This is a genomic window from Variovorax sp. SG517 (assembly GCF_013376045.1).
In the GTDB taxonomy this organism is placed as follows: Bacteria; Pseudomonadota; Gammaproteobacteria; order Burkholderiales; family Burkholderiaceae_C; genus Variovorax.
Window position 1 is genome coordinate 111,184 of the sequence record NZ_JABMJG010000002.1, and the last position, 53,400, is coordinate 164,583.

At 67.1% G+C, this 53,400-nt stretch carries 61 protein-coding genes and 2 tRNA genes (2 of these 63 cut by a window edge); 22 read left to right on the top strand and 41 right to left on the bottom strand.

From position 1 onward, the window contains the following. Nucleotides 1-372: the 5' end (the start) of a GNAT family N-acetyltransferase gene (locus FHT32_RS05885; RefSeq protein ID WP_176663718.1), read on the bottom strand. It extends 783 nt beyond the left edge of the window; the window shows 372 of its 1,155 coding nt (coding positions 1-372); it begins with the start codon at nt 370-372; the stop codon falls past the left edge of the window. A 19-nt stretch (nt 373-391) separates the two neighbouring features. Between FHT32_RS05885 and FHT32_RS05890 the strand changes: the two genes are divergently transcribed. After that, on the top strand, nt 392-2,089 hold the full coding sequence (locus tag FHT32_RS05890) for an NAD+ synthase (protein ID WP_176663719.1): 1,698 nt from the start codon (nt 392-394) through the stop codon (nt 2,087-2,089). Further along, entirely contained in the window at nt 2,086-2,424 is a 339-nt protein-coding gene (locus FHT32_RS05895) for a P-II family nitrogen regulator (protein WP_019652991.1), read from the top strand. The genes FHT32_RS05890 and FHT32_RS05895 overlap by 4 nt, the downstream gene beginning before the upstream one ends. Before the next feature lie 126 nt (nt 2,425-2,550). Here the strand turns inward: FHT32_RS05895 and FHT32_RS05900 are convergent, their stop codons facing one another. From FHT32_RS05900 to FHT32_RS05925, 6 genes are read right to left on the bottom strand one after another with little or no spacing between them, the layout of a single operon-like run. Further along, nucleotides 2,551-3,141, bottom strand: coding sequence for a TIGR00730 family Rossman fold protein (locus FHT32_RS05900; protein ID WP_176663720.1), 591 nt, complete (start codon nt 3,139-3,141; stop codon nt 2,551-2,553). Nucleotides 3,142-3,172: 31 nt separating this feature from the next. Then, entirely contained in the window at nt 3,173-3,580 is a 408-nt protein-coding gene (locus FHT32_RS05905; RefSeq protein ID WP_176663721.1) for a diacylglycerol kinase, read from the bottom strand. Beyond that, on the bottom strand, nt 3,577-4,143 hold the full coding sequence (locus FHT32_RS05910) for an RDD family protein (protein WP_176663722.1): 567 nt from the start codon (nt 4,141-4,143) through the stop codon (nt 3,577-3,579). Before FHT32_RS05910 ends, FHT32_RS05905 begins: the two co-directional genes overlap by 4 nt. Before the next feature lie 13 nt (nt 4,144-4,156). Further along, entirely contained in the window at nt 4,157-5,026 is an 870-nt protein-coding gene (locus FHT32_RS05915) for a DUF3106 domain-containing protein (protein ID WP_176663723.1), read from the bottom strand. A gap of 15 nt (nt 5,027-5,041) precedes the next feature. Beyond that, nucleotides 5,042-5,473, bottom strand: a complete 432-nt coding sequence (locus FHT32_RS05920; RefSeq protein ID WP_176663724.1) for a DUF3619 family protein — start codon at nt 5,471-5,473, stop codon at nt 5,042-5,044. Beyond that, the gene (locus FHT32_RS05925; RefSeq protein ID WP_176663725.1) at nt 5,470-6,036 is read right to left on the bottom strand and encodes an RNA polymerase sigma factor; all 567 of its coding nucleotides are present in this window, start codon (nt 6,034-6,036) and stop codon (nt 5,470-5,472) included. The genes FHT32_RS05920 and FHT32_RS05925 overlap by 4 nt, the downstream gene beginning before the upstream one ends. Before the next feature lie 281 nt (nt 6,037-6,317). Here FHT32_RS05925 and FHT32_RS05930 point away from each other — a divergent pair, with 281 nt between their 5' ends. The 8 genes from FHT32_RS05930 to FHT32_RS05965 all read left to right on the top strand — a co-directional run bounded on the left by FHT32_RS05930 (nt 6,318) and on the right by FHT32_RS05965 (nt 15,918). Beyond that, the gene (locus FHT32_RS05930) at nt 6,318-8,102 is read left to right on the top strand and encodes an acetolactate synthase 3 catalytic subunit (protein ID WP_093195497.1); all 1,785 of its coding nucleotides are present in this window, start codon (nt 6,318-6,320) and stop codon (nt 8,100-8,102) included. 115 nt (nt 8,103-8,217) lie between these two features. Further along, the gene (gene ilvN / locus FHT32_RS05935) at nt 8,218-8,709 is read left to right on the top strand and encodes an acetolactate synthase small subunit (protein ID WP_007834236.1); all 492 of its coding nucleotides are present in this window, start codon (nt 8,218-8,220) and stop codon (nt 8,707-8,709) included. Between the two features lie 53 nt (nt 8,710-8,762). Next, nucleotides 8,763-9,023, top strand: a complete 261-nt coding sequence (locus tag FHT32_RS05940) for a DUF4282 domain-containing protein (protein ID WP_176663726.1) — start codon at nt 8,763-8,765, stop codon at nt 9,021-9,023. A gap of 49 nt (nt 9,024-9,072) precedes the next feature. Further along, on the top strand, nt 9,073-10,089 hold the full coding sequence (gene ilvC / locus FHT32_RS05945) for a ketol-acid reductoisomerase (protein ID WP_019652982.1): 1,017 nt from the start codon (nt 9,073-9,075) through the stop codon (nt 10,087-10,089). Between the two features lie 185 nt (nt 10,090-10,274). After that, entirely contained in the window at nt 10,275-11,099 is an 825-nt protein-coding gene (gene pssA / locus FHT32_RS05950) for a CDP-diacylglycerol--serine O-phosphatidyltransferase (protein ID WP_176663727.1), read from the top strand. Between the two features lie 188 nt (nt 11,100-11,287). Continuing rightward, on the top strand, nt 11,288-12,991 hold the full coding sequence (gene leuA, locus FHT32_RS05955; protein WP_176663728.1) for a 2-isopropylmalate synthase: 1,704 nt from the start codon (nt 11,288-11,290) through the stop codon (nt 12,989-12,991). A gap of 59 nt (nt 12,992-13,050) precedes the next feature. Further along, entirely contained in the window at nt 13,051-14,589 is a 1,539-nt protein-coding gene (locus tag FHT32_RS05960) for a 2-isopropylmalate synthase (protein ID WP_176663729.1), read from the top strand. A 117-nt stretch (nt 14,590-14,706) separates the two neighbouring features. After that, a complete protein-coding gene (locus tag FHT32_RS05965) occupies nt 14,707-15,918 on the top strand; it encodes a serine hydrolase (protein ID WP_176663730.1) in 1,212 nt (403 codons plus the stop codon). A 78-nt stretch (nt 15,919-15,996) separates the two neighbouring features. On the opposite strand, the gene FHT32_RS05970 is transcribed toward FHT32_RS05965, so the two are convergent. From FHT32_RS05970 to aat, 3 genes are read right to left on the bottom strand one after another with little or no spacing between them, the layout of a single operon-like run. Beyond that, nucleotides 15,997-16,830 (bottom strand): IclR family transcriptional regulator, encoded by an 834-nt coding sequence (locus tag FHT32_RS05970; RefSeq protein ID WP_176663731.1) that lies wholly within the window; start codon nt 16,828-16,830, stop codon nt 15,997-15,999. Between the two features lie 30 nt (nt 16,831-16,860). Then, a complete protein-coding gene (locus FHT32_RS05975) occupies nt 16,861-17,610 on the bottom strand; it encodes an arginyltransferase (protein WP_176663732.1) in 750 nt (249 codons plus the stop codon). Continuing rightward, a complete protein-coding gene (gene aat, locus FHT32_RS05980) occupies nt 17,607-18,362 on the bottom strand; it encodes a leucyl/phenylalanyl-tRNA--protein transferase (protein ID WP_176663733.1) in 756 nt (251 codons plus the stop codon). Before aat ends, FHT32_RS05975 begins: the two co-directional genes overlap by 4 nt. Before the next feature lie 201 nt (nt 18,363-18,563). On the opposite strand from aat, the gene FHT32_RS05985 reads away from it, so the two are divergent. From FHT32_RS05985 to FHT32_RS06000, 4 genes are read left to right on the top strand one after another with little or no spacing between them, the layout of a single operon-like run. After that, the gene (locus tag FHT32_RS05985) at nt 18,564-20,894 is read left to right on the top strand and encodes a xanthine dehydrogenase family protein molybdopterin-binding subunit (RefSeq protein WP_176663734.1); all 2,331 of its coding nucleotides are present in this window, start codon (nt 18,564-18,566) and stop codon (nt 20,892-20,894) included. A 34-nt stretch (nt 20,895-20,928) separates the two neighbouring features. Beyond that, nucleotides 20,929-21,843, top strand: a complete 915-nt coding sequence (locus FHT32_RS05990) for a helix-turn-helix domain-containing protein (RefSeq protein ID WP_176663735.1) — start codon at nt 20,929-20,931, stop codon at nt 21,841-21,843. Next, nucleotides 21,822-22,181 (top strand): VOC family protein, encoded by a 360-nt coding sequence (locus tag FHT32_RS05995; RefSeq protein ID WP_176663736.1) that lies wholly within the window; start codon nt 21,822-21,824, stop codon nt 22,179-22,181. Before FHT32_RS05990 ends, FHT32_RS05995 begins: the two co-directional genes overlap by 22 nt. Before the next feature lie 16 nt (nt 22,182-22,197). Continuing rightward, entirely contained in the window at nt 22,198-22,617 is a 420-nt protein-coding gene (locus FHT32_RS06000; protein WP_176663737.1) for an SRPBCC family protein, read from the top strand. Here FHT32_RS06000 and pobA read toward each other — a convergent pair. Further along, complete coding sequence (gene pobA / locus FHT32_RS06005) at nt 22,614-23,795, bottom strand: 4-hydroxybenzoate 3-monooxygenase (protein WP_176663738.1); 1,182 nt, start codon at nt 23,793-23,795, stop codon at nt 22,614-22,616. The genes FHT32_RS06000 and pobA overlap by 4 nt on opposite strands. A 142-nt stretch (nt 23,796-23,937) precedes the next feature. On the opposite strand from pobA, the gene FHT32_RS06010 reads away from it, so the two are divergent. The 5 genes from FHT32_RS06010 to FHT32_RS06030 all read left to right on the top strand — a co-directional run bounded on the left by FHT32_RS06010 (nt 23,938) and on the right by FHT32_RS06030 (nt 28,784). Next, a complete protein-coding gene (locus tag FHT32_RS06010) occupies nt 23,938-24,708 on the top strand; it encodes an IclR family transcriptional regulator C-terminal domain-containing protein (protein WP_176663739.1) in 771 nt (256 codons plus the stop codon). A gap of 63 nt (nt 24,709-24,771) precedes the next feature. Further along, the gene (locus FHT32_RS06015; RefSeq protein ID WP_176663740.1) at nt 24,772-25,431 is read left to right on the top strand and encodes a response regulator; all 660 of its coding nucleotides are present in this window, start codon (nt 24,772-24,774) and stop codon (nt 25,429-25,431) included. 109 nt (nt 25,432-25,540) lie between these two features. Continuing rightward, complete coding sequence (locus tag FHT32_RS06020) at nt 25,541-26,881, top strand: ATP-binding protein (protein WP_176663741.1); 1,341 nt, start codon at nt 25,541-25,543, stop codon at nt 26,879-26,881. Between the two features lie 101 nt (nt 26,882-26,982). Next, nucleotides 26,983-28,467, top strand: coding sequence for a DegQ family serine endoprotease (locus FHT32_RS06025; RefSeq protein WP_176663742.1), 1,485 nt, complete (start codon nt 26,983-26,985; stop codon nt 28,465-28,467). Nucleotides 28,468-28,481: 14 nt separating this feature from the next. Then, entirely contained in the window at nt 28,482-28,784 is a 303-nt protein-coding gene (locus FHT32_RS06030) for a hypothetical protein (protein WP_176663743.1), read from the top strand. A 12-nt stretch (nt 28,785-28,796) separates the two neighbouring features. Here the strand turns inward: FHT32_RS06030 and FHT32_RS06035 are convergent, their stop codons facing one another. From FHT32_RS06035 to FHT32_RS06045, 3 genes are all read right to left on the bottom strand, one after another. Continuing rightward, on the bottom strand, nt 28,797-30,668 hold the full coding sequence (locus FHT32_RS06035; protein ID WP_371132136.1) for a sensor histidine kinase: 1,872 nt from the start codon (nt 30,666-30,668) through the stop codon (nt 28,797-28,799). Nucleotide 30,669: 1 nt separating this feature from the next. Continuing rightward, complete coding sequence (locus FHT32_RS06040; protein WP_176663745.1) at nt 30,670-31,356, bottom strand: response regulator transcription factor; 687 nt, start codon at nt 31,354-31,356, stop codon at nt 30,670-30,672. Between the two features lie 150 nt (nt 31,357-31,506). Continuing rightward, nucleotides 31,507-32,496 carry a YafY family protein gene (locus FHT32_RS06045; protein WP_176663746.1) on the bottom strand — a complete coding sequence of 330 codons (990 nt, stop codon included), beginning with the start codon at nt 32,494-32,496 and terminating at the stop codon, nt 31,507-31,509. 102 nt (nt 32,497-32,598) lie between these two features. Here FHT32_RS06045 and FHT32_RS06050 point away from each other — a divergent pair, with 102 nt between their 5' ends. Next, nucleotides 32,599-33,003, top strand: a complete 405-nt coding sequence (locus FHT32_RS06050) for a GFA family protein (protein ID WP_176663747.1) — start codon at nt 32,599-32,601, stop codon at nt 33,001-33,003. Nucleotides 33,004-33,036: 33 nt separating this feature from the next. Here the strand turns inward: FHT32_RS06050 and FHT32_RS06055 are convergent, their stop codons facing one another. Then, nucleotides 33,037-33,930, bottom strand: coding sequence for a CsgG/HfaB family protein (locus FHT32_RS06055; protein ID WP_176663748.1), 894 nt, complete (start codon nt 33,928-33,930; stop codon nt 33,037-33,039). A gap of 469 nt (nt 33,931-34,399) precedes the next feature. On the opposite strand from FHT32_RS06055, the gene FHT32_RS06060 reads away from it, so the two are divergent. Beyond that, a complete protein-coding gene (locus FHT32_RS06060) occupies nt 34,400-34,618 on the top strand; it encodes a hypothetical protein (RefSeq protein WP_176663749.1) in 219 nt (72 codons plus the stop codon). A gap of 14 nt (nt 34,619-34,632) precedes the next feature. Here the strand turns inward: FHT32_RS06060 and FHT32_RS06065 are convergent, their stop codons facing one another. The 9 genes from FHT32_RS06065 to FHT32_RS06105 all read right to left on the bottom strand — a co-directional run bounded on the left by FHT32_RS06065 (nt 34,633) and on the right by FHT32_RS06105 (nt 41,944). Further along, on the bottom strand, nt 34,633-35,034 hold the full coding sequence (locus FHT32_RS06065; protein ID WP_176663750.1) for a GreA/GreB family elongation factor: 402 nt from the start codon (nt 35,032-35,034) through the stop codon (nt 34,633-34,635). A gap of 329 nt (nt 35,035-35,363) precedes the next feature. Continuing rightward, nucleotides 35,364-36,224, bottom strand: a complete 861-nt coding sequence (locus tag FHT32_RS06070) for a GyrI-like domain-containing protein (protein ID WP_176663751.1) — start codon at nt 36,222-36,224, stop codon at nt 35,364-35,366. 134 nt (nt 36,225-36,358) lie between these two features. Beyond that, a tRNA-Asn gene (locus FHT32_RS06075) sits at nt 36,359-36,434 on the bottom strand. A gap of 165 nt (nt 36,435-36,599) precedes the next feature. Then, nucleotides 36,600-36,675, bottom strand: a tRNA-Asn gene (locus tag FHT32_RS06080). A gap of 49 nt (nt 36,676-36,724) precedes the next feature. Then, nucleotides 36,725-38,884: a TonB-dependent siderophore receptor gene (locus FHT32_RS06085; RefSeq protein ID WP_176663752.1), complete on the bottom strand. Its 2,160-nt coding sequence runs from the start codon at nt 38,882-38,884 to the stop codon at nt 36,725-36,727. A gap of 5 nt (nt 38,885-38,889) precedes the next feature. Continuing rightward, nucleotides 38,890-39,825 carry a thiamine phosphate synthase gene (locus FHT32_RS06090; protein ID WP_176663753.1) on the bottom strand — a complete coding sequence of 312 codons (936 nt, stop codon included), beginning with the start codon at nt 39,823-39,825 and terminating at the stop codon, nt 38,890-38,892. After that, nucleotides 39,822-40,634 (bottom strand): thiazole synthase, encoded by an 813-nt coding sequence (locus FHT32_RS06095; protein ID WP_176663754.1) that lies wholly within the window; start codon nt 40,632-40,634, stop codon nt 39,822-39,824. Before FHT32_RS06095 ends, FHT32_RS06090 begins: the two co-directional genes overlap by 4 nt. An 18-nt stretch (nt 40,635-40,652) precedes the next feature. Then, a complete protein-coding gene (gene thiS / locus FHT32_RS06100) occupies nt 40,653-40,856 on the bottom strand; it encodes a sulfur carrier protein ThiS (RefSeq protein WP_176663755.1) in 204 nt (67 codons plus the stop codon). After that, the gene (locus FHT32_RS06105) at nt 40,853-41,944 is read right to left on the bottom strand and encodes an FAD-dependent oxidoreductase (protein WP_176663756.1); all 1,092 of its coding nucleotides are present in this window, start codon (nt 41,942-41,944) and stop codon (nt 40,853-40,855) included. Before FHT32_RS06105 ends, thiS begins: the two co-directional genes overlap by 4 nt. Nucleotides 41,945-41,979: 35 nt before the next feature. On the opposite strand from FHT32_RS06105, the gene thiD reads away from it, so the two are divergent. Next, entirely contained in the window at nt 41,980-42,840 is an 861-nt protein-coding gene (gene thiD, locus FHT32_RS06110; protein ID WP_176663757.1) for a bifunctional hydroxymethylpyrimidine kinase/phosphomethylpyrimidine kinase, read from the top strand. On the opposite strand, the gene FHT32_RS06115 is transcribed toward thiD, so the two are convergent. The 17 genes from FHT32_RS06115 to FHT32_RS06195 form a co-directional block, all read right to left on the bottom strand. After that, nucleotides 42,785-44,101, bottom strand: a complete 1,317-nt coding sequence (locus FHT32_RS06115; protein ID WP_176663758.1) for a cytosine permease — start codon at nt 44,099-44,101, stop codon at nt 42,785-42,787. The two genes, thiD and FHT32_RS06115, sit on opposite strands and share 56 nt — an antisense overlap. Before the next feature lie 266 nt (nt 44,102-44,367). After that, nucleotides 44,368-44,631 (bottom strand): hypothetical protein, encoded by a 264-nt coding sequence (locus FHT32_RS06120; protein ID WP_371132137.1) that lies wholly within the window; start codon nt 44,629-44,631, stop codon nt 44,368-44,370. Continuing rightward, complete coding sequence (locus FHT32_RS06125; RefSeq protein ID WP_176663759.1) at nt 44,628-45,134, bottom strand: hypothetical protein; 507 nt, start codon at nt 45,132-45,134, stop codon at nt 44,628-44,630. Before FHT32_RS06125 ends, FHT32_RS06120 begins: the two co-directional genes overlap by 4 nt. Next, nucleotides 45,131-45,715, bottom strand: a complete 585-nt coding sequence (locus FHT32_RS06130; protein WP_176663760.1) for a hypothetical protein — start codon at nt 45,713-45,715, stop codon at nt 45,131-45,133. Before FHT32_RS06130 ends, FHT32_RS06125 begins: the two co-directional genes overlap by 4 nt. Nucleotides 45,716-45,717: 2 nt before the next feature. Continuing rightward, nucleotides 45,718-46,740, bottom strand: a complete 1,023-nt coding sequence (locus FHT32_RS06135) for a hypothetical protein (RefSeq protein ID WP_176663761.1) — start codon at nt 46,738-46,740, stop codon at nt 45,718-45,720. Further along, complete coding sequence (locus FHT32_RS06140) at nt 46,737-49,205, bottom strand: ParB/RepB/Spo0J family partition protein (protein ID WP_176663762.1); 2,469 nt, start codon at nt 49,203-49,205, stop codon at nt 46,737-46,739. The genes FHT32_RS06135 and FHT32_RS06140 overlap by 4 nt, the downstream gene beginning before the upstream one ends. A gap of 4 nt (nt 49,206-49,209) precedes the next feature. After that, on the bottom strand, nt 49,210-49,515 hold the full coding sequence (locus FHT32_RS06145; protein WP_176663625.1) for a hypothetical protein: 306 nt from the start codon (nt 49,513-49,515) through the stop codon (nt 49,210-49,212). Next, the gene (locus FHT32_RS06150; protein WP_218088119.1) at nt 49,512-50,231 is read right to left on the bottom strand and encodes an HNH endonuclease signature motif containing protein; all 720 of its coding nucleotides are present in this window, start codon (nt 50,229-50,231) and stop codon (nt 49,512-49,514) included. The genes FHT32_RS06145 and FHT32_RS06150 overlap by 4 nt, the downstream gene beginning before the upstream one ends. After that, complete coding sequence (locus FHT32_RS06155) at nt 50,228-50,803, bottom strand: hypothetical protein (RefSeq protein ID WP_176663763.1); 576 nt, start codon at nt 50,801-50,803, stop codon at nt 50,228-50,230. The genes FHT32_RS06150 and FHT32_RS06155 overlap by 4 nt, the downstream gene beginning before the upstream one ends. Beyond that, nucleotides 50,800-51,099, bottom strand: a complete 300-nt coding sequence (locus FHT32_RS06160) for a hypothetical protein (protein WP_176663764.1) — start codon at nt 51,097-51,099, stop codon at nt 50,800-50,802. The genes FHT32_RS06155 and FHT32_RS06160 overlap by 4 nt, the downstream gene beginning before the upstream one ends. Then, the gene (locus FHT32_RS06165; protein WP_176663765.1) at nt 51,096-51,446 is read right to left on the bottom strand and encodes a hypothetical protein; all 351 of its coding nucleotides are present in this window, start codon (nt 51,444-51,446) and stop codon (nt 51,096-51,098) included. Before FHT32_RS06165 ends, FHT32_RS06160 begins: the two co-directional genes overlap by 4 nt. Beyond that, nucleotides 51,443-51,739, bottom strand: coding sequence for a hypothetical protein (locus FHT32_RS06170; protein ID WP_176663766.1), 297 nt, complete (start codon nt 51,737-51,739; stop codon nt 51,443-51,445). The genes FHT32_RS06165 and FHT32_RS06170 overlap by 4 nt, the downstream gene beginning before the upstream one ends. 9 nt (nt 51,740-51,748) lie before the next feature. Beyond that, entirely contained in the window at nt 51,749-52,132 is a 384-nt protein-coding gene (locus tag FHT32_RS06175) for a hypothetical protein (protein WP_176663767.1), read from the bottom strand. Then, nucleotides 52,129-52,359, bottom strand: a complete 231-nt coding sequence (locus tag FHT32_RS06180; RefSeq protein WP_176663768.1) for a hypothetical protein — start codon at nt 52,357-52,359, stop codon at nt 52,129-52,131. Before FHT32_RS06180 ends, FHT32_RS06175 begins: the two co-directional genes overlap by 4 nt. Nucleotides 52,360-52,456: 97 nt before the next feature. After that, nucleotides 52,457-53,200 carry an SGNH/GDSL hydrolase family protein gene (locus FHT32_RS06185; RefSeq protein ID WP_176663769.1) on the bottom strand — a complete coding sequence of 248 codons (744 nt, stop codon included), beginning with the start codon at nt 53,198-53,200 and terminating at the stop codon, nt 52,457-52,459. Then, nucleotides 53,197-53,376, bottom strand: a complete 180-nt coding sequence (locus FHT32_RS06190; protein WP_176663770.1) for a hypothetical protein — start codon at nt 53,374-53,376, stop codon at nt 53,197-53,199. Before FHT32_RS06190 ends, FHT32_RS06185 begins: the two co-directional genes overlap by 4 nt. Next, nucleotides 53,373-53,400, bottom strand: the final stretch of a protein-coding gene (locus tag FHT32_RS06195; RefSeq protein WP_176663771.1) for a hypothetical protein. Its footprint extends 215 nt past the window's final position; 28 of the gene's 243 nt are visible here — the last part of the coding sequence; its start codon lies beyond the right edge, outside the window; its stop codon occupies nt 53,373-53,375. Before FHT32_RS06195 ends, FHT32_RS06190 begins: the two co-directional genes overlap by 4 nt.

Below are 53,400 nucleotides of genomic sequence, written 5' to 3' on the forward strand. Positions count from 1 at the left end.
CTCGGCATCGCGCGCCAGCAGCCGTGCGCCCGGCACCGGCGTGAAAGGCACTGCCACCACCGCCTTCGGGTAGTAGGCCAGCCCGTGCTGCTCGTAGGCGTTGGCCCAGGCCCAGTCGAAGACGTATTCGCCGTAGGAATGGTCCTTGACGTAGAGCGGGCACGCGGCCTGCAACTGCTCGCCCTGCCAGAGCGTGACGAACTGCGGCAGCCAGCCGCTGTCCGGCGTCGCGCTTCGGCTGTCGTTCAAGGCCGTGAGGTATTCGCGGCGCATGAAAGGCGAAGGCTCGGCCTCGGCGGCCAGCAGCGCGTTCCATGCTTCCGGGCTCACGTCCGACGGAGACGGCAGAACCCGAATGACATAATCGTTCAAGCCTTTTTCTTCCTTCTGTATGACGCTCAAGCTCGCCATCGCGCAACTCAATTTTGTGGTGGGCGACCTCGCCGGCAACGCAAAGAAGATCGTCGATGCCGCGCGCGAAGCCCATGCCCAGGGTGCGCGCCTCCTGCTGACGCCCGAACTCTCGATTGCCGGCTATGCGGCGGAGGACCTGTTCCTCCGTCCCGCCTTCACCGAAGCCTGTGATGATGCCGTGAAAGGCATCGCTGCCGCTCTGGCCGACCTCAAAGACATGGTCGTGGTGGTGGGGCATCCGACGGGCGGCAGCCTGCGCAGCCGCTCGGTGGCCGTGCAGATGCGCCACAACGCGGCCAGCGTCATCAAGGAAGGCCGCATCCTCGAGACCTACGCCAAGCGCGAGCTCCCCAACTACCAGGTGTTCGACGAGCGCCGTTACTTCACGCCGGGGCAGGGCACCTGCGTGTTCGAAGTGGAGGGCGTCTCGGTCGGCCTGCTGATCTGCGAGGACGCCTGGTTCGACCAGCCGGCCGAACTGGCGCGCGATGGCGGCGCCGAGGTGCTGGCGGTGATCAACGCCTCGCCTTATCACGTCGGCAAGGAGGGCGAGCGCGTCGCGCGCATGGCCGACCGGGCGCGCGCGGTGGGGCTGCCGCTGGTCTACGCGCACCTGGTGGGCGGGCAGGACGAGGTGGTTTTCGACGGCGCCTCGTTCGCGCTGCAGGCAGATGGCACCACGGCCGTGCAGGCCCAGAGCTTCCGGGAGAAGCTGGTTTTCGCCGAACTGAAGCGCAAGCCGCAGGGCGGCGTGGGCTTCGTGGCGGAGCCAGATGCCATCGCGCCCCCGCGCGATGCCGAGGCCCAGCTCTGGGACGCCCTGGTGCTCGGCGTGCGCGACTACATCGGCAAGAACGGTTTTCCGGGCGCCATCCTGGGGCTTTCGGGCGGCATCGACTCCGCCCTGGTGCTCGCGATCGCGGTCGATGCACTGGGCAAGGACAAGGTCCGCGCAGTGATGATGCCTTCACCTTACACCGCCGACATCAGCTGGATCGACGCGCGCGACATGGCGGCCCGCCTGGGCGTGCGCTACGACGAGATTTCCATCAAGCACACCTTCGAGTCCTTCAAGGGCGCGCTGGCGGAGGAATTCAAGGGCCGGCCCGAGGACACGGCCGAGGAGAACATCCAGGCCCGCATTCGCGGCACGTTGCTGATGGGGCTGTCGAACAAGTTCGGCTCCATCGTGCTCACCACCGGCAACAAGAGCGAGATGGCCACCGGCTACTGCACGCTGTACGGCGACATGGCAGGGGGCTTCGCGGTCATCAAGGACCTGCTCAAGACCACGGTTTTCGCCCTGGCGCGCTGGCGCAATGCCCACGACCCGTACGGCACCGGCGCCGAGCCGATCCCCGAGCGGATCATCACGCGCCCACCCAGCGCCGAGCTTCGGCCCGACCAGACCGACCAGGACAGCCTCCCGCCCTACGACATCCTCGACGGAATCCTGGCACGCTACATGCAGGACGACGAGGGCATCGACGAGATCATTTCGGCCGGCTACGAGCGCGCGGTGGTCGAGCGGGTCGCGCGGCTGATCAAGATCAACGAGTACAAGCGGCGCCAGGCGCCGGTAGGAATCCGGGTCACCCACCGAAGCTTCGGCAAGGATTGGCGTTACCCTATCACCAGCAAATTCAACGAAACCGCCGGAGCGCAAAAACCATGAAGCAGATCACCGCCATCGTCAAACCCTTCAAGCTCGAGGACGTGCGCGAGGCCTTGGCCGAAGTGGGCGTCACCGGCCTGACAGTGACCGAAGTCAAGGGCTTCGGCCGCCAGAAGGGGCACACCGAGCTGTACCGAGGCGCCGAGTACGTTGTCGACTTCCTGCCGAAGATGAAGGTCGAAGTGGTCGTGAACGAAGCCGACGTGGAGCGCTGCATCGAGGCCATCGTCAATTCGGCGCGCACCGGCAAGATCGGCGACGGGAAGATCTTCGTGACCGCCGTGGAACGCATCGTGCGCATCCGTACCGGCGAAGAGAACGAGAACGCCGTTTGACTGGTTCGCCCCCAGGCTGCGCGCACTTCGTGTCGCTGCGCCAACCCCCTTCCGGGGGCAACACCTGAGGCCCGGCGGAGCCGGTTCCTCGGTGTTCTTGGAATGGCTTTCGGGGCTACCCGAAGGTCAGAGGTTTTCCGAAAGGCGGTCTTCCCGCGGATGTAGTGGCACCTCGGCGCGCAGCGCCGTGAGCAGTTCGGTCACGTCGGTGCCGGTGCGGATCAGCTCCATCTGCCAGTCGCCCATGAAGCCCTCGCGCACGCTGTGCGCCAGGAAGGCGAGCAGGCCGTCGTAGTAGCCGGCGGTGTTGAGGATGCCGGTGGGCTTGTCGTGATAGCCGAGCTGGCGCCAGGTCCAGATCTCGAACAGTTCCTCGAAGGTGCCGATGCCGCCAGGAAGGGCGACGAAGGCGTCGGCGCGCTCGCCCATCATGGCCTTGCGCTCGTGCATGGTGTCGACCACATGCAACTCGTCGCACAGGGGGTTGGCCAGTTCCTTGTCGACCAGGGCCTTGGGAATGATGCCGACGACGCGGCCGCCGGCTTCTCGGGTGGCTTCGGCCACGGTGCCCATCAGGCCGGTCCGGCCGCCGCCGTAGACCAGCTGGCCGCGATGCTGGCCGATCCATCGGCCGACCGCCTGCGCGGCTTGGGTGAATTCAGGGCGCTCGCCAGGGCGCGAGCCGCAGTACACACAGATCGAAAATTCAGGAGTCATCCCGCCATCATGCCGCAGCCGATGGGCGCGCTCATGACATGAAGCGCTGCCACAGCGCTGCCGCCCAGATGCCTGTGCACAGCGTGAGCGACAGCAGCACTGCGGCGCTGCCCATGTCCTTGGCGCGCTTGGAGAGGTCGTGCCACTCGGGCCCGATGCGGTCGATGGCGGCTTCCACCGCGGTGTTGAGCAGCTCGACGATCATCACGAGGACGGCGCTGCCCGCGAGAAGCGCCACCTCGACCCAGCTGCGACCGAGCCAGAAGGAGGCCGGGATCATCACGATCGACAGGATGGCCTCCTGCCGGAACGCGGGTTCGCTCCAGCCGGCGCGCAGGCCGTGCAGCGAGATCAGCGTGGCATGCCAGACGCGATCGAGGCCCTTGCGGGCCTTCTGCGGGTTGACGGCGGGATCGGGAAGCTTCGGCACGGCACTCATCGGCGGCTCATCGGTTTGGAGGTGATGAGCCGCGTACCGGCCCAGGCGTCGTGCCAGAACTGGCGGTCGGGGTGAAAGCGTGCCAGCAGGGCCCAGATGGCGACCCAGCCGAAGATCAGCACGGTCGATTCGCCACCTGAAAGCTTGAACGGCGCAATGGCGGCCAGCGGCGGCAGGAACCAGACCCAGCTCAGCAGGTAGCGCGCGAGCGCACGGCGCTGGCTCACGGGCTGGCCGTGCGCGTCGACGATGCGGATGTTCCAGGTTTTCATGGCGAGGGTCTGGCCCTTGGTCCAGAACCAGACGAAGTACACGCCGAAAACCACGAAAAGAAAAGCCTGCAGCAGATGGCGCCGCGAATCCATGGCGTCGCGCATCTGGCCCAGCGTGCTGAAGAGCCAGCCCGAGACGAACACCACTGCGAACAGCAGCATGCCCTCGTACAGCCAGCAGGCCATGCGGCGCCAGAGGCCAGGCACTATCGAAACGGGAGCGCTGGTGGCCGGATTGGCCGGCGAGCCAGGCTGATCGGGGCCCGAAGCCTCGGGTGAACTGGAAGCCATCGAAGCCGGGCGATCAGGGAGAAGGGGACGGGGAGGTCGATTCGGCCGCCGGCGACGGCGCAGGCACCTGGGCTTCGGCGGGAACCGGCGGGGCCGCGACGCTGGAAGAGGCGGCGGGGGCTGCAGGAACCACGGAGACAGCCGGCGTCGCAGCAGCGGCCGCAGGAGCGCGTTCCGGTGGCGAGGCCACCATGATCGTCGCAGCCGGCGTGGCGGCCGGAGCAGGAGGCGGAGCCAGCAGGATCCGGGGCGTGTGCTGACCGCCGGGCGTGACGGCGGGCACCGGCACCAGCTTCTGCGACGAAACAGGTCGAACGGGAATGGCGGCGCCACGCGGCTTGGGAGGAGCGCGTTCGGCGAGCTTGCGCTTTTCCTCCTCGCTCAGCGCCTGATATTGCTCCCACTTGACCTTGCGCTCGTCGGCGGGAATGCGCTTGACCTCGGCGAAATTCAGGCGCGCCTGCGCGCGTTGCTGGTTGCTCAGGGCAGCCCACTCGATCATGCGGCTATGCAAGGTGGATTGCTCCTCCGCCGACATGCTCCCGAAATTGCGGGACAGCGCGAGCCATTTCTTCTTTTGCCCGATGTTCAGGGTGTTCCAGTGCGCGCCCAGGGGCTTCAGGGCCTGCTGCTGTTCGGCGGTGAGTTCGCTCCAGAGCGGCTTGGTCGTCGATATCGCCTTCGGGCTCGTGGCCGGTGCGGAGCTCGTTGCGGCAGCTGGGCTTGCCGCCCCCTTGGATGTGGCCTCGGCGTGAGGCTGAGCGCAGGCGAGCGTCAGGCTGAAGGCCGCGACAGCAAACGCTCCGGCCCAAACGACAGCGCCCGCCGGAAGCGGGCGCAACGGGCGGGGGCTGTTCGCGCTGGAGGTGGAGCGGCGTCGCATTCGATCGGGGAAGGTTCAGTCGGAGGCGTTGTCGGCCTTGAGAAATTGGGCAAAACCGGGGTCGGTATAGGCGGCAGGCGGCAGATCGCCTGTCAGCAGCGCGGAATCCACCTCGGCCAGTTCGCTGGCACGGTCGTCATCCTGCATCACGCTGATGGTGATCAGGCCGGCGACGAGCGCGATCAGCGGCACCACCGAACCGATGCGGGTCCACCAGCTCCAGCCCCCGCCCATCGTGAGCGTATGGCCCGACTCCGCCGTCGCGGACGCAGTCCGCAACTGCGGAGGCTGCTTGCGCGCCGCCACGGCCTGCGCGCGCGCCACGCGCAGCCGCTCGCCGATGTCGTGCGGAAGCTCCCGGTTGCCGGCCGAAAGGCGGGCAGCCAGACGCTGGCCGAACTGATCTTCGGCAACTGAGTTGATCGAGGTTGGAACCTTAGTGTTCATAGCGATATTCCCTTGGCCTTGAGCGCCTTGCTCAGAGCGTGGACGGCTCGCGAGCAATGGGTTTTGACGCTGCCCTCGGAGCAGCCCATCGCGGCGGCCGTCTCTGCGACGTCCATTTCCTCCCAGTAACGCATCAGGAAAGCCTCGCGTTGACGGCCCGGCAATGCTGCGATCTGCTCTTCGATCTCCTGGAAGATCTGGGCGCGGCGGGTCGTGTCTTCGGCGCTCTCCGCCTCCCTAGAGTCGGTCGGCGAGACGAAGTTCTCCAGCAGATCGAAATCTCCGTCCTCGTCGACGGATTCGAAATCGCTGAGGTTGGAGAACAGGGCGCGCCGGGTTTTCTGGCGGCGGAACCAGTCGAGCGTGCAATTCGACAGGATGCGCTGGAACAGCATCGGCAACTCGGCCGCGGGCTTGTCGCCATAGTGCTGGGCCAGCTTCATCATGCTGTCCTGCACGATATCGAGGGCCGCTTCTTCATCCCGCACGTGATAGACCGAGCGCTTGAAAGCGCGCCGTTCGACGCTTTTCAGGAAGTCGGAGAGTTCTTGTTCAGTGGCCAAGCGAGAGTGGGGCGCGCAGGGTGCGCCGCGTGGGAATGGGGTCTAGCGATCGCTACGTTTATCGCCGCGGATTATGCCTTTGTAGCTTTACAAGGCGGCTGAAGCGAATCTGAACGGCCGGAAATGTCATAATCCGCCCTGCAAGTCAAAAGGCAAACGGGTCACGGTCCGGCGGAACATCAGTCCGCCCATGGCTTTGGCCTCAAGTCCTGGCGCGACCTCACAAGGGTTGGCAAGGGGCACCCAAGGTATTTCGTTCCCGAAATAAACAAAGGTTGATCATGGAAATCTCCAAGGCGGAAATCGTCTCCGCAGCCGCCGCATCCGCTGGCGCAGGCAATTCGACTCAAGAACTCATGGGCGCCGAAGTGCTGGTGAAGGCACTGCAGGCAGAAGGCGTCCAGTACGTCTGGGGCTACCCGGGCGGCGCGGTTCTCTACATCTACGACGCGTTCTACAAGCAGGACACCATCCAGCATGTGCTGGTGCGTCACGAACAGGCCGCAGTGCACGCAGCCGACGGCTATGCCCGTGCCACCGGCGAAGTCGGCGTGGCGCTGGTCACTTCCGGTCCCGGCCTGACCAATGCGGTCACCGGCATCGCGACGGCGTACATGGACTCCATCCCGATGGTGATCATCTCGGGCCAGGTGCCGACGGCAGCCATCGGCCTCGACGCCTTCCAGGAATGCGACACGGTCGGCATCACCCGTCCCATCGTCAAGCACAACTTCCTCGTCAAGGATCCCAAGGATCTGGCCATGACGATGAAGAAGGCCTTCCACATCGCACGCAGCGGCCGTCCGGGCCCGGTGGTGGTGGACGTGCCCAAGGACGTCTCGTTCAAGAAGATTCCGTACGCGGGCTATCCCGACAAGGTCGAGATGCGCTCGTACAACCCGGTGCGCAAGGGCCACGGCGGGCAGATCCGCAAGGCGCTGCAGCTCTTGCTGGCCGCCAAGCGCCCCTATATCTACACCGGCGGCGGCGTGCTGCTGGGCAACGCCTGCAACGAACTGCGCACGCTGGTCGACATGCTGGGCTACCCGGTCACCAACACGCTGATGGGCCTGGGCGCCTATCCGGCGAGCGACCGCAAGTTCCTGGGCATGCTGGGCATGCACGGCACCATCGAAGCCAACAACGCGATGCAGAACTGCGACGTGCTGCTGGCCGTGGGCGCGCGCTTCGACGACCGCGTGATCGGCAATCCCAAGCACTTCGCGCAGAACGAACGCAAGATCATCCACGTCGACATCGACCCCTCGAGCATCTCCAAGCGCGTGAAGGTCGACATCCCGATCGTCGGCGACGTGAAGGACGTGCTCACCGAACTGATCTCGATGATCCGCGAGAGCACCGCCAAGCCCGATGCCGGCGCGCTGGCCGACTGGTGGAAGACCATCGAGTCCTGGCGCTCGCGCGACTGCCTGAAGTACGACCGCGGCAACAAGGACGTGATCAAGCCGCAGTACGTGGTCGAGACCCTCTGGAACATGACCAAGGACGCCGACACGTACATCACGTCGGACGTCGGCCAGCACCAGATGTGGGCCGCCCAGTACTACCGCTTCGACGAACCGCGCCGCTGGATCAACTCCGGCGGCCTGGGCACCATGGGCGTGGGCATTCCCTACGCCATGGGCATCAAGCTCGCGAAGCCCGACTCGGAAGTGTTCACCATCACCGGCGAAGGCTCGGTGCAGATGTGCATCCAGGAACTCTCCACCTGCCTGCAGTACAACACGCCGATCAAGATCTGCTCGCTCAACAACCGCTACCTGGGCATGGTGCGCCAGTGGCAGGAGATCGAGTACTCCGGCCGCTACAGCCACAGCTACATGGATGCGCTGCCCAACTTCGTGAAGCTCGCCGAGGCCTATGGCCACGTCGGCATGCTGATCGAGCGTCCACAAGACGTGGAGCCGGCGCTGCGCGAGGCGCGCAAGCTCAAGGACCGCACGGTGTTCATGGACTTCCGCACCGACCCGACCGAAAACGTGTTCCCGATGGTGAAGGCCGGCATGGGCATCACCGAGATGCTGCTGGGTTCCGAAGATCTCTGACCGATCGACGGAACGGACATTCGCTCAACTCTTTACTACTGACGAATCTATTGCCCGCCGAGCCCGCGCATTACCGTGCACGGGGGAGGGCGGCGAAAAGAGGAGTCACGCAAACATGAAACACATCATTGCAGTGCTGCTGGAAAACGAGCCGGGTGCTCTTTCCCGCGTGGTGGGCCTGTTCTCGGCCCGCGGCTACAACATCGAATCGCTCACGGTGGCGCCCACGGAGGACGCGAGCCTCTCGCGCATGACCATCGTCACCACCGGTTCGGACGACGTGATCGAGCAGATCACCAAGCACCTGAACCGGCTGATCGAAGTGGTGAAGGTCGTCGACCTCACCGAAGGCGCCTACACCGAGCGCGAGCTCATGATGGTGAAGGTGCGCGCGGTCGGCAAGGAGCGCGAGGAGATGATGCGCATGGCGGAGATCTTCCGCGGCCGCATCATCGACGTGACCGACAAGAGCTACACCATCGAACTCACCGGCGACCACGGCAAGAACGACGCTTTCCTGGAAGCGATCGAGCGTAGCGCTATCCTCGAGACTGTCCGCACCGGTGCCAGCGGCATCGGCCGCGGCGAGCGCATCCTGCGCGTGTAGGAGGGTGAAGGCGCCCTCAGTTCATACGTTCATCCACACATGAGGCAAGAGTGATGCGAGGACTGCTCGGTTTCGACAGGATGGTGACCCCGGCGATCGTCCGGGTGCTCTACCTCCTGGGCCTGCTGGGCGTGATCGCCCTGGCGGGAGCGGCCCTCTACCAGGGGCAGTACCTGCCGGCGTTCGTGGCCCTGGTCTTCGGCGCCGTTGCCGTTCGCATCTTCAGCGAACTGTTCATCGTGCTGTTCCGCATCCACGACAGCCTCGTGTCCATCAACCAGCAGATGAAGGACCGGAATTCCTCCGGCCTTTGAGTGAAATGCATCCCGCACGGGTGCGAGAGATTTTTTAGGAGAGATTCAAATGAAGGTTTACTACGACAAGGACGCTGACCTGAGCCTCATCAAGGGCAAGACGGTTGCAATCATCGGCTACGGCTCGCAGGGCCATGCGCACGCGCAGAACCTGAACGACAGCGGTGTGAAGGTCGTGGTCGGCCTGCGCAAGGGTGGCGCTTCCTGGCCCAAGGTCGAGAAGGCCGGCCTGAAGGTCGCCGAAGTGGCCGAGGCCGTGAAGGCCGCCGACGTGGTCATGATCCTGCTGCCCGACGAGCAGATCGCCAACGTCTACAAGAACGACGTGGCTCCGAACATCAAGGAAGGCGCTTCGCTGGTCTTCGCGCACGGCTTCAACGTGCACTACGGCTTCGTTCAGCCGCGCGCCGACCTCGACGTGTGGATGGTCGCTCCCAAGGCTCCGGGCCACACCGTGCGCAGCACCTACACCCAGGGCGGCGGCGTGCCCCACCTCGTGGCCGTGCACCAGGACAAGACCGGCAAGGCGCGTGACCTCGCGCTGAGCTACGCCACCGCCAACGGCGGCGGCAAGGCCGGCATCATCGAGACCAACTTCCGCGAAGAAACCGAGACCGACCTGTTCGGCGAACAAGCGGTTCTGTGCGGCGGCACGGTCGAGCTGATCAAGGCCGGCTTCGAGACGCTGGTGGAAGCCGGCTATGCCCCCGAAATGGCGTACTTCGAGTGCCTGCACGAGCTGAAGCTGATCGTCGACCTGATCTACGAAGGCGGCATCGCCAACATGAACTACTCGATCTCGAACAACGCCGAGTACGGCGAGTACGTCACCGGCCCGCGCGTCGTGACCGAAGAGACCAAGAAGGTCATGAAGCAGGTGCTGAAGGACATCCAGACCGGCGAATACGCCAAGAGCTTCGTGCTGGAAAACGCCGCCGGCGCTCCCACGCTGATCAGCCGCCGCCGCCTGAATGCAGAGCACCAGATCGAAGTCGTCGGCGAGAAACTGCGCGCGATGATGCCCTGGATCAAGAAGAACAAGCTGGTCGACCAGACCCGCAACTGATCTGCGAGCCAGGAGGGCGCTTCGGCGCCCGTTTCCCGAGGGCCACCCGTTGCGGTGGCCCTTTTGTTTGAAAGGGGACGACGCGGGCCCCTGAACTACACTGCGAACCATGCGATTCACAGATCAAGATGCTATCGAATGGATAGCTACCCACGCAGCACGCACGAGGGATGGAGGCAAATTCGATGCATGACGACACGCTTCCCGACGATGTGCCGCCGCGCAAGCGCCGCAAGGGCATCTACATCCTGCCGAACCTGTTCACGCTGGCGGCGCTGTTCGGCGGCTTCTATTCGGTCGTGATGGCCATGAACGCGCGCTTCGACCTCGCGGCGCTCGGCGTGTTCGCGGCGATGATCCTCGACAGCCTCGACGGCCGCGTCGCGCGCATGACCAACACGCAGAGCGCGTTCGGCGAGCAGATGGATTCGCTGTCCGACATGGTGTCGTTCGGCGCGGCGCCGGCGCTCATCGCCTATGAGTGGTCGCTCAAGGGGCTGGGCCGCTGGGGATGGATCGCGGCTTTCGTGTACTGCGCCTGCGCGGCGCTGCGGCTCGCGCGCTTCAACGTCAACACCGGCGTGGTCGACAAGCGCTGGTTCCAGGGGCTGCCGTCGCCCGCGGCCGCGGCGCTCGTGGCGGGCTTCATCTGGCTCGTGAACGAATGGGGCAAGCGCGGCGGCGAGGTGCTGTACCTTTCGTGGACGCAGATCACCTGGGTCACCTTCGCATTCACGCTGTACGCGGGCCTCACCATGGTCACCAACGCGCCGTTCTACAGCTTCAAGGACATCCAGATGAAGAAGAGCGTGCCTTTCGCGGTGATCGTGCTGATCGCGCTGGGCATCGCCGTCATCAACATCCACCCGCCGACAGTGCTGTTCGGCCTGTTCGTCGTCTACGGCCTGAGTGGCTACGTGGTCTATGCGTGGCGCAAGGCCAAGGGCCAGCCGGTCAGCGTGATCAGCACCTCGACGGAAGAGCCCGACGAGCGGGGATTGCACAACTGACACGGTGGCTTGTGCTACATTCACAACCCTCATGACCAAGATTTCGCTGCTGGCCCTACTAGCCCTCCCTCACGGGCGGAGACGGTAGCGCACGCGCAAATCCCTCACCACGGCCCGTTCGCACCAGCAACGGGCCGTTTGTCTTTTGGGGTTGCTGGTCGATTACCAACCATCACAGAGAAATCGACATGCTCAAGCAACCTCAAAGCAAATACCGCGCATTCGCCCCGATCGGCCTCAAGGACCGTACCTGGCCCAATGCCGTGCTGACCAAGGCGCCGATCTGGCTGTCGACCGACCTGCGCGATGGCAATCAGGCCCTGGTCGAGCCCATGGACATCGCGCGCAAGATGCGCATGTTCGAAACCCTCGTGGCCATCGGCTTCAAGGAGATCGAAGTCGGCTTCCCCTCGGCCTCGCAGATCGAATTCGACTTCGTGCGCAAGCTCATCGAGGAAGACCGCATTCCCGACGACGTGACGATCCAGGTGCTGACGCAGGCGCGCGACCACCTCATCGCTCGCACCTTCGAATCGCTGCAGGGCGCCCCGCGCGCGATCGTGCATCTCTACAACGCAGTTGCGCCTGTCATGCGCCGCGTGGTGCTCGGCATGGACGAGGACCAGATCGTCGAACTCGCCAGCAGCCATGCCCGCATGTTCAACGAGTTCGCTGCCAAGCAGCCAAACACGAAGTGGACCTTCCAGTACTCGCCCGAGATGTTCTCGGGCACCGACGTTCACTTCTCCAAGCGCGTGGTCGATGCAGTGACCGAAGTCTGGGCGCCGACGCCCGAGCGCAAGTGCATCGTCAACCTGCCCACCACGGTCGAGCACTCCACGCCGAACATCTTCGCCGACATGATCGAGTGGATGCACCGCAACCTCGCTCGCCGCGACTCCATCGTGCTGTGCGTGCATCCGCACAATGACCGCGGCACCGGTACGGCGGCCGGCGAACTGGCCCTGATGGCCGGCGCCGAGCGCATCGAAGGCTGCCTCTTCGGCAACGGCGAGCGCACCGGCAACCTCGACCTGGTTAACGTCGCGCTCAACCTCTACACCCAGGGCGTATCGCCGGAGCTCGACTTCTCGAACATCGATGAGATCCGCGCCACGGTCGAGCACTGCAACCAGATCCCGGTGCATCCGCGCCATCCGTACGTGGGCGACCTGGTCTACACATCGTTCTCGGGCTCGCACCAGGACGCGATCAAGAAGGCCTTCGCGGCGCGCAAGGACGGCGACATCTGGGAGATTCCGTACCTCCCCATCGACCCGAAGGACGTGGGCCGCAGCTACGAAGCCGTGATCCGTGTGAACAGCCAGTCCGGCAAGGGCGGCATGGCCTACCTGCTCGAGAGCGAGTACGGCATCGAGATGCCGCGCCGCCTGCAGATGGAATTCATGCAGTCGGTGCAGCGCGTGATGGACGTGGCCGGCAAGGAGCTCACCGCCGCCGACCTCTGGCAGCTGTTCGTGCGCGAGTACGGCATCGAGACCGTGCAATCCCTGCAGCAGCGCGTGATCAAGGAGGAGGGCGAGGGCGCCGACGCCTCCGTGGTTCTGCGCGGAGACCTGGCCTGGGACGGCGAAGTCCGTGCCATCGAAGGCCGCGGCAATGGCCCCATCGACGCCTTCACCCAGGCGCTGAGCAAGGCCACCGGGCACACCGTGCGCGTGATGGACTACCACCAGCACGCCATCGGCGCCGGTGCCGACGCGAAGGCGGTGGCCTACCTGGAACTGCGCGTGGACGAAAGCCAGACGCTTTTCGGCGTGGGCATGGACGCGAACGTGGTCACGGCCTCGCTGAAGGCGATCGTCTCGGGCGTGCAACGTGCGCGTACCCGGGGCGCGCACAGCGCACAATCGGTGGTTGAAGTCGCCTGACGCTGAAGCGCTGGTCCGGTCCGGACGCGCAGGAAGGGCGCGTACGAAGGAGAACCACGATGACCGACCAGCTGATCATTTTCGACACCACCTTGCGCGACGGCGAGCAATCGCCGGGCGCCTCGATGACGCGCGACGAGAAGATGCGCATTGCCAAGCTGCTGGAGCGGCTGAAGGTCGACGTCATCGAGGCCGGCTTCCCGGCCAGCTCGAACGGCGATTTCGAGGCGGTGAAGGCGATCGCCAACACTATCAAGGATTCGACGGTGTGCGGCCTCTCGCGCGCCAACGACCGCGACATCGGCCGCGCGGCCGAGGCCCTCAGGGGCGCGGCCCGCGGACGGATCCACACCTTCATCGCCACCTCGCCGCTTCACATGGAAAAGAAGCTGCGCATGTCGCCCGACGAAGTCCATGAGCAGGCCAGGCTGGCCGTGCGCTTTGCGCGCAACCAGATCGGCGACGTCGAATTCAGCCCTGAGGACGGCTACCGCAGCGATCCAGACTTTCTGTGCCGCGTGCTCGAAACCGTGATCAACGAGGGCGCGACCACCATCAACGTGCCCGACACCGTGGGCTACGCCATTCCCGAGCTCTACGGCAACTTCATCAAGATGCTGCGCGAGCGCATTCCCAACAGCGACAAGGCGATCTGGTCGGTGCACTGCCACAACGACCTGGGCATGGCGGTGGCCAACTCGCTGGCCGGCGTGAAGATCGGCGGCGCGCGCCAGGTGGAGTGCACCATCAACGGCCTGGGCGAGCGCGCGGGCAACTGCTCGCTCGAGGAGGTCGTCATGGCGGTGAAGACCCGCAAGGACTATTTCGGGCTCGACCTGCGCATCGACACCCAGCACATCGTGGCCGCGAGCCGCATGGTCAGCCAGACCACCGGCTTCGTAGTGCAGCCCAACAAGGCCGTGGTGGGCGCCAATGCCTTCGCGCACGCATCGGGCATTCACCAGGACGGCGTGCTCAAGGCGCGCGACACCTACGAGATCATGCGCGCGGAAGACGTGGGCTGGACCGCCAACAAGATCGTGCTGGGCAAGCTCAGCGGCCGCAACGCTTTCAAGCAGCGCCTGCAGGAGCTGGGCGTGGCCATGGACAGCGAAGGCGAGATCAATGCCGCCTTCCTGCGCTTCAAGGAGCTGGCCGACCGGAAGTCGGAGATTTTCGACGAGGACATCCTCGCGCTCGTCAGCGCCGAAGAGGTGTCGAACGTTGGTGAGCAGTTTGCTTTCGTCTCTCTCTCCCAGCACAGTGAAACCGGCGAGCGCCCCCAGGCGAAAATCGTCTTCACCGTCCAGGGCAAGGAAGTCACCGGCGAATCCGACGGGAATGGCCCGGTTGATGCTTCCCTGAAGGCCATCGAGTCGCATGTCAAGAGCGGCGCCGAAATGGTTCTTTACTCTGTAAATGCCATCAGCGGCTCGACGGAAAGCCAGGGAGAAGTTACAGTCCGGTTACAAAACGCAGGGCGGGTAGTCAACGGTGTGGGAGCGGATCCCGACATCGTTGTCGCTTCGGCCAAGGCTTATTTGAGTGCGCTCAATAAGTTACAGAGCCAAGCTGAGAGAGTTGCGGCACAAGGTTAGGTTTTCGGGCGATCCTTGATATTCGAATGAAGAAGAGGATGCAAGTAACTGATATTGCGTGTCTTTTTTGATTTCGATACACTGCGGTCCTCGTTTGTCGCCGCTGGAGATTTTTTAATGCCTGAAGCCCGCCTAAGCCGAGTTTCCAGCCAGCGGTTCCTGCCCGCTTTCAAAGCCATCGCCGTCGCGCTCTGCGCCACGGCGTTTTTGCTGCCTGGCGCCCAGGCTGCCAAGAAGGAAAAGCCCGCCGCTGCCAAGGCCGCCGTCGCCAAGAAGGCGAAGGGTCCGGTGCCGGTCGAAGTCAAGCGCAACGCCGCTTCCTCGAAAACCGCCGCCGTCGCCAAGCGCGGCGGCCGTGCCGAAAAGGCCGAACGTGCCGAGAAGGTGGTTCGCGGCGGCCGCAACGTCGTCGCCACCATCCACAAGAAGAATGGCAAGACCGTGGTGGCCGTGCAGCGCCGCTCGGTGGTTCGCGTCGTCGAGGCTCCCCCGCGCCAATCCTTCGGCCAGATGGCCGGCCTGCATGGAACCGAAGACGCGCTCGACCTGAAGTCGAGCGTTGCGCTGGTCATCGACCAGGACACCCACGAAGTGCTGTTCAGCAAGAACGACCACGCCGTGCTGCCGATCGCGTCGCTCACCAAGCTCATGACCGGCCTGCTGATCAGCGAGGCCCATCTGCCGAACGACGAGCTCATCACCATCACCCAGGACGACGTCGATACCGAAAAGCGCAGCAGCTCGCGCCTGACCGTCGGCACCACGCTCTCGCGCGGCGAACTGCTGCACCTGGCGCTGATGTCGAGCGAGAACCGCGCCGCGCACGCGCTGGGCCGCACCTATCCGGGTGGCCTGACGACCTTCGTGAGCATCATGAACGCCAAGGCCAAGATGCTCGGCATGAAGGACACGCGCTACGTGGAGCCCACCGGCCTGTCGAGCCGCAACCAGTCGAGCGCGCAAGACCTGGCGCTGCTGGTCAATGCCGCCTACGCCGATGCCACGGTTCGTTCGCTGTCCACCTCGCCTGAATACCAGGTCGAAGTCGGCAACCGCGTGCTGCAGTTCAACACCACCAACCGCCTCGTGAAGAGCCCCGATTGGGAAATCGGCGTGCAGAAGACCGGCTACATCTCCGAAGCCGGCCAATGCCTTGTGATGCAGGCCCGGGTGGCCGGCCGCAAGCTGATCATGGTGTTCTTGGATTCGGCCGGCAAGTTCAGCCGTATCGCCGACGCAGAGCGCGTTCGCCGCTGGGTGGAAGCCACGCATTCGGTCGGCTCGCCGGCAGCTTCGTCGCGCAACGCTGCTTATCAGGTGGCAGGCTGATCGACGGATCCGGTCTCCAGCTTCCCAACGAAAACAGGCCCTCGCAGGGCCTGTTTTGTTTTCGGAGGCTGCTCCGGGTCAGATGCCGGTCGAAGGCGCTGACCCGCCTGAAGGCGATGACGGCATGGCCGACGTGCCTTCCTTGAACCCCAGCGCACCCGAGATTTCATTGGCCGTGGCTTGCAGCTTGGGCAGCCAGCCCTCGTCCAGCCGATCGGCCGGCGCGGAGATCGAAAGCCCCGCCACCAGCTTGCCCTGGTCGTCGTAGATGCCGGCGGCCATGCAGCGCACGCCCAGTTCCAGTTCTTCGTTGTCGCGGGCGATGCCGTACTGGCGCGCCTTCGACAGCTCCCGCTCGAGCGCGGGCAGCTGCGTGATGCTGTTGCGCGTGTGGCCCGCCAGGCCCGTGCGCGTGGCGTAGCTGCGCACGCGTTGCGGGTCGTCCGCCGCAAGGAACAGCTTGCCGGTCGAGGTCAGGTGAAGGGCGGCGCGGCCGCCGATGGCGCGCACCACCTGCATGCCGGAGCGTTCGCTGTAGGAGCGCTCGATGTACACGATCTCGTCGCCCTGGCGCATGCTGAGGTTGACGGGTTGCTGCGTCAGCTTGTGCAGCTCGCGCATGGGGCCCAGGGCCGCATCGCGCACGTTGAGTCGGCCCTTGACGAGGTTGCCCAACTCCAGCAGGCGCATGCCCAGCCGGTAGCTGCCGGCCTCGGGGCGGTCGACGAACCGGCCGACGGCCAGGTCATTGAGGATGCGGTGCGTGGTCGACGGATGGAGTCCCGTCTTTTCGCTGATCTCCTTCAGCGAAATGGCGTCCTCGCGCGATGCCAGGACGTCGATCAGCGCGAACATGCGCTCGATCACCTGGATCACGGGAACGGCGGGAATGTCGGATTGGTTTTTTCTCATGGCGCTTGGCGGTGATGACCGGGCGCCATTTTACCTTGTGAAATCGCCCGGTGCCTGCCAGCGGCCATCCAACAACACTTCATGAGGGGAAAAGCGCGCCTTGTAGTTCATCTTCGGGCTGTGCTCGATCCAGTAGCCGAGGTAGACATGCGGCAGCCCGAGCTTTCGGGCCTGCTCGATCTGCCAGAGGACGCTGTAGGTGCCGTAGCCCGCGCTCGAATCGGGCTCGTAGAAGGTGTAGACGGCCGAGATGCCGTCGTTCAGCACGTCGAGGATCGACACCATCCGCAGCGCACCCGCGCTGCCGTCGGGCAGCGTTTCGCGAAACTCTACCAGGCGCGAATTGACCCGGCTCTGCAGCAGGAACTGGGTGTACTGGTCGATGCTGTCGTGGTCCATGCCGCCGCCGGCATGGCGGCCGTTCTGGTAGCGCAGGTAGAGCTGGTAGTGCTCCGGCATGAAGCACAGCTTGAGTACGCGCGCCTGGAGGTCGGCATGCTGCTTCAGCGCCCGGCGCTGGCTGCGGTTGGGCCGGAACTCGTTGGCCAGCACGCGCAGCGGAATGCACGCGCGGCAACCGTCGCAGTACGGCCGGTAGGTGAACATCCCGCTGCGCCGGAAGCCGCTGAGCACCAGGTCGGAGTAGGCGTCGTTGTGGATCAGGTGGCTGGGCGTGGCCACTTGCGAGCGGGCCTGCCGGTCCGGCAGGTAGCTGCAGGGGTAGGGTGCAGTCGCGTAGAACTGCAGTGTGTGAAGCGGGAGATCCTTGAGGTGCGTCACGTCGGGGAAGGAGATCGCGCGGAAAGGAGTTCGGACCAGTATACGGGGTCGAATCGCCACCGTGGGCCCTCTTGTCGGCGTGCCCCGGCGACGTGGGAGACGAATCGCTTGCGGGCCACTTCGCGCGCGCCCAGGCTGGCGAGGTGGGCCGTGTTCTGCTGGCAGTCGATCATCTGCACCCCGAAGTGGCGGCAGAGCGACACCAGCGCGGCCAGCGCGATCTTCGATGCGTCCGGCCGGCGGGTGAACATCGACTCGCCGAAGACCGCGCGGCCCAGCGCAACGCAGTAGAGGCCGCCGGCCAGTTCGCCGTCGATCCACGTTTCCACGCTGTGGGCGTGCCCGGCGCGGTGCAAATCCGTATAGGCGTTCACCATGTCGGGAACGATCCAGGTGCCCGACTGGCCCACCCGCGGCGAGCTCGAGCAGGCCTTGATGACCGCCGCGAAGTCATGGTCGATGCGCACCTCGCAGCCGGGCGTTTCGATGAAGCGCACGAGGGTCTTGCGCAGGGAGCGGTGCAGCTTGAAGTCGGCCGTCCGCAGCACCATGCGCGGATCGGGGCTCCACCAGAGGATGGGCTGGTCTTCGCTGAACCAGGGGAAGACGCAGTTGCCATAAGCCTGCATCAAAGTATCGACGTCGAGCGCGCCACCCGCGGCCAGGAGGCCGGGCACCGGGTCGGCCACGCCCCAGGCGGAGGCGGGGTCGGGCAGGGCATCTCCGGGTTCGAGCCATGGCAGTTGTCGCATGGGCATAGGTATACACGGCTTCGCAAATTCCGATCCAGTCGGCGAAAATCGCGTGTTGCCGATATCGCCAAAAGCGTTCGGCCGTATTCCACGGCGCCACAAAACCAGCCGGAAACCCTATAGTGCACAGCTTGTTTTCGCGCACCACGACAGATCAGGCAGGCCCGCGCACACGCCGGGGATCAGCATAAGAGGACCAAGTTGACAACTGAACTCAATCCCACCCGCTTCGGCAGCGGCCAGGCGGTGCGCCGCCTCGAGGACGAAAGCCTCCTGTCCGGCGCCGGACGCTACACCGACGACGTCACGCTCCCCGAACAGGCTCATCTCGTCTTCCTCCGGTCCTCGTATCCGCACGCGCGAATCCTCTCCATCGACACCAGCGCCGCCGCCGCCATGCCCGGCGTGCTGCGCGTGATCACCGGCGCGGAAATGGTCGAAGCCGGCGTCAAGCCCTTGCCCGGCGCGGCCGGCTTCAAGCGCGCGGACGGCAGCGACAGCGCCAGCCCGCCACGCTATGCCATCGCCCACGAGCGCACGCGCTTCGTCGGCGAGGTGGTGGCCGCGGTCGTGGCCGACACGGTTCAACAGGCGCGCGATGCCGCCGAAGCCATCATGGTCGACTACGAAGACCTGCCCATGGTGGTCGACCTCGCGAGCGCCACCGCCGACGGTGCGCCGCTGCTGTGCGAGGAAGCCACCGGCAACGTTGCCGCCGAGATGCGCCACGGCAGCAGCGAGGCCGCCACGGCCGCATTCGCCAAGGCCAGCCACGTGGTCGCGCTCGACGTGAACAACCAGCGCGTGGTCGCCCTGACCATCGAGCCGCGTTCCGTGCTCGCGGCGCGCGACGCCCACACCGGCCGCCTCACGATCCGCATGAGTACGCAGATGCCCTCCGGCGTGCGAGATGCCGTCTGCGCCGCCATCGGCCTGCCCAAGGAAAAGGTGCGCGTGGTGGTGGGCGACGTTGGCGGCGGCTTCGGCATGAAGACCGGCGCCTACCCCGAGGACATCGCCGTCGCCTTCGCGGCGCTGCAGGTGAACCGGCCCGTGAAGTGGGTGGCCGACCGCAGCGAAGAGTTTCTCTCCAGCGCGCACGGCCGCGACATCGAGGCGCGCGCCGAGATGGCGCTGGACGCCGACGGCAGGATCCTCGCGCTGCGTATCAAGACCCTGGCCAACGTCGGCGCCTACGCCACCGGTACCGGCGTCGCGATCCAGCTGCTGATCGGCCCCTGGGTGCAGACGAGCGTCTACGACATCCAGACCATCGACTTCCACTTCAAGGCGGTGCTCACCAATACGGCGCCCACCGGCGCCTACCGCGGCGCTGGCCGGCCCGAAGCCATCTTCACCATCGAGCGGCTCATGGACGAGGCCGCGCGCCAGACCGGCATCGACCGCATCGTGCTGCGCCGGCGCAACTTCATCCGCCCCGAGCAGATGCCGTACAAGAACCCGATGGCGCAGACCTACGACACCGGCAACTTCGAGTCGGTGATGGACCAGGCGCTCACGCTCGCAGACTGGCAGGGCTTCGAGACCCGGGCGGCCGAGTCGGCCGGCCGCGGCAAGCACCGCGGCCTGGGCATCGCCACCTTCCTCGAATGGACCGGCGGCAACGTGTTCGAGGAACGCGTCACCGTCTCGGTGCAGGCCGACGGGGTGATCGAGGTGTTCTCCGCCGTCAACGCCATGGGGCAGGGCATCGCCACCTCGCTGGCACAGCTTGCCGTGGATGCCTTCGGCGTGCCCATCGAGAAGGTCCGCGTGGTGCTCGGCGACACCGACCGCGGCGACGGCTTCGGCAGCGCCGGCTCGCGTTCGCTCTTCACCGGCGGCTCGGCCGTGCGAATCGGCGCCGAGCGCACCATCGACAAGGCGCGCGAACTGGCCGCGCAGGAGTTCGAGGCCTCGCTCGACGACATCGTCTACAGCCGCGGCGTCTTCAACGTGGCCGGCACCGACCTCGAGCTCGATCTCTTCACCCTGGCGGCCAAGCAGCCGGGGCGCGAGATCTTCGTTGACTCCACCAGCACCGTGGCGGGCCCCACCTGGCCCAACGGCTGCCACATCTGCGAGATCGAGATCGATCCGCCCACCGGCGAGATCAGCGTGGTGGCCTACAGCTCGGTCAACGACGTGGGCCGCGTCATCAACCCGATGATCGTGCGCGGCCAGCTCGAAGGCGGCGCGGTGCAGGGCATCGGGCAGGCGCTGTACGAGCAGGTGGTGTACGACCACGAGACCGGCCAGCCCGTCACCGGCAGCCTGATGGACTACGCCGCCCCGCGCGCGGACATCGTCGACACCATGTTCAACATGGAGATGGACGAGTCGACGCCCTGCAAGAACAACCCGTTGGGCGTGAAGGGCGTGGGCGAACTGGGCACCATCGGCGCCACGCCGGCCATCGTGAATGCGGTGGCGGACGCCTTCGCGCGCAACGGCCTGGCCACGCGCGCACCGCGCCTGCACATGCCGCTGAGCCCTGCGCGTGTCTGGCAGGCGATGCAAACGGTCGATTGAGCAATCGTTTTCGTGGGGCAGAAAGGCGTCGGCCATGCTTGTCACCAACGAAGTACAGACCGACGCGATCCGCATCGCCAGCTACCGCTGCGACGCGGGTCCCGACGCGCAGCCCTTCACCGAGCTGCACGAAGGCTATTCGGTCTCGTACGTGCGCAAGGGCAGCTTCGGCTATCGCACGCGCGGCAATGCCTATGAACTGGTCGCCGGCTCGGTGCTGGTCGGCTGCCCGGGCGACGAGTACGTCTGCACGCACGACCACCATGTCTGCGGCGACGAGTGCCTTGCCTTCCACCTCTCGCCCGGCTTCGTAGACCTGATCGGCGGCGACGCCAGGACCTGGCGCACCGGCGGCGTGCCGCCGTTGGCCGAACTCGTCGTCATCGGCGAACTGGCGCAGGCAGCGGCCGATGGCCAGAGCGATGTCGGGCTGGACGAACTGGGCATGTGGTTCGCGAGCCGCTTCGTCGAAGTCGTTTCCGGCAAGGCGAAGCCCAAAGTGCCTTCGTCGGCCATCTCGCGCGACCGCCGCCGCGCGGTCGATGCGGCGATGTGGATCGACGCCAATTCGCAGCACGACATCGGCCTCGACGGCGCCGCAACCGAAGCCGGCCTGAGCTCCTTCCACTTTCTGCGGCTGTTCTCGCAGGTGCTGGGCGTCACGCCGCACCAGTACCTCGTGCGCTCGCGGTTGCGCCATGCCGCGCGCCTGCTGGCCGACGACGACAGCCGGCCCGTGACCGATGTGGCGCTGGACGTGGGCTTTGCCGACCTCAGCAACTTCGTGCGCACCTTCCATCGCGCAGCGGGCGTGTCGCCGGGCGGCTTTCGCAAGGCGGCCAAGGGCGACCGCAAGATTCTCCAAGAGCGCATCGCGGCGCTCTTCGATGATGGACTCCTGATCAATACATCGAGCAGGAAACCATCATGTACGACCACATCGGACTGAAAGTCAAAGACCTCGCCGCGAGCCGCCGCTTCTACGAGGCCGCGCTTGCGCCGCTCGGCCACGTGCCGGGCCCGTACGACGACAGCTACGCAGGCATCGGCCCGGCCAACGAGCCGGCGCTGTGGCTCTACGCCGCCAAGGGCGCGAAAGGGCCGGGTACGCACATCGCATTCCGCGCGCCGAACCACGAGGCCGTGGCCGCGTTCCACAAGGCCGGCCTGAAGGCGGGCGGCACCGACAACGGCGGCGCTGGCCCGAGGCCGGACTACAGCCCGACCTACTACGCGGCTTTTCTCATCGACCCCGACGGCAACAACGTCGAGGCGGTCTGTCCCTGAAGCGAGGTTCGATGCCATGGCCACCGTCTACAAGGAATTCATCGTCGAAGCGGACGCGGCGCACGTCTGGGACGCGCTGCGCGACTTCAACGCAGTGCACACGCGGCTCGCGCCGGGTTTTCTCACGGCCTGCACGATCGATGGGGAGGGCGCGCGCGTCCTCACCTTCGCCAACGGCCTTGTCGCGCGCGAGGTGCTGGTGGGCATCGACGATGCCCATCGCCGGCTGGCCTACACCGTCACCGGCGGGCAAGCGAAGCACCACCACGCAACCGCGCAGGTGTTCGAGGAGGGCGAAGGCCGCTCTCGCTTCGTCTGGATCACCGACGTGCTGCCCGACGCCATGGCGGCCTACATCGGGCTGATGATGGAGCAGGGCGGGGCGGCCATGAAGGCCGCGCTGGAAGGTCGCCCCGCCCCGGTTGCGGCAGCCTAGAAGTCCTCGAGCGGCAGCCCGACGTAGTTCTCCGCCAGCGCGGTGGAGGCTGCGGTCGAGTGCACGAGGTAGTCGAGTTCCGCCTCCTGGATCTTCTGCCCGAAGGCGCCCGTCTCGGGAAAGCGGTGCATCAGCGAGGTGAACCACCACGAGAAGCGCTCGGCCTTCCAGACGCGGCGCAGGCACAGGTCGGAATAGCGGTCGAGCGCCGAAGCCGATTTCTCGCCGTAATAGATCTCGAAAGCGCGCGAGAGATACCCCACGTCGGCTGTCGCGAGGTTCAGGCCCTTGGCACCCGTCGGCGGCACGATGTGCGCTGCATCGCCCGCCAGGAAGAGCGAGCCGAAGCGCATCGGCTCGGCGACGAAGCTGCGCAGCGGCGCGATGCTCTTTTCCAGCGAAGGGCCGGTCACCAGGCGCTCGCGCGCCTCGGGGTCGAGGCGCTCGCGCAGCTCGTTCCAGAAGGCCTCGTCGCTCCAGTTCTCCACGCGCTCTTCGGTGGGCACCTGCACGTAGTAGCGGCTGCGCGTGGCGCTGCGCATGCTGCACAGCGCGAAGCCGCGCCCGGTGTTGGCGTAGATCAGTTCATGCGACACCGGCGGCACGTCGGCCAGCACGCCGAGCCAGCCGAAGGGGTAGATCTTCTCGTAGGTCTGGATCGCGTCGGGCGGAACGCTGGCGCGGCTCACGCCGTGGTAGCCGTCGCAGCCGGCGATGAAGTCGCATTCGATCTCGTGCGTCTGGCCGTCTTTCTCGTAGCGCACGCGCGGCTTGCCCGACTGGAAGTCGTGCAGGCTCACGTTCGCCGCGCTGTAGATGGTGGTGAGCCCCTCGGCCGCGCGCGCTTCCATCAGGTCGCGCGTCACTTCGGTCTGGCCGTACACCGTCACCTGCTTGCCGCCCGTGAGGCCGTGCATGTCGATGCGGTGGCGCGCGCCCTTGAAGAGCAGCTCGATGCCCTCGTGCGGCAGCCCCTCGGCCCTGGCGCGGGTGTCGACGCCGGCACGCGCCAGCAGGTCCATGGTGACCTGTTCCAGCACGCCGGCGCGGATGCGGCCGAGCACGTAGTCGCCGCTCTGGCGCTCGACGATGACGTTGTCGATGCCTGCCTTGAACAGAAGCTGCCCGAGCAGCAGGCCGGCGGGACCGGCTCCGATGATGGCGACCTGGGTGCGCATGTGGGTGTCTCCGAAAGGGTTTCGCGGAGCGTAGGGCGCGCGGGGCGTTCCGTGGAGGCCGCTTGCGCGGCTGTGTGCGATCATGCGAATGCGTGCGCGATCATCGCGCAACACTTCCACAGACGACGAACCATCCCGCCGAATGAGCATCGCCAAGGCCGACTTCATCGAGGGCATCGCCAAGGGAATGGCGGTGCTCGAAAGCTTCGACACCGAGCGCCAGCGCCTGAACGCCACGCTGGCCGCCGAGCGCGCCGGCCTCACGCGCGCCGCCGCCCGCCGCCACCTGCTGACGCTGGCCCACCTGGGCTACCTGGAAACCGACGGCAGCTATTTCTGGATGGCGCCGAAGGTGCTGCGCTTCTCGGGCAGCTATCTCGCGTCTTCCCGCCTGCCGCGCGCGCTGCAGCCCACGCTGAACCGGCTCGCGGCGCAGACCGGCGAGTCGTTCTCGGCGGTGGTGCTCGACGGGGAGGAGGTCGTCATCGTCGCGCGCAGCGGCACCTACGGCACGCCGACCCGCGTGCTCGCGTACGGCCTGCACCTGGGCGCTCGGTTGCCCGCGCATGCCACTTCCACCGGGCGCGTGCTGCTGGCGGCGATGGCGCCGACGCAATTCACGCAATGGCTCAAGGGCCGGCACCTGGCGCGGCTCACACCCCGCACCGTGACCCAGGCGCGAGGCCTGCGGCAGCTGATCGCCCGTGCGCGCAAGGACGACTACTGCTTCGCCAGCGAGGAACACGAACTGGGCGTACAGGCGCTGGCCGTGCCGCTGCGCGACATGCAGGGCCGCACGGTGGCAGCGCTCAACGTGGTGCTCTCGGGCACGCGCTATCAGGAGGAGGCGCTGCAGCGCGAGATGCTGCCGTTGCTTTTCGAAGCCGCGCGCGAAGTGCGGTCTCTGCTGTGAGTTCCGAGCCGATCTGAACTTTGGCCGCGGCCCGCGCCTCGAATCCCCGAAACGGACACAACCATGCGACTGCTCCTCCTCGAAGACGACGTGATGATCGGCGAAGCGGTGCTCGACCTGCTGCGCGCCGAACAGTACGCGGTGGACTGGGTGAAAGACGGCGAGGCCGCCGAAACGGCCCTGCGCACCCAGCAATACGACCTGGTGATGCTCGACCTGGGCGTGCCACGGCGCGACGGGCTCGATGTGCTGCGCAACCTGCGCGCGCGCAAGCAGCGCATGCCGGTGCTGATCGCCACCGCGCGCGACTCGGTGCAGCAGCGCATCGAAGGCCTCGATGCCGGCGCCGACGACTACGTGCTCAAGCCCTACGACCTCGACGAGCTGCTGGCCCGCATCCGCGCCTTGCTGCGCCGCGCGGCGGGGCGCGCCGAGCCGGTGTACGAGCACATGGGCGTGAGCATCAACCCGGCCACGCGCGAGGTCACGGTGGCCGGCCAGCCGGTGGTGCTGTCGGCGCGCGAATGGGCCGTGCTGGAGCCCCTGCTGGCGCGGCCCGGCATGGTGCTGTCGCGCGCGCAGCTCGAGGAGAAGCTCTACAGCTGGAAGGACGAGATCAGCAGCAACGCGGTCGAGGTGTATGTGCACGGGCTGCGCAAGAAGCTCGGCGCGGAGTTCATCCGCAATGTGAGGGGCGTCGGCTACATGGTGCCAAAACTATGACTCGCCCCCAGGCTTCGCGCACTTCGTGTCGCTTCGCCAACCCCCTTCCGGGGGCGACGTCTACGGGCCGGCGAAGCCGGTCCCGTGACGTCCCGCGAAGGGGGCGTGTATGAGGCGGTTGTTTGGGTCGCTGACCGGCTCGCTGCGCGCGCGGCTGCTGTGGTTCCTGCTCGCGGCGATCGTGCTGGCCGCGGGCGCGCAGGCGCTGGTGGCCTACCGGACGGTGCTTGCAGAGGCCGATGACATCTTCGACTACCACATGCAGCAGATGGCTTTGTCGCTGCGCGCGGGCCTGCCGCCGAGCGCCGCGGTGGGTGGGCTGGGCGCCGCCGAGCAGAACTTCGATTTCGTCGTGCAGGTATGGACGGCCGACGGCGTGCGCATCTTCGAATCGGCGGAGCAGGCCGCGCTGCCGCAGCTGGCGGTGCTGGGCTTCGCCGACGTGAACGCGCGCGGCACCACTTACCGCGTGTTCTCGATGCAGACGCGCGGGCTGGTGATCCAGGTGGCGCAGGACATGGCGGCGCGGCGCCACATGGCCGGCACGCTGGCGCTGCGCACCATCGCGCCGGTGGCGCTGATGGCGCCGCTTCTGATGCTGGTCGTTTGGTGGGTGGTGAGCCGGTCGCTCGCGCCGGTGGCGCGCGTGCGCAGGCAGGTGGCCTCGCGGCAGGCGGACGATCTTTCCCCGGTGAGCGAGGAGAACCTGCCCGACGAGGTGCGCCCGCTGGTGCAGGAGCTGAACCTGCTGTTCGACCGCGTGCGCCATGCCTTCGATGCGCAGAAGCACTTCGTCGCCGATGCAGCGCACGAGCTGCGTTCGCCCCTGGCCGCGCTCAAGCTGCAGGTGCAGGGCCTGCAGCGCGCGCCCGACGATGCCTCGCGCGAGCTTGCCGTGAGCCGGCTGGTGGCAGGCATCGACCGCGCGACGCGGCTGGTCGAGCAGATGCTCGCGCTGGCACGGCATGAGGCCAGCATGGCGGCCGGAGCCAAGCCCGAGCCGGTGGATCTGGCCGAGGTCGCGCGGCTCGCGGTGTCCGACGCGGTGGCGGCAGCGCAGGCGCGCGGCATCGACATCGGCATCGCGCATGCAGACGAGGCGGCGGTGGTGCACGGCCAGTCGGAAGCCCTGCGCATGCTGCTGCGCAACCTGCTGGAGAACGCCATCAAGTACACGCCGGTCGAGGGCCGGGTCGACATCGGCATCGCGCGCCAGGGCGACGCCGTCGAGCTCACCGTGGACGACAGCGGACCGGGCCTGCCGCCCGAGGAGCGCGAGCGGGTGCTCGACCGGTTCTACCGCTCGGGTGAATCGCAGGCGCCGGGCAGCGGCCTGGGGCTGTCCATCGTCAAGTCGATAGCCGATCTGCATGGGGCGACGGTGGCGCTCGACCAGTCGCGCAGCCTCGGCGGGCTGCGCGTGCTGGTGCGCTTTCCAGCGCGCGCCTGAGCCCCTTGCGGCGGCGCTGCGCCGTTTAAGCGGCGCTTAAGTCAGACCCGCGACATTCCTTTCATCGTTTTGCGTCCATACGCCTTGAAAGGAACCGACAAATGAACTCACGTCTGACTTCTCCCCGTGCCCTGGCCATCGCGCTGGCAAGCGCCGGCGTGATCGGTGCCGTCGGCGCCGGCGCCTACACCAGCGCCCGCGCCGTGGGCGCGCCGACCACCAACGCCGTCGCGACAGCGCCGGCCGCCATGGTCACGCTGCCCGACTTCTCGACGATCACTTCGCGCGACGGCCCGGCCGTGGTCAACATCAGCGTGACCGGCACCATAAAGGCCTCCGACGACGAGGCCGCCGCGGAGATCCAGGGCATCGATCCCGACGATCCGATGTTCCAGTTCTTCCGCCGCTTCCAGGGCCAGATGAACCCGCGCGGCCAGCAACAGCAGCGCGAAGTGCCGGTGCGCGCACAGGGCTCGGGCTTCATCGTCGACCCCAGCGGCATCATCATCACCAACGCCCACGTCGTGAAGGACGCGAAGGAAGTCACCGTCAAGCTCACCGACCGCCGCGAATACCGCGCGAAGGTGCTGGGCGCCGACGCCAAGACCGACATCGCGGTGCTCAAGATCGACGCGAAGAACCTGCCGGTGCTCGCGCTGGGCAAAACCAAGGACCTGAAGGTCGGCGAATGGGTGCTGGCCATCGGCTCGCCCTTTGGCTTCGAGAACACGGTGACGGCCGGCGTGGTGAGCGCCAAGGGCCGCTCGCTGCCCGACGACAGCTACGTGCCCTTCATCCAGACCGACGTGGCGGTGAACCCCGGCAACTCCGGCGGTCCGCTGCTCAACACGCGCGGCGAGGTGGTCGGCATCAACTCGCAGATCTACAGCCGCAGCGGCGGCTACCAGGGCGTGTCGTTCGCGATCCCGATCGACGTGGCGATCCAGGTCAAGGACCAGATCGTCGCCACCGGCAAGGCGCAGCATGCGCGCCTGGGCATCGCGGTGCAGGAGGTGAACCAGGCCTTCGCCGATTCGTTCAAGCTCGACAAGCCCGAGGGCGCGCTGGTCTCCAACATCGAGAAGGGCGGCCCCGGCGACAAGGCCGGCCTGAAGGCGGGTGACGTGATCCGCAAGGTCGACGGCCAGCCCATCGTGTCCTCGGGCGACCTGCCCGCGGTGATCGGCCAGCAGGCACCGGGCAAGAAGGTCACGCTCGAAGTGTGGCGCCAGGGCGAACGCCAGGAGCTGCAGGCCAAGCTCGGCGATGCGAGCGACAAGCCCGCCAAGGTCGCAAAGGCCGATGCCGACGTGGGCCAGGGCAAGCTGGGCCTGGCGCTGCGTCCGCTGCAGCCACAGGAAAAGCGCGAGGCCTCGGTCGACAACGGCCTGCTGATCGAGGATGCCGCCGGTCCCTCGGCTCAGGCCGGCGTTCAGGCGGGCGACGTGCTGCTGGCCATCAACGGCACACCCGCGCAGAGCGTGGAGCAGGTGCGCGAGGTGGTGGCGAAGGCCAGCAACAAGTCCGTGGCGCTGTTGATTCAGCGCGGCGAAGACAAGATCTTCGTGCCGGTCCGGATCGGCTGATCCCGCCTTCAGGTATGACGTCGCAAGCCCAGAGCCTCTCGGCGCACATCCTGCCCACGTCGGCCACCATGATCGGCGTGTGCATGACGGTGATGTCCATCGGGCATCTCGGGCCGCGCGACGACATGCGGCTGCTGATCGACCGCCTGCTCGCGGTGGACGCGCTGGTCTTCCTGGCCAGCGCGTTGCTGTCTTTCATCTCGATGCGCTCGCGCAGCTCCGGCGCGAAGCTGGAGGCGTGGGGCGAAATGGTCTTCATCGCCGGCCTCGGGCTGCTGGCGCTGGGCGCCGTGACGCTGGCCTTTGCCCTGCGCTGACCGGGCAGCGCCTCAAGCCGGCGAGCAGGGCCAGTCGAGCTGCATGCGCGTTCCGCCGGCGGCCGGGTCCGCCGTCTCGATCTGCAGACGCGCGCCGATGGACTGCGCGCGCGCCCGCATGTTGGCGATGCCGTGGCCCGTTCTCCCGCTGTTGGCCTGCACCGAAGGCAGGCCGCGCCCGTTGTCGGTGAGCATGATGCGCACCAGCGAAGGCGTCTCTTTCCCGTGCCAGCTCGCATGCATCACGATGCGCGTGGCGCCCGCGTGCTTGAGCACGTTGGTGAAGGCCTCCAGCAGGATGCGCTGCAGCTGCAGGGCCGCCTGCGCGGCAAAGGGCTCCAGCTGCGGGATCACTTCCACGTCCCACACCAGCTCGATGCCGGCGGCGTCGAGCCGCGGCTGCAGGCGGTAGCGCAGCGTGGCCAGCACGGTGGCCAGGTCGTCGTGCGTGGGCTGCAGGGAGTCGACGGCCATGCGCATCTCGTCGAGCGCGAGCTTCACGTGCTCCTCGATCACCGAGCGGTCGGGCCGGGCCTGCGTCACCACGTTGAGCAGCCCGACCAGCTGCGAGCCCACGCCGTCGTGGATCTCCCGCATGATGCGCTGCCGCTCCAGCAGCACGGCCTGTTCCTGCTGCTGCTGGCGCATGGTGTCGAAGGCACTGCGCAACTGGTCCTCGCGCTCGGCCACGCGGGCCGCGAGGTTGGCGTTGAGCGCGCGGTAGTCGGCCACGGTGCGGCTGTAGCGCTCCACCACCAGGCCGGCCAGGATCATCACGAAGAAGAACATCGCGTGCGCCGTGAGCGTGTAGTACGCGCCGCCGAAGAGGCCCATGCGCACCAGCAGCAGGTCGTGCGCGCCGGCCAGGATGGCCAGCGTGCCCGCGGCCATCAGCACGCCCGCGATGCGGCGCCGGTCCACCAGCGCGCCGTACACCACGTAGGGCAGGCAGATGATGCTGATGCATTGCAGGATGACGAGGCCGCCGGTCCACAGCAACGGCTGCGCGAAGGCGAAGGAGGCGCAGGCCAGCGTGACCGACAGCGCGAGCGCGGCATGGATGGAGCGCACCAGCCACGGCGGATTGCGCTCCAGCACCAGCAGCACGAAGCGCGCGATCAGCCCGATGTGGCAGGCATAGCAGACCGCCACGATGGCGCCCCACAGCGGCCAGGGAATGGCCATGTCGGGCCACACGCGGTCGAGATTGCGCGCCACGCCCGAGAGTGCGGCCAGCGCGAAGCAGCCGTAGAGCGCGTCGCGCTGGCGCAGCCACAGCCCGCCGGCGATGCCGCCCATCAGCAGCAGGCTCACCGCGTAGACGATGGCCGAGGTGTTGCGCCAGTTCTGCCGCGCACGGTAGACCGCCGCCAGCGAGGCCTCGGGGCCGTAGTGGATGCTGGCCAGCCCCGCGCCGCGCTGGCGCTGGATGGTGGTGCGCACCACCAGCGACTGCGGCTGGCCGTCCTGCTGCAGCACGGCCGGCACCGGCACCAGCAGGTTGCTCTTGGAGGCGTCGTAGTTCGGTACGCCCAGCGTGCCGTAGCTGGCCACCAGCGCGTCGTTGAACGAGATCGCCACCTGGTTGCCCGCGCCCGATAGCAGCAGGGCCGCGGACTTGCCGGCCGGCACGGCGGCGGCGGGCAGCTCGATGCGGTAGGTCGCCTTGCCGCCGCGGCCGGGGAACTCGTGGTCCCAGCGGAAGGGAAGTTCCACCCGGCGCTGTTGCATCGGCAGGCCGTCGGGTTCGAGCACCGCCTCGGCCGAGGGCACGTCGAAGGCGTCGGGTGCTTCCGCGGCGTCGGCGCGGTGGCCCGCCGACGCCAGGGCGAGCCACAGGCACAAGGCGGCGAGCAGCAGGCGGCGCAGGCCGCCGGCGGTCACGCTAGGGAAGCCAGCCGAGGTTGCGGGCCTCGAACACAGCTTCCGATTTGTTGTGCACATCCAGCTTGCCGTAGATATTGCGGATATGGGTTTGGACAGTCGAGGCCGAGACTCCCATCTGCACCCCGACTTCGACATAGGTGAAACCACGAGAGACCAGGTCGAGCACCTCGAACTCGCGCGGCGACAGGCGTTCCGGCGCGACCGTCGCGGTGCCGGCAGCCTTGGCCGCCGCCTGCTCCCTGGGCGCGGCGCCCGAATGGGCCTGCCAGCGGCGCAGCAGCTTGCGCGCGATCACCGGCGACATCGGCGAGCCGCCGGCGCGCAGGTGGCGGATGTGGGTGGCGAGATCGGCCTCGGTGCCGTCCTTCAGCAGGTAGCCGCTGGCGCCGGCCTCGAATGCCTGGACCATGTTGGCCTCGTCGCCGAAGATCGAAAGCACCATCACCGCGCAGGCCGGCTGCATGTTGCGGCACTGGCTGATCACCTGCAGCCCGGGCCGGTCGGGCAGGCCGAGGTCCACCAAAAGCACGTCGATCGGGTTGTCGACCAGCCAGCGCAGGATGTCGCTGGCGTTGGAGGCGCTGTAGGCCAGGCTCAGGGACGGGTCCGCGTCCACCACGCGCGAGATGCGTTCGCGCATGCCGGTGTCGTCTTCGACGAGGGCGACCTGTGTTTCCGCGGTCATGCCTGGTGCACCGGGTTGTGGAGGCTGGATGCGCTCATGCATGACGTGACGATGAGGCGCATGGGAAAGAAGGCCTTGGATTTCTGCTGGATGGCACAAAGGGTAGGGGGCGGCTTGCGGGCTGCCCATCCTATATACGGGGGAGGCGGCCTACGGTTTTCGGTGGCTGCTCGGTGGACTGCCCGCCGCCTTGCCCGCCGACCTTGCGAGCCGCGAGGCAACCAGGGCGAGGTGTTCGACCAGTTCACGAGGCGATTCGACCTCGAAATCGTACGGCAGGCAACCGAGCCAGACGGACAGCGCGTCGAGCGAATTGGCGCCGGTGGCGATGCGGGTGGCGCCTTCGCCGGCATCCTGCGGCGTGCCGCTGACCCAGCCGAGGTAGGGCTCGAGCGCGCCGGCGGGCGCGTGCACCACCACCTGCGCGTGATGCAGGTAGGGGGAGACCTTCAGCGCATGCTCCATGTAGCTCGCGACGTCGCCATGGGGCAGCCGGCGCGGCGTGAAGCGCTCGCCGGTGGGCTCGGGATCGACGATGCGGTCGAGCCGGAAGGTGCGCCAGTCCTCGCGCGCGGTGTCCCATGCCAGCAGATACCAGCGCCGCCCTGTCTGCACCACGCGATGCGGCTGCGCGGTTCGCTTGGTGACGGCGTCGTGGTGGTCGCGGTAGCCGAAGCGCAGTTCGAGCCGCTCGGTGCACGCTTCGGCCAGGAAGGACACGGCCTTCAGCCGCACGGGCGACTTGTCGTGCATCACCGGCACCACCGATGCGCGCACGCTGTCGAGCCGGCGGCGCAGGCGCGGCGGCATCAGCTGCTCGAGCTTGGCCAGCGCGCGCATCGAGGCGTTCCCGATGTCGCCAGTGGCGCCGGCCGGGTTGCCCAGGCCGAGCGCGACCGCGATGGCTTCCTCGTCCTCCAGCAGCAGCGGCGGCATCGCGGTGCCCGCGCCCAGCCGGTAGCCGCCGGCCACGCCGGAGGTGGAATCGACCGTGTAGCCCAGGCTGCGCAGGCGGTCGACGTCGCGGCGCAGCGTGCGCTCGGTGATCTCGAGCCGGGCGGCGAGGTCGGCGCCCGTCCGGGAGCGCTGCGCCTGGAACAGCGAAAGAAGCCGGATCAGGCGTGCGGTAGCAGACAGCATGCGCGCATCATGCCTGCAATCGAGGACATGATCTGTCCGCAATGGGTCGTAACCTTGCTTCCACTTTCAACCCCCGCACCGCGGAGCACAGGACACCGACCCATGAAGAAGACATACAACGGCAGCTGCCACTGCGGCAAGGTTCGTTTCCAGGCCCTGATCGATCTCGCCGAAGGCACCGGCAAGTGCAATTGCTCGATCTGTACCAAGACCCGCGCATGGGGCGCGATCGTGAAGCCGGATGCCTTCACGCTGCTGGCGGGGGAGGAGGAGCTGTCGCTGTACCAGTTCAACTCGCACAGCACAGAGTGGCTGTTCTGCAGGAGTTGCGGCGTGCGCTCTTTCGGACGTGGCAACGTGCCCGAGATCGGCGGCGCCTACGTGAGCGTGGCGGTGAACTGCCTGGACGACGTGACGCTGGAGGAACTGTCGACGGCGCCCGTCCGGTACATGGACGGGCGCAACGACAACTGGTTCGAGGCGCCGGCCGAGACACGCTACCTCTGAGCGAGGCGGGCCAGCCGGCGGGTTGCAGCCTTCTTACTTGCGGCGGCGGGTTGCCGGCGCGGCGCCCGGCGCCGAGGTCTGCGAGGGAGCGGCACCGCCGTCCACGCCCAGACGGCCGCCGCCGCCCAGGCCCTGGCCGCGCACCGTCTGCGCCTTGTAGTTGCGCAGCGAGCGGACCATCTGGTTGAAGGCGTCCATGAAGGCCGCCGCGATCACCTTGCCCTGCGGCGTACGGGTGTAGCCGCCGATGCCGCCGGCGGCGGAGAGGCCGCCCAGGCCGGCGAAGCCCGCGAAGTCGGTCTTGGAAGCACTGCCTTCGGCGGCAGCGACCTGCACGCCCGAGCGGTTGTCGATCAGCGTCAGGAGTGCGCTGGCTTCCTTGGTCTGCAGGCTCGCGCCGAGGTTGGCGATGGCACGGCCGCGGCCTCCGCCCACCAGGCCGCCGAGCGCACCGCCCAGGCCACCGGCGTCGCTGTTGCTGAACACGATCTCGGGCGAGAGGCCGTAGTCGGACGCCACCATCTGGCCGCGGCCGAAATTGCTGCCGCCGCGCATTTCGCCCGACTGCATCAGCGCGCGTTCGCGCGTCATCGCGTTCATGCCGGCTGCGCTGCGCTCGACCACGATGAAGCAGTTCGATTGCTGCACCAGCAGGCGCAGCAGGTTGGCCGTGGGAGGCAGCTTGTATTCGCCGGTGAGGATGGTGTACCAGCCCGCGTTCACGTTCTCGATCAGCGAGACCGTGCCCAGCGGCGAATCGCAGCGTTCGAGCTGGCTGCTTTCGCCGGAGGTTGCGGCGCCGGCGGCGCTGCCGGTGGCCACGGTCTTGGCCGACTGGCTGCCCATTTGCATGTCCATGGTCTGGCAGCCCGAAAGGGCCAGCAGGCCGGCGAGTGCGCTTGCGAGAGAGAGTTTAGAAAAAGCCATGTCCCGATCTGGTCAAGTGAAAAGAATGCGGCGCCCGTTGCGGACGTCACTTGTCAAGATCGAAGATGGATCTGCCTTGGCCTGTATGACCTCCCGATTCGACGCGCCGCCAGCGACCGCGCGACGATACGGTCCGAGAATCCGGCACACCAGTGCCGAAAGTCATGTGCATGTTCGCGCGGCCTGGTCACTTGCCGTCCACCGCGCGGGTGGCGCCTCGACCAGAGTCCGAACCCGGGGACGCGTGGGCAACGGCAACCCATGTCCTCGATCGCTCCTGTCGCTGCCGTCGTGCAGGCGCGCTGCGCCGGGGACGGGCGGGAGAAGCGGGGCGATTCTATTACTTTGGAAACGTTTGGAAGCGCGGTGAAACAACGGCCGTGCCTGCGCCGCCGGCCGTCGAGGCGGAACGCCCCGAAGCAGCGGCCCCGAAAGTTACAGTCGGGCCCTCACTTCCAGGAGTTTTCAGATGGCGACCAAGAAGAACATCGTTGGAGAAGCAGCCTTGGAACTGACCCGCCAGCAGGTGCAGCAGGCGCTGGCCATCGCAGGATCCTCGAAATTCGGCGGCGCGGCCGACCCGGCTTTCGTCGGCTCCATCCTGGTGGCCCTGGCGGTCAACACGAGCTCCGTGAGCGCGACCATCGACAGCGCCAAGGACCGCACCAGCGCCGTGATCAAGCACTGAGCGAACGACCGGCCTCAGCGCGTGTAGTCGCCGCTGGCCTCCGGCTGGAAGAGCACCGCCGACACGCGCGCGGAGCGCTCCACGCCGTTGGGCATGCGCCAGCAGGCAAGCGCGCCGGCCTTCACGCCCAGCAAGCCGATGCCGACCGGCGACAGCACCGAGACGAAGCCCGCACCGGGCTGAGAGTCGCCGGGGTAGCACAGCGTGATCTGCTGGCGCTGGCCAGTGGCCGGGTCTTCGATCTCCACCTGGGAATTCATCGTCACGAGGTCTGGCGGGACTTCGCGCGAGGGCAGCACGTCCGCTGCGTCGAGCAGTTCGGCGAGCGCCGGCGGAAGCTGGTGATCCGCCAGTTTGCCCAGGCGGACGAAATCGAGTTCGGTGAGCGTGCGCTCTCCGTGAATGGTTGCAAGCATGAAGCACTCCAATCGAGTGCGGCGCCGTCAGTGAGTAATGAAATGAACGGCGTCGCGGCCGCGCGGCGGGTGCCCGGCGGTCAATGGTTCGCGCATCAGAAGGAAGGGTAGCGGACCGCCGGGCTCAGGAAAGTGCGCAAGTGCGTCGGTAGGCGACCGCGATCGCGACATCGCCGGCGCGCGCTGCATCGAGCGCAGCGTGCTTGCGGGAGTCGAACGAAAGACGGGCCATTCGCGCGAGTGTAGGGACGTGACCCGGGCCCATCAAGCAATGGCCTCACGTGACGCGGGATGTGCGGGGCATCGCGTTCCAGCCGCGCTGGTCTCGCTCACGCCGCGCTCGTGCGGCGGATGGGAATGAGCAGATCGGTGCGCAGTTCCGCCTGCGAGACCTGCCGCGGCGAATTCAGGTAGTGCTCCAGCGTGGGCCGGTCGTCGGGCTCGTAGCCGCTGGCGGGCAGCCAGCGGATGTAGAGGGCGCGCACGGCGGCGTTGATCTGCGTGTATGGGCCGGCAAGGCGATGCACCGCGTAGCAGCCGCCGGGAATGTCGAGCATCTCTATCTCGGGGGCGTCCGGCCAGGGATCGGGGGAGTCCAGCGCGGCGTAGTAGCTGTAGCCGGCGCCGCTCTCGGGATCGCCGAAGGAGGCTCCCCAGCGGTCCGATATGCGCGCGGAGCCTGCGTGCTGGCGCAGTCGCCGATGGGTGTGCGGAATGGTCGAGAACGGCCCCTGGTGCCGCAGCGCGTGAAGCCGCCGCGTCGGGTGCTCGACGATCCGTACGGCCGGTGCGGCGATGTCCTCATCGGGCTGCGGCAACGTATCGACATCGAGGATCGCCTGCACCACCTTCTGCTGGAACGAGCGCGGCGACTGTCCCGTGAACTGGCCGAACGCGCGCGTGAAGGCCTGCGGGCTTTCGTAACCCACGGCCAGCGCGACCTGCGTGATGCTCTGGTCGCCGGTTTCCAGCAGCCGGGTGGCGAGCGCCAGTCGCACGCGGCGGACCGTGGCGGCCACGGTTTCGCCGGCCACGCTCGCGTAGACGCGGTGGAAGTGGAAGGGCGAGAAGTGCGCGAGCCGCGCGAGGTCTTCGAGCCGATGCTCGGCCATCGGATCGGCAACGATGGCCGCGATGGCGCGCGCCACGCGGGCGCGGTAGTCCTGCTCGATGCGACGGCTGCCTTCCATGCGCGCGAGTGTGCGCCTTTCGCTAGAAGAGCACTTAGCCGACTTTGCTCATGCAGGTCAGTTGGCTGCGGCAAAGAAAAAGCCCGCTGTCCGATAAAGACAGCGGGCTCTTCAGGGGCCTTGCGGCTTGATGGTGGCTCCTCGACCTGGGCTCGAACCAGGGACCTACGGATTAACAGTCCGGCGCTCTACCGACTGAGCTATCGAGGAACAAGCCTTAAATTATATGCAATGGATTTGCCGTTCCCGGCCGCTCGACTGCATTTTTTGCATCGATGCGACGATTGATCGCAACAGACGCCGAACACCACCGCAAATGAAAAGCCCCGCTACCTTGTGAGTAGCGGGGCTTCCAGTGGCCTTGCGGCTTGATGGTGGCTCCTCGACCTGGGCTCGAACCAGGGACCTACGGATTAACAGTCCGGCGCTCTACCGACTGAGCTATCGAGGAACAAGCCTTAGATTATAGCGTTCTTTTTTGCCGCTTTTCAACTTCGCATTCAAAGAGCAACGCTCAACCCCAAGCGCAGCGTGCGCGGCGCACCAGGGAACAGGTACACGTGGCTGAACTGGTAGGGCGATTCCTTCCAGTAGCGGCGATCGAAGAGGTTGTCGACCGACAACGTCCAGCTCGCGTTCGCGCCGCGCAGCTTGGTGTCGTAGCGCAGCACCGCATCCACGCGCGTCCACGAAGGCAGCGTGACCGAGCCATCGGGCAGCACGTTGCGGCGGCCTTCGTACGAGAGCTGTCCCGCCACCTCGAGGCCCGGCACCGATGCGAAGCGGTAGGCGGTCTGTGCGCGCAGCACCTGCTTGGGCACGTTCGTGGGCGACTCGCCGTTGAGCGCCGGATTGGCCGTGCTGCCGCGCCGCTTGGCATCGATCAGCGTCAGGCTGCCGCCGATGCGCCACGGCCCCTGGTTCCACTGCGCGCCCGCTTCGAGGCCGCGATGCACCGCCTTGCCGTCGTTGCGCACTTCGCACAAGCCGCTGCACAGGTCGGTGTTGGTCAGCGGCCGCGAGATGTCGAACCATGCGAGCTGCCAGTTGAAGGCATCGCTGCCGCCCTTGATGCCCAGTTCCCACTGGCGCGAGCGCAGCGCGGGCAGGGCCTGCCCGGCGTTGCTGTACTGCGAGATCTTGTTCGGAACCACCTGCGACTCGACACCGCGCCCCCAGCTCGCATAGGCCATGAGTCCCGGCTGGATGGCGTAGCTTGCGGCGATCCACGGCGTGGTCACGTCCTGCTTGTAGCCGGTCGGGTTCGAGCCGTCGTTGCCGATGCTGCTGCGATCGAGCCGCGTGTGGCGTGCGCCGAGCCAGGTGGTGAAGCGGTCGTTCCAGCGGATCGCGTCCTGCACCGAGAACTCGGTCGATCGCTCGTCGCGATTGGTCTGCGGCGCGATGGCGTCCGGCGCCGGCGGCACGATGGCAGTGCCCCAGATGTTGCCGGTGCCCGCGTAGTTGTAGGCCTGGTTGTCGAAGCGGTTGCGCACGCGGCTCTGCATCAGCCCGAAGCCGAGTTCGTGCCGCACGCTGCCCGTCGTCACGTTGCCCTTCAGGTTGATGCTGCCGGCCGTCAATGTGCGGCGTTCGTTGTCGCTGCGGAAGTCGTAGAAGTCGAAGGTGCCGTCGGAGCAGTAGCGGTCGTAGTTGCCTTCGGCGCCGCAGCCGAAGGCGTAGGCGAGGCGGTCGTCGCTCTTGAGCCGCTGCTGGCCGATCTGCGCGCTCCAGCGCCAGTCGGCGTTCAGCGCCTGGCTGAAGCGCACCGTGCCCGTCAGCGCCTTGAACACCGAGGGCTGCGACCACGGCTGGTTGTTGAGGTTGATGCGCGGATCGACCGGCGCCGGCAGCACGCCGCCCAGAAGGCTGTAGCCGTTCTGGCTGGGCTGCGTCTTGCGGCTTTGCTCGATCTCGAACTCCAGCACCGAATCGCGCGTGATGCGCCAGTCGGCCGCGAGCGAGAACAGGTTGCGGTTGCCGTCGAGGTTGTGTGTCAGCGGCTTGAGGTTCTCACTCGCCACGTTGATGCGGTAGCCGAACTGCCTGTTCTCGCCGAAGCGCCCGCCGAGGTCGATGGCGCCCAGCAGGCTGCCGCGGCTGGAGGTCTCGATGCGCACCGTGCGCAGGTCCTGCTCGGTGGGCCGCTTCACCACGTAGTTGACCAGCCCGCCCGGCGCGCTGGTGCCGGCCTGTATGCCGCTGGTGCCGCGCAGGATCTCGACGCGCTCCTTGTTGTCGAGCGGAATCGATGTCTCGGCGCTGATCGGCAGTCCCTCGCGCCGGTAGTTGAAGCGGTTGTCGAGCACGAAGCCGCGCACCGTGAGGTAGTCCCAGTAGCCGGCGGCGTTGTAGGCGTCGGTCACCGACGCGTCGAACTGCGTGAGGTCGGCGAGCCGGCGCGCGCCGCTGGCCTGCAGTTGTTTGCTGTCGATCACCGTGGCCGAGATCGGCAGCTCGCGCAGCGGCACATCGCCGAAGCCGCTGACGTCGGCCTGCGGCGCGGTCGTGCCCTCGCTGACGGTGATCTCGGGCAGCGCGGATTGCTGCTGCGCATGCGCTGAGCACGCCGCAGCGAAGAGCATGGCTGCCAGCGCGCGCGAGACGGGAGACAGCCGATGCCGGCTGGAAGAATCGAAGGGAAGCTCGGTCTTTTTCATTCTGTTCATTTGCCCGCGGCGGCATCGATGGCCGCCATCCATTGCGCGGCCGTGGCCTCGGGATCTTCGGCCGCGACCAGCGCGCGCACCACCGCGACGGAGCCGACTCCGGTCGCCAGCACCTCCGGCAGCCGCACCGCATCGATGCCGCCGATGCCGACCTGCGGATAGCCGCGCAAAAGCCGCGCATAGGCGCCCAGACGCGCGACGCCCTGCGGCGCGGTCGCCATCTTCTTGAGCGTGGTCGGGTACACCGCGCCCATGGCGATGTAGCTCGGGCTCACCCTGTCGGCGCGGACCATCTCCGCATAGCCGTGCGTGCTGACGCCCAGCCGCGGGCCCGATGCGCGCAGCCGGCCGAGGTCTTCGGGCGAGAGCGCGTCGAGATCCTCCTGGCCCAGATGGATGCCGTAGGCGCCGGCCGCGATGGCCACCTGCCAGTGGTCGTTGATGAAGAGCAGGGCGCCCGTGCCCTGCACCGCCTCGACGGCCGCCTGCACCTCGCGCTCGATGGCGGCGCCGTCGTCCGACTTGAAGCGCAGTTGCAGCGTGGGGACGCCCGCGCGCGCCATGCGGCCGACCCATTGGGCATCGGGCAGCACGGCGTAGAGGCCGAGCCGCTCGGGGCAGGGCGGAAACGCGTCATCGCGGGCGGTGGGCGGAAAGGGGCGCATGCCGAAGTCTTCCGGCGCGTCGGGCCACAGCGCGGCGTCGAAGCTGCTCAGGCGCTGCGTCTGCGCGCGCCAGGCGTGGGCCAGGCATTCGGCGTCGATCTCGATGAAGCCCAGCGCGGAGCACGCGCGCTTCGCGCCGCGATACACCGGATCGTCGGAAGAGAAGTTGGGCGCACTCACCGGCGCCGACGTGATCGCGCCGAAGCGCAAGCCGTGCGCCGCGACGATGGCCTGCGCGATGGCGCCGGAGTCGAAGGTGGTGCTCATGATTCGTGGTGCCAGAAAGGTGTGCCGAGCACGGGCGTGCTGGGTTGTGCGGCCTCCTGCGCGGCCATGGCGCCGGCGCGATGCGCGCTGCGGCCGGCCTGCACCGCGTCGGCGAAGGCGCCAGCCATGGCGACCGGGTCCTGCGACAGCGCGACGGCGGTGTTCAGCAGCACGCCGTCGTATCCCCACTCCATCACCTGGCAAGCGTGCGAAGGCAGGCCCAGGCCCGCGTCCACCAGCATCGGTACCTTGAGACGGTCGCGCAGCACCTGCAGCGCGTAGGGATTGACCGGCCCGCGGCCGGTACCGATGGGCGCGGCCCACGGCATCACCGCCTGGCAGCCGACGTCGACCAGCCGCTGGCACAGCACCAGGTCCTCGGTGCAGTAGGGCAGCACCTTGAAGCCTTCGCGGATCAGCTGCGAGGCTGCGTCGACCAGGTTCAGCGTGTCGGGCTGCAGCGTGTAGTCGTCGCCGATCAGCTCCAGCTTGATCCATGGCGTGTCGAAGAGCTCGCGCGCCATCTGCGCGGTGGCGACCACCTCCTGCACGCTGTGGCAGCCGGCGGTGTTCGGCAGCACCGGCACCGCGAGCTTGCGCAGCAATTCCCAGAAGCCGTTACCCAGCTCGCTGTTGCCAGAGCCCTGGCTGGCCGTCTGCCGGCGCAGCGAGGCGGTCAGCATCGCGGGCTTCGCGCGCTTCACCGCGGCTTCGAGCAGGTCGGGCGAGGGGTAGCGCGCGGTGCCCAGCAGCAGGCGGCTGTGGAAGGTCTCGCCATAGAGCACCAGGGGATCGTTCGTGGTCGTCATTTCTGTTGTCTCCATCAATCAGCCGCCCGTCACGGGGCGGATCACTTCGACGCGGTCTTCGGGTTGCAGCGCGCGCGTGGCGTAGGCCGAGCGCGGAACGAATTCGCGGTTCACTGCCACGGCGAAGGGCGGCGTGGCCTCCAGCGCGGCCAGCGCGTCGGTCAGCTTCGCTTCGTCGGGGAGGGTGAAGGGCTTGTCGTTGATCAGGATGTTCATCGTCATGTGTCTCGGGGCTCCATGCCGAAGCTCTTCGCGAGGGGCGAGTGGCCCTGCGTCAGCACCTGCATCGCGGCATCGAGCATCGCGGGCGCGATCATGAAACCGTGGCGGTACAGGCCGTTGATCTGCAGCACGCGCGGCTGCGGCAGGCGCAGGGCAGGGAGGTTGTCGGGCAGCGTGGGCCGGCACTGCGTCGCGATCTCGACGATGCGCGCCTCGGCGAAGCCGCTGTGCACCGCGTAGGCGGCGCTCAGGAGTTCGAGCGTGGAGCGCACGCTGGCGGGCGACATGTCGTCCGACTCGATTTCCGTCGCGCCGATCACGAACAGGTTGCCGGGCTTGGGCGCGATGTAGAGCGGGTAACGCGGGTGCACCAGGCGTGTGGGCCGCTGCAGGCTCACCTCGGGCGCATGCACGCGGATCACCTCGCCGCGCACGCCGCGCAGTGCGTTCCATTGCGGGCGGGCACCGAGGCCGCGGCAGTCGATCACCCAGCCGGGCTGGCCGGCAGCACCGGGTGCGAAGTCCGAAGGCGCACGTGGCGATTGCCAGTGCAGCGTGACACGAGGATCGCTCTCGAGCGTGGCAAGCAGCGACGCCAGCAGCGCGCGGTTGTCGAGCTGCCCTTCACCGGGAAGGAACAGGCCCTGCGCGAAGCGCTGGCCCAGCGAGGGCTCCAGCGTGGCGATCGCGCGGGCATCGACGGATTGCATCGGCGCCAGCTCGGGCACCTGCGCACCGGTGTTCGCGAGCACGCGCGCGAGCCGCGTGGCCTCGGCGGTGTCCTGCCGATGCCAGAGCACCAGCGTGCCTTCGCGCTGGAAGAACACGGGCTGCGCCAGCGGCGCGAGCAGCTCGGGCCAGCGCGACAAGGCGTGCTGCCCCATGCGCACGACGGACACCGGCGCGACGGCCGATTCGGCCAGCGGCGCCAGCATGGCGGCTGCCACGCGCGCCGCAGCACCTTCGGCCTCGGCGCTGCCGGCCTCGAACACGTCGACCTTGCAGCCGGCCCGCGCGAGCGTCACCGCCATCAGCCGGCCCATGAGGCCCGCGCCGAGGATGGCGACGGAGTCGAAAGGAAGGCTCATGCCGGGCCTCCTTCGCGTCGCCGATAATTTTCGGCATGACCCAAGGCACCACCCAAGAGCCCACACAGCGCTACGCACGCGTGCTTTCCATCGCCGGTTCCGACAGCGGCGGCGGCGCCGGCATCCAGGCCGATCTCAAGACCTTCGCCGCGCTGGGCTGCTATGGCATGACGGCCATCACCGCGCTCACCGCGCAGAACACGCTCGGCGTCTCGGGCATCCACGGCGTGCCGCCCGACTTCCTCAAGGCGCAGATCCAGGCCGTGGTGGAAGACATCGGCGTCGATGCCGTCAAGCTCGGCATGCTGCACGCGCCCGAGGTGGTCGAAGTGGTGGCCTGGGCCATCGACCGCTATCAGCTGAAGAACGTGGTGCTCGACCCGGTGATGGTCGCCACCAGCGGCGATCGCCTGATCGCAGCCGAGACAGTGCTGGTGCTGGTGCGCGAGCTGTTTCCGCGCGCGGTCGTCGTCACGCCCAATCTCGACGAAGCGGCCTTGCTGATCGGCCATGCCATCGACGGCGTGGATGCGCTCGACGATGCCGCCGACGAACTGCTCGCACTGGGTGCGAAGGCCGTGCTGCTCAAGGGTGGCCATCTGCCGGGCAACGAGGTGGTCGACGTACTGCTGCAGGCAGGCGGCGACCGCAGGCGCCTGGCTTCCGCGCGCATCGAAAGCCGCAACCTGCACGGCACCGGCTGCACGCTGTCGTCCGCCATCGCCGCGCACCTTGCACTGGGCGCGGCGCTGCCCGATGCGGTCGAACGGGCGCGCGCCTACATCCTCGGCGCGATGGCCGCGGGGGCGGGCGTGAGGATCGGCGCGGGTCATGGCCCCCTCAACCACGGCTTTGCGCCAGTGCCGACGCACCGCCTTGCGCTGAAGGCCGGCTGAGCCAGGCCAGCGCGAAGGTCGCGGCCAGCGTCGGCAGCGCGGAGCCGAACTGCGGCGCCCACTTGGCGAGCGCGTGATATGCGGCGATGCCCGCGATCCAGATCAGCGCTGCGCCGAGATCAACCTTGCGCCGCGTGCCTTGCGGCGACACCGCCTCGCCACTGCCGAGCCGGCCGATGATCACGCCATACAGCGGAACGAACACCGAGCTCAACAGCAGCAGGAAGGGTTCCAGCGTGTGCATCGGCAGCACCAGCGCCAGCGCGATGCACAGCGCAGCCAGCAGCAGGCCCCAGCGCTTCACGCTCCAGCGCGGCAGCAGGCTGTGCGTGGAGACCGAGCCGGAGTAGACGTCGCCGTACGCGTTGTCGAGCTCGTCGATCAGGATCAGGCCCAGCGCCACGAGGCCGCCCTGCGCCAGCAGCAGCGCGGTGACGAGGCCCGTGCCCGGCTCGGCCACGCTCACCACCATCACGCCCAGCGCGTAGCACCAGACGTTCGCGAGCGCGTAGCCGATCCACGTGCCGCCGAATGCGCCGCCCAGGCCGCCTGAGCTGCGCTTGCCGTGCCGCGCGTAATCGGCCACCAGCGGCAGCCACGACACCGGCATCGCGATCACCAGGTCGAGCGCGCCGAACATGCCCATCGTGCCGTCGCCCGGGCGAGCCCAGAAGGCATCCAGGCCCTTGGCCTGCAGCTGCGTCGCGAACTGCCACGTGAGCCAGAGCAGCGACAGCACCACCAGCGGCAGGCCGAAGCGGCTCACGAAGCGGCGCACCAGCTTCACCATCGAGCCCGCGAGCAGCGCCAGCAGCACCGCGCCCCACAGCAGCGTGGTCAGCACGCCGCCCCAGAAGCTGCCCAGTGCCGGTCCGACGACCGTCTGTCCGATGGCCTGCGTGCCTTCGCGCATCACCACGAGTTCGAAGGTGGTCCAGCCCACCAGCTGCACGATGTTGAGCAGCACCGGCAGCCGCGCGAAAGCGCTGCCGTAGGTCGCATGCATCAGGCCGGCGCTCGCCAGGCCGCTCTGGCAGCCCAGCCGGGCGGTCCAGGCCAGCAGGCCCGCGCCGATGCAGGAGCCGAGCACGATCGCGATCGCCGCGTCGCGCGTGCCCACGGCCGGCACCAGGTAGGCGCCGATCTGCATCACCAGCAGACCCACGCCGAGGCTGAACCACAGCGAGGCGTGGTCGTGCCAGCCGAACACGCGCTGCGAGGCGGGCAGGGGTGTCAGCGCTTCGTTGTTGTCTTGTGCCATCCGTTTGCTCCAGTGCAAAAGGTTTGGCAGGTGGGCGAGGCCCCGGCGGCGCGGCTGTCACGCGAGAAGGCGTGAGAGGCCACCGGACCAGCTTCCCTGCGCGAGGATTACCTCAAGCCGCGCAAATAAACGCGGCCGAACAGGTTCAAAGGGTTTGATCTCAGCCGGGTGGCAAGCCACCCAGCACCCCTAGCGAAGGCCTGAATTGTAAGAGCAGAAGCGCGAAAGCCCGCAAGAGCGGGCTTTCCGGGATGGCGACATGGAGATCACGCTTTGGGCGGGGCGCCTCCCAGCGGCACGCTCAGAACTCGCAGAAAGCCCTTGCCCTGGAGGATGTTCCGGTAGCAGTTGACGGCGACGGCCTCGGCCTCCCTGGCGACCACGTCGCCGGCTGCGATGACCTGGCCATCGTCCGTCACGATCGCCAGCTTGGCCGGCTTCCCGTCGACCGTTACGGTGAGCCCTTCGTGCGAGACGGCACTGATGACGACCCCCTCGATTGCGCCCGTGGGCTGCGTACCGATCATCATGATGCCTCCTGCAGCATGTCTGCCTGTTGCGCCGCCGGCGTGATGACCCGGCCGCCGGTTGACCGGATCTCGCCGGCGGCCTTCTTCACTGCCCGGCTCACCTCGCTGAAGCTCAGCCGCCTGAGCTGGAACTCGTGGAGGTCGACGGCCGCATTGATGTGGTCGAGCTCCTGGTAGTAGAGGGCGGTGGCCTTCCACTCGCCGCTGGCCATTGCGCGCTGCTCGATGCCGTGCAGAGCGAGTTCGGCGCTGCGGAAGTGCTCGCCGAGGCCTCGTACGACGCCCAGCTGCTCGATGGCTTGGGCCACGTTGAGCGCGCTGGCCACGATTGACCAGTCGAGCTCGGTCGCCACGCCTTCCCGTAGCGCTCGAGCTGCTGCGCGCAGTGGGTCGAGCGTGTTCGCGAGCTCCGCCGACGTCAGCAGCGCGGCGCCGTTCCTGGCCAGGCGTATCGGTGCGAGTGATACGCGACTTGGTCGACGGGGAGGGCGGCCGTGCGTCATGACATTGCGGCCCTGTTTTTGGCCTCGGCCTCGTCGAGCATCGCCCGCAGATCTGCGTCGGCCTGCTTCGCCCAGTCTTGGCCGTGGCGCACGTAGCGCATCAGCAGGAAGTGGATCGCCGCGGCCTGCTCGTGCTCGGCCTTCGTCTTGATTTCGACGCCACAGAGGCGGAGAGCTTGGGCGAGGTGGATGCAGGTGAAGTTGGGCCGGCCGAGGATTGCGATCAGATCATCATTGAGGGTCGTGAGACCGGGCGCCTTCGAGTCGGACAACCGATAGATGCTGACCTGGGAGATCTCGCCGACATCGCTGGTGAAGTGGTACGCCACGCCATCCTCGTCGGTGGTCCATTGGTCAGGGTCGGAGAACATGGCCAGCCATTCCTCCCGCTCGGCGCGGTTGATGGCCTCCGGGGCGTCGACGATCGCACCGGTGTAGTCGATGGTTTCGCTCGCGAACCGGCGGAGCAGAGCATTCCACCCGTGGACCACATACGTGGCCGCTCCCTCGCCGCTAAAAGCGAGAGCGAACGAGGCGTCGATCAACTTCTCGTGCGGAACTGGCGTGATGAGAGGCTCCATGGCTACTCTCCTTTCGTGGCCGAGTTGCCAGCGGCGCGATCGATGCGATCCATCTCGCCGATGATCAGCGCGCCGGCCTTTTCCAGCATCCGCCGGGCCGTGCCAGGCTTCCACCACTCGCTGGCCCACGGCCAGGCGCTCGGATGGATGGCCTCATAGTTGCCGTCGCCCTGTGAGTAGGGCGAGAGCTTGTCCGCAGCGGTCAAAGCGTAAGCGCAAGCAGCCGAAGCCAGTTCGCCGGCGTCATGCTCGTCGTCGTGCTCTGGTGTAAAGCCCTCCAGGCCGACCTGGCGTTGCCGCTCGGCCAGCACGTCGCGTGCGGCGGCCGTCAGTACGTTTCGGACGGGCTGTCCGGGTGCCGTCAGATCCCGTGCGGCATGCCACTCCATCTCCAGCGCTGCCTCGACGATCTTGCGAGGCGGTGTGTCTTGGGCAAAGTCCATTCCAGGCCACGCAGCCAGAGCATCCAGGACGGCCTCCTTCCACTCGTTCGGCTGTGCCTCATTGGCCGACGCATAGAGCTTCATGCCGAGCGTGATCGGCGGAGCATCGGCGGCCCACTTGATCATCTGGAGGCCATCTTCGCCCGTCAGCGACGTGGAGACGACTACTTCGCCAATGGGGTGTGCCGGTGCAGGCGCGGCCTCGAGCCAGTCGCGAGCGTCATCCCAGGCTTGGCACAGACCGATGTAGCCGCGAGTGCCGCGCAGGCCTCCGAGCCTCGCGAGGGCAGCCTCGTTCCTGAAGACGCGCACGGCCTCGACAAGAGCCTGCAGGAGTACCCACGCCTGGGTGACCGAGTTGGGCTGGACTGCCGGTGTCGGCGGGCGCTCCTGGTCCGCTAGATCGTCGTCGACTTCGGTCGGACCTAGATATTGAGCGCCCTCATCGGGATGCTCGGTCAGCCATGCGTAGAGGCCCGGGGAGAGACCGGGGGACTCCGCTGCAATCGTCACCTCGGCGTCCTGGCCCCCGAAGAAGGCCAGCAACGCCTCTGCTTGCCTGAGCGTGATCTGCGTGCTCATGCCAGCACCTCCAGCACGTCGGCCTCGAGTTCGACAATCTTGGGCGCCTTCTTCGGCCTGGCCAGATTCACGGCCCATTTCGTCGTACCGTCGACGGGCGCCTTCAGGGTGCCTTCCTTGTTGTGGTGCTCGGCCGCATAGCCGCTGAGGGCTGCGCGAACCTTCACGCGGTCCCCGGCCTTGAGCGCGGGCTTCGTGACGGCTTTCGCATCCGTTGGGAACGGCCAGAGCGCGCCTGCGTGAGCGGCCGCGGGTGCTGCCGACGCCGGCGTCGCCGAGGTCGACGGGTCGGCCTGGCGCGACTCGATCGGGAACGGCCAAAGCGCCTTGGCCAGCACGCGGAGGGCTGTGTTCGGCAGGACCGCATCGGCACTGACTCCGAACGCCACACGCACCTTGCCCTTCGCCAGCACGTGCGTGACCTCACCCTCGAGCTCGAACTGGCTGTACTTGCTGTCGATCACCGCAACACGGTCACCGACCGCCGGCAAGGGAGCGGCCGGCGCGGTAGGTGCCGCGCCTTCCTCTTCATTCGCGCCGGTAGGCGCCTGGTTCTGGTCTTCGGTGCCACTGGCCGATGCGCTCTCTACTGAGTCTTCGGGCGTTTCGCCATCCAAAGCGCGCAGCTTCTCGGCGATCTGTGCCTGGACTTCCTCGGCCGAAGACTTTCCGGCGCGTGTAGCTTGCGCCGCAGGCGGAGCGGTCGATTTTTTTGCTTTCTGCGCCGTTGCGAGCTTCGGCTCTTTCGCAGCCTTCGGGGCTGCGGCTGCCTTCAGCCTGGAGATCTGGTTGCGCAGCTGCAGCTTCTGCTCGGCGATCGCTTTCTCGCGCGCCGCCGCGAGATCCAGGCCGGCCACCGTCGCGATCGCATTGAGAGCTGGCGTCGCCAGCGCGTCGCCCCTGCCGTAGGGGTAGTACTCGCGCTCATCTGCGGCCATGAAGAGCACCAACGCGCGCCACACGTTGGGATCGCTCGCGCGCTGGAGCGCAGCAATGGCTGCTTCGTTCTTTGCGCCGTAGTCGTCGCCATCGACTTGCAGATTCAACACTTCGACCAGCGTTTCCCCGGCGTCGAAATCGGTGATCTGGCGCACGAGCCACGTGCGCACCAGGTCGGCCGTGATGAGGGCTGACACTGCTTCATCAGCTTCGGTACGCACGGCTTCCTTGATCGTCTCGAACATCGCGCGACGGCCCGCTTTTTCGCTCCTGGTCTTTGCCTCCTGCTTGAGGTTCTCGATCTGACGTTCGAGCTTGACGGCGCTCTGCGTTTCGTCTTTCGCGATGGCGCCCTTGGTCACGAGCACCGCTTCCGCTTCGGCGGTAGGAACTGCCTCGATCAGTTCCTTTGTGTACGGGTTCTCGATCAGCACCGGCGACGGGGCGTCCGCTCCGAGCAGCTTGCGCAAGGACGGGCCGCTCTCATCAATGTCCGTGCGCTTCTGGTCCAGACGGCTGTAGCCCTTCAGCCCCTGCCAGCTGTGCGGGCTGACGATCTCCTTGGCTGCTTTGCCCTCGATCACAGTGAAGCCCTTCGCTTCTGCCTTCGCGACCAGTCGGCCGCGATGAACTTCGGTCTTCGCATCGAAGCAAACGGGGTCCGTGCAGATGTCTGCACTCTTGACGTCGGCGAACAGCTCGGGGTTTGCGCCAGTGCGTTTGGGACAGGCTTTGCAGCTCCCCGCAGTGGCATGCAGCGATTCGTCCTTGATGTTGAAGGCAGCCTTGCCCAAATCGAGCATGACGTTCTCGCGGACCCATTGCTCGAAGGCCCGTACCGAGTATGTCGGTTCGCCCTGGTAGTCGCGCTTCAGCGCTTCGGTCAGCGCCTTCTTCTGCAGCTTGGCGACCGGGATCCGGGCAATAGGGAGCGCGATACTGTGGTCGATCTGGCGGGTCTCGAGCGCTTCCTTGGCCTCGGGGATCAGCTCGAGCAGCTTGACTCGCGCGTACACGTAGGCCTTGCTCTTTTTGACCTTGTTGCCGACCTCTTCGGCCGAAAGGTGGCTGTGCTCCATCAGGTCCCGAAAGCCTTCGGCCTCCTCAAGCGCGCTGAGATCTTCGCGCTGCAGGTTTTCGATCAGCTGGATCTCGCGCACCTGGTCGTCGGTGAGCTGGCGGATCATGGCCGGGATCGTGCTGACACCTGCCAGCTTGCTTGCCCGGTAGCGCCGTTCTCCGGCGACGATCTCGTGCGAGGGAAGGGGATCGCCCCTCCGGCGGTCGGCGAAGGTCTCCTGCAGCCGATCAGCAGGCAGCAAGCGAACCAGGACCGGCTGATGCACGCCGCTGGCCTTGATGCCTTCGGCGAGCTCCTGCAGCTTGGCCTGGTCGAAGTGCTTGCGCGGGTTGGTACGGCTGGTGACGACCATCGCCAGCTGCAGCATGGCGAACTGCGGTTCGTCGACCGTCGTGGTTTCGGCAATCGCGTCGCCGGTGTCAGAAGCGAATTCTTTCAGAGACATGTTTTCATCCTTGGAGGGTGTGGCGAGTGATCGCGGTAATGCCGTTGCCCGGCCCTTCGAGGCGGGACGTGGACGAGGAGTGCTCGATCGCCGCTTGAGGAGCGGTCTCGGCGGGCCCCAGGAACGGGGAGGTGAGCTGGTCGGTGACCTTCAGGTAGTCGACCTCGACCTTGGCGCTGTCGACCAGCACCGAAGCCACTTGCGCGATCGCGCGGGCCCGATCGGGGTCCATTGGCTTCTCGCGGTTGCGGAGATCTGCGAGGGTGTCGAGCAGCTGGGTGCGCAGCTGCGTGATATGGGGCGTGCTCATGGCGCCGACCTTTCCTTGTGTTCGCGGGTGATGCGGTTGACCTGGCGCGTAATGGCGCCCTTCAGCTGGATGAGCTTTCGCAGCTCGGGTGATCTGTTGCCGGGGTGGTTGCGCCGTGCGTTCTCGGCGCGGGAAATGCACTCGAGGCGATCGAGCGTGATTTCCTCGAGCACGGTGGTGCGCATGCCCTTCCGGAAAACGACGATGTGGCCCTCGGGAACCGGGCCGTTCGCTGCGATCCAGACCAGGCGATGGACGGGATGCCACCGCACGTGGTTGGGGCCCGGCAGTTCGTTCATCTTCTGCTCGAGCACCAGATGCGGATTCCTGCTGCCGCCACGAACCCGCCGGTAGCTGCCGACCGGGAGCGTGGTATGGGGCGCTTGGCCTGGCTTGAACTGGGTCTCTGCCATCCTGCCGCGCGTGGGCATGTGCTTGCCCTTGTTCGCGGGGACCTGCCCAGGCTGAAAGCGATTGGCGATCATCCTGGCGTCTTGCTTGCCCCGCTGGATCCGGCCGGCCATGTCGCTGGCCAGGAACTCCGCGGACTTGCGCAGGCCGAGCTTCTTGGCCATCCTGTAGACGGCCCCCATGGGGATCTGCAGGGCGCCCGCGACGACTTCGCCGGTCATGTTCGGATACCACTGCTTGAGCAGCTCCAGCATCACGGGCGTCCAGCGCGTCTTCGGGCGGTTGATGTTCCGCGACTTCGTCATGGCGCGCTCGCATGAGTGGGTGGGTCCGAGGCCTGCGACACGGCTGTAGCGACGGGCAGGGTGTATGCGTAGTACCGGCCCTTGCGGACTCGTACGAGCAGCCCGGCCTCGATGCAGCTCTCCAGGCGCTTGTCCACCGACTGGCGGGGTGCGCCGAAGATCGCCTCTACCTCCTCGCACGTGTAGGCGACACTGGCTGGCATCGTGCGCAGGTCCTGGATGACCAACTCGGCGAGACTGCCGGCGCGCGGCGTGTAACCGTTGACTCCCACGATTGGCGCCAGCTCGGGCGGCGTTTCGAACACCTCGGCCGTCTGCTCGATGGCTTCGGTCGATTCGGAGACGCTGATCCTCGCCCGCGCTGTGACGGTCCGATGCGCGGCGGTGGTAGGCACGATCGGCGGCGGGGTCGTCGTGCGACCGTTGAGCCTGCTGGGCAGGCGCATCGCGTCGTAGGCGCCGGCGCGCGGGCAGGTCGCACGCAGTTCTGCGCCGTCGTACACCTCGGCCGGATGAACGGTGCCCGCCGGGCGCGCGTAGGGAATGCGCTGTGTGGCATATCTGTCGTTCATGGCCTGGCGCTCCCGGAGATCGACCGGCCGAGATCTGCGAGGTCCTGCAGCACGTCGCGCGTACGACGATAGACCCACATGCTGGCCACGATGCCCAACGGCCCGCCTGCCAGATAGGCGGCGATCTCAATGCCGGTCGCGTCGGGCGCGAGCTTGAAAAGCACCAGGTTGCAAACACCGATCGCGCCGCTGTTCAGGAACGCCGCGACGAAATGACCGTTGTTCACGAGCTGGCTCTGCAGGCCGAGCGCGAACACCAGGCCGAAGGTGCCGACGAAGAGCCAAAGCGCACTCATACGGGTCTCGTGGGCGTGCGATGCACACGATAGATGTTCATGCCCTTGCCGGAGGACGGTGTGCCGACTTCGCGGCCAAGGGCACGGCTGGCTCGGGCACGAACCTCGCCGGGCACGGCGTGGCCCAGGCCGTCCGCGTCGAGCAGGTCGAGAGCCAACGCGATGGTCGGCACCGATTGGGCGTCGTATCGCACCTCCGCACCTCGCCTGAATGCGGTCCCCAAAAACTCCATCGCAAGGGCTTCGGCGGGCGTGACGCCTCGACCAACGACAGGCCGGTCGGCGTCAGTGCGGACGCTGACATTGCCGCCGCCGAGGTCGACGAAGGTGATCGTGACGTTGCTCATCGAGCGGTTCTCCGCACATGAGCGAGCGCCTCTTTGAGCGTGAACGCGCGGCGGGAACTGGAGAAGCGTGCCGGCACCTCGTTGGTGAGGTACAGAACGCCGACGGTTTCAAGATGCTTGCCGTCCCAGCAGTCCTCCACCCGATTGAGCCCGAAGCCTTTGAGGAGCTTCTTGGCGTTCCGCGTCTTGCCGCATCCAGGCGGTCCGTACACGATGACGGACTTCGGGGTGTGCTTGTCGAAGGAAGGCGGCGCTTGCCTGGTGTACGGGGCGCGCGAGGTGGTGTTGGTCATTCGAGCCTTTCAGTTGGAGGAGGTGAGCTCGACGGCCTGGACATGCGGCAGGATCGTGCGCATGTCCTTGAGGCTCGTGAGCAGGGTGACGGGGACGCCCTTCTTCAGAATGGCGGCCTTCGCTTCTGCGGCCTCGCGGCCGTTTTCGGGGTAGACCTGCTCGGCGTGCAGGGTGCGTCCGCGTCCGCCATGAGCGGGCCGGACCTCCATGCACAAGACCGGGCGCGCGTGTATGCCGTCGCGAGGCATCTTTACGCGCACCTCGGCGGCTGCAGCCATGGTCCCGTGCAGTTCGAAGATCAGGCCTTCATGCGGCTGGGCGCCACTGGGTTGCTCGCCGAACATGTCGGGCTCAGCAGGCTGTGCAGACGTCTGCACGGCAGCTGCAGTCATGGCGTTGGCCCTCCGGCGCCGGTGGCCAGCGACACCAGCACCACGAGCAGGACTGCCAGGGCGAGGAGCTCGATTGCGCGCGCGCCGGCAGCGCAGAGCCAGTCGAAGGGCGTGGAAGCCTGCTCGTCGCTGGGTACAAGGCCGTAGAGCGTGCGCGTCGACCTGGTCAGCTCCTCGTGCCGTTCCACCAGCTGGTCAAGTTCCTCCCGCAGCATCGGGCGCTTCATTGCGGGCCTCCGAGCATGTAGGCGATCGACGGGAGCAGCACAAACAGCAGGAACATGAGCAGCGCAAAGCCGGTCTGGGCGAGTGCGCGACCGCGGCTCATGGCTTGCACTCCGGTGCAGCGGAGTCGAGGGTGGCCACCAGCTTCCCGATGAGCAGGTTCGAGAGGGCCTGTGTTGGGTGCACGCGATCGACGGTGTCGCCGTCGTGGATCTGGATCGCGCGGATGTCGGCGAAGAGGGCGCGTTCTTCCTTGGCGATCACCTGCAGGCGCGCGTCGTAGTCGTCGGCCCTCGGCACGTGCTCCTCGGTGCGCCCGATGCCCGTCAGCACCACCGTGGCGTTGAGGGCGATACCGCGCTGCACGATGCCGCGCGCGTTCTGATCCAACGGATAGCCGTTGATCGCATCCACCAGGCCGAGTTCGAACGAGACGAACCTGGTGTCGACGGTCTGATTCGCGAACAGCGGCATGCGCCGCTGGAACGAGTCCGCCGACACCGTCCGGCTCACGACCCGGTACTTCGGCCGCATGCGCCTCAACGTATCTGCAGGGAACTCGTCGAGGTGGCTGATCGCGTTGAAGCCGTCAAAGACCGAGTCGCCGTAGAAGGTGATCGAGCAGTCCTTGCGGGAGGATTCGAAGTAGGAGGGCGCGGCAGGGGCAGGCGCTGGCATCGGTGCTGCTGCAGGGGCGGGCGCGGGCGCAGGTGCCGAAAGCGGTATGGCCGCGAGCAGCGGCAGGCCGCCCATGCCGCCACCACCGCCGCTGCCCCCACCGCCGCATGCAACCAGCGAAGCGGCTGCGGCCATGGCCGCCAGTTGGAAGACGTGCTTGTTCATCGCGGGCCTTTCATGGCCGCGTGCTCCGCGGCCGGTTCGTTGGAGGCGGCGGCCGACGAGCTGGGCGCGTCTGTTGCGTCCTGCTGTGCGGTCGTGGAGTCGGCGAAGAGGTTGGCGAGCAGAGAGAGGGCGTCGAGCAGCCAGCTCACGCCGTCGCCAGCGATGGGGCGGCTCAAAGGGCGCCTCCGTCTTTGAGGGTC

Coding starts and splice junctions, on each gene's coding strand:
- FHT32_RS05890 (WP_176663719.1), top strand. CDS start 392: ATGACGCTCAAGCTCGCCATCGCGCAACTCAATTTTGTGGTGGGCGAC.
- FHT32_RS05895 (WP_019652991.1), top strand. CDS start 2,086: ATGAAGCAGATCACCGCCATCGTCAAACCCTTCAAGCTCGAGGACGTG.
- FHT32_RS05900 (WP_176663720.1), bottom strand. CDS start 3,141: ATGACTCCTGAATTTTCGATCTGTGTGTACTGCGGCTCGCGCCCTGGC.
- FHT32_RS05905 (WP_176663721.1), bottom strand. CDS start 3,580: ATGAGTGCCGTGCCGAAGCTTCCCGATCCCGCCGTCAACCCGCAGAAG.
- FHT32_RS05910 (WP_176663722.1), bottom strand. CDS start 4,143: ATGGCTTCCAGTTCACCCGAGGCTTCGGGCCCCGATCAGCCTGGCTCG.
- FHT32_RS05915 (WP_176663723.1), bottom strand. CDS start 5,026: ATGCGACGCCGCTCCACCTCCAGCGCGAACAGCCCCCGCCCGTTGCGC.
- FHT32_RS05920 (WP_176663724.1), bottom strand. CDS start 5,473: ATGAACACTAAGGTTCCAACCTCGATCAACTCAGTTGCCGAAGATCAG.
- FHT32_RS05930 (WP_093195497.1), top strand. CDS start 6,318: ATGGAAATCTCCAAGGCGGAAATCGTCTCCGCAGCCGCCGCATCCGCT.
- ilvN (WP_007834236.1), top strand. CDS start 8,218: ATGAAACACATCATTGCAGTGCTGCTGGAAAACGAGCCGGGTGCTCTT.
- FHT32_RS05940 (WP_176663726.1), top strand. CDS start 8,763: ATGCGAGGACTGCTCGGTTTCGACAGGATGGTGACCCCGGCGATCGTC.
- ilvC (WP_019652982.1), top strand. CDS start 9,073: ATGAAGGTTTACTACGACAAGGACGCTGACCTGAGCCTCATCAAGGGC.
- pssA (WP_176663727.1), top strand. CDS start 10,275: ATGCATGACGACACGCTTCCCGACGATGTGCCGCCGCGCAAGCGCCGC.
- leuA (WP_176663728.1), top strand. CDS start 11,288: ATGCTCAAGCAACCTCAAAGCAAATACCGCGCATTCGCCCCGATCGGC.
- FHT32_RS05960 (WP_176663729.1), top strand. CDS start 13,051: ATGACCGACCAGCTGATCATTTTCGACACCACCTTGCGCGACGGCGAG.
- FHT32_RS05965 (WP_176663730.1), top strand. CDS start 14,707: ATGCCTGAAGCCCGCCTAAGCCGAGTTTCCAGCCAGCGGTTCCTGCCC.
- FHT32_RS05970 (WP_176663731.1), bottom strand. CDS start 16,830: ATGAGAAAAAACCAATCCGACATTCCCGCCGTTCCCGTGATCCAGGTG.
- aat (WP_176663733.1), bottom strand. CDS start 18,362: ATGCGACAACTGCCATGGCTCGAACCCGGAGATGCCCTGCCCGACCCC.
- FHT32_RS05990 (WP_176663735.1), top strand. CDS start 20,929: ATGCTTGTCACCAACGAAGTACAGACCGACGCGATCCGCATCGCCAGC.
- FHT32_RS05995 (WP_176663736.1), top strand. CDS start 21,822: ATGTACGACCACATCGGACTGAAAGTCAAAGACCTCGCCGCGAGCCGC.
- FHT32_RS06000 (WP_176663737.1), top strand. CDS start 22,198: ATGGCCACCGTCTACAAGGAATTCATCGTCGAAGCGGACGCGGCGCAC.
- pobA (WP_176663738.1), bottom strand. CDS start 23,795: ATGCGCACCCAGGTCGCCATCATCGGAGCCGGTCCCGCCGGCCTGCTG.
- FHT32_RS06010 (WP_176663739.1), top strand. CDS start 23,938: ATGAGCATCGCCAAGGCCGACTTCATCGAGGGCATCGCCAAGGGAATG.
- FHT32_RS06015 (WP_176663740.1), top strand. CDS start 24,772: ATGCGACTGCTCCTCCTCGAAGACGACGTGATGATCGGCGAAGCGGTG.
- FHT32_RS06020 (WP_176663741.1), top strand. CDS start 25,541: ATGAGGCGGTTGTTTGGGTCGCTGACCGGCTCGCTGCGCGCGCGGCTG.
- FHT32_RS06025 (WP_176663742.1), top strand. CDS start 26,983: ATGAACTCACGTCTGACTTCTCCCCGTGCCCTGGCCATCGCGCTGGCA.
- FHT32_RS06030 (WP_176663743.1), top strand. CDS start 28,482: ATGACGTCGCAAGCCCAGAGCCTCTCGGCGCACATCCTGCCCACGTCG.
- FHT32_RS06040 (WP_176663745.1), bottom strand. CDS start 31,356: ATGACCGCGGAAACACAGGTCGCCCTCGTCGAAGACGACACCGGCATG.
- FHT32_RS06045 (WP_176663746.1), bottom strand. CDS start 32,496: ATGCTGTCTGCTACCGCACGCCTGATCCGGCTTCTTTCGCTGTTCCAG.
- FHT32_RS06050 (WP_176663747.1), top strand. CDS start 32,599: ATGAAGAAGACATACAACGGCAGCTGCCACTGCGGCAAGGTTCGTTTC.
- FHT32_RS06055 (WP_176663748.1), bottom strand. CDS start 33,930: ATGGCTTTTTCTAAACTCTCTCTCGCAAGCGCACTCGCCGGCCTGCTG.
- FHT32_RS06060 (WP_176663749.1), top strand. CDS start 34,400: ATGGCGACCAAGAAGAACATCGTTGGAGAAGCAGCCTTGGAACTGACC.
- FHT32_RS06065 (WP_176663750.1), bottom strand. CDS start 35,034: ATGCTTGCAACCATTCACGGAGAGCGCACGCTCACCGAACTCGATTTC.
- FHT32_RS06070 (WP_176663751.1), bottom strand. CDS start 36,224: ATGGAAGGCAGCCGTCGCATCGAGCAGGACTACCGCGCCCGCGTGGCG.
- FHT32_RS06085 (WP_176663752.1), bottom strand. CDS start 38,884: ATGAAAAAGACCGAGCTTCCCTTCGATTCTTCCAGCCGGCATCGGCTG.
- FHT32_RS06090 (WP_176663753.1), bottom strand. CDS start 39,825: ATGAGCACCACCTTCGACTCCGGCGCCATCGCGCAGGCCATCGTCGCG.
- FHT32_RS06095 (WP_176663754.1), bottom strand. CDS start 40,634: ATGACGACCACGAACGATCCCCTGGTGCTCTATGGCGAGACCTTCCAC.
- thiS (WP_176663755.1), bottom strand. CDS start 40,856: ATGACGATGAACATCCTGATCAACGACAAGCCCTTCACCCTCCCCGAC.
- FHT32_RS06105 (WP_176663756.1), bottom strand. CDS start 41,944: ATGAGCCTTCCTTTCGACTCCGTCGCCATCCTCGGCGCGGGCCTCATG.
- thiD (WP_176663757.1), top strand. CDS start 41,980: ATGACCCAAGGCACCACCCAAGAGCCCACACAGCGCTACGCACGCGTG.
- FHT32_RS06115 (WP_176663758.1), bottom strand. CDS start 44,101: ATGGCACAAGACAACAACGAAGCGCTGACACCCCTGCCCGCCTCGCAG.
- FHT32_RS06120 (WP_371132137.1), bottom strand. CDS start 44,631: ATGATGATCGGTACGCAGCCCACGGGCGCAATCGAGGGGGTCGTCATC.
- FHT32_RS06125 (WP_176663759.1), bottom strand. CDS start 45,134: ATGACGCACGGCCGCCCTCCCCGTCGACCAAGTCGCGTATCACTCGCA.
- FHT32_RS06130 (WP_176663760.1), bottom strand. CDS start 45,715: ATGGAGCCTCTCATCACGCCAGTTCCGCACGAGAAGTTGATCGACGCC.
- FHT32_RS06135 (WP_176663761.1), bottom strand. CDS start 46,740: ATGAGCACGCAGATCACGCTCAGGCAAGCAGAGGCGTTGCTGGCCTTC.
- FHT32_RS06140 (WP_176663762.1), bottom strand. CDS start 49,205: ATGTCTCTGAAAGAATTCGCTTCTGACACCGGCGACGCGATTGCCGAA.
- FHT32_RS06145 (WP_176663625.1), bottom strand. CDS start 49,515: ATGAGCACGCCCCATATCACGCAGCTGCGCACCCAGCTGCTCGACACC.
- FHT32_RS06150 (WP_218088119.1), bottom strand. CDS start 50,231: ATGACGAAGTCGCGGAACATCAACCGCCCGAAGACGCGCTGGACGCCC.
- FHT32_RS06155 (WP_176663763.1), bottom strand. CDS start 50,803: ATGAACGACAGATATGCCACACAGCGCATTCCCTACGCGCGCCCGGCG.
- FHT32_RS06160 (WP_176663764.1), bottom strand. CDS start 51,099: ATGAGTGCGCTTTGGCTCTTCGTCGGCACCTTCGGCCTGGTGTTCGCG.
- FHT32_RS06165 (WP_176663765.1), bottom strand. CDS start 51,446: ATGAGCAACGTCACGATCACCTTCGTCGACCTCGGCGGCGGCAATGTC.
- FHT32_RS06170 (WP_176663766.1), bottom strand. CDS start 51,739: ATGACCAACACCACCTCGCGCGCCCCGTACACCAGGCAAGCGCCGCCT.
- FHT32_RS06175 (WP_176663767.1), bottom strand. CDS start 52,132: ATGACTGCAGCTGCCGTGCAGACGTCTGCACAGCCTGCTGAGCCCGAC.
- FHT32_RS06180 (WP_176663768.1), bottom strand. CDS start 52,359: ATGAAGCGCCCGATGCTGCGGGAGGAACTTGACCAGCTGGTGGAACGG.
- FHT32_RS06185 (WP_176663769.1), bottom strand. CDS start 53,200: ATGAACAAGCACGTCTTCCAACTGGCGGCCATGGCCGCAGCCGCTTCG.